Here is a 57,671-nt window from a genome sequence, read left to right on the forward strand (position 1 = left end):
CTATTTTAAGAAAAGAAAGTGTAGAATTTGAAACATGTACATTTGCTTTAAAAGACGATCATAGCTGGAGTGTCGTAAAATTACTAAATAAATTCCCGCAAATAATTGAAGCAGCATTCAATAAAAATGAGCCATCGATTATTTCGAAATATATATTAGATGTAGCACAATCATTCAATAAATATTACGGTAATGTTCGTATATTAGAAGAGAGCAAAGAAAAAGACAGCAGACTCGCATTGGTTTATGCTGTGACGGTTGTATTAAAAGAAGGATTACGTTTACTTGGGATGGAGGCACCTGAGGAAATGTAACATAGTAGTAAACTGACAAACTGGGTCTAGTATAAACCTGGTTTGTTTTTTTATTGGATATATATTTTTTTTGCAAAATCAATTAAAATCTTTTTAGAGAGGGTGATTCATATTGATTCGAACTTTTATTTTACAAATTCCTTGTCATAGAAGATTAGATAGGAGTTTTTTTAAACTACAAAAGTACATACCTTTATGTGCGCGTTGTACAGGCATGCTTATTGGTATTTTAATGTTTCCAATTTATTTTTATATGACACCTTCATTTCTTTTGGCAATCATACTATCATTTTTCGCTCAAATTCCGTTACTTATCGATGGGTTCACCCAAAAGTGGAAATGGAGAAGTAGCTCAAATTTGCTAAGAATAACTACTGGTGTATTAAGCGGTAATGGTATGGGATTATTCATTTCCTCTAGTGTTATATGGATATTATCTTAAGATATATAGTAATGGAGGTATTTACATAGATGTTCTGGATTTACTTAATTCTAATTTTTATTTCAGGCGGAAGTGGAATTGGTTTTATGATTCAAAATAAGTATACAGAAGCAATAATAGCTTTTGTTATTTGTATACTATTGTTTGGGCTACTGTATTATTATCTTAAAAGAAACAAAAGAAAGAGAAAAGCAGATTGTGACGATTTAGACTGTACGGATTGTTTTGATTGTGATTGTACTTGTTAAATTTTTCTTCCAAATAAAAAGCTAGTGTATTATTAAAAATACACTAGCTTTTTTGCTTTGAAATTTTAAGAAAAGTGTAGGAATACGGCTATTATATAGAGAACTTTAGTTTTGTATATAAAAGGAGGCGTTAGATGTTGGAAACGTATGATTGGAACAATAAACTAACATATTTAAAAAACACGAGAGATTTATATTACAACGACGATTATGTAAGCTTTTTAGTAAATACAGTTTGGAAGATTACTAAGCCTGTACATATCGTTGATTACGGTTGTGGATATGGTTATTTAGGGTTAGTATTAATGCCATTACTCCCAGAAGGTTCAAAGTATACAGGTATTGATAGTGGAGAAACATTATTAGCTGAAGCCAGAGAGTTGTTTCATTTACTTCCGTATGATTCAGAATTTCTTGAAGGAGATGCTACAGAAATTGAACTGAACGATAAATACGATATAGCAATCTGTCATGCTTTCTTATTACATATGACTACTCCAGAAACAATGCTACAAAAAATGATACATTCAGTTAAAAAGGGTGGGAAAATAATCTGTTTTGAACCACATTGGATTTCTAATATGGCTTCTTATTTACTAGATGGGGAGAAACAATCGGAATTTATTCAGCTAGGTGTTTTGCAGAAATTATTTGAAAGTGATACGCAAAGAAATGGTAAAAATGGCAATATAGGCATGAAAATACCGATATATTTAAGCGAATTAGGTGTGAAAAATATTGAATGTAGAGTAAGCGATAAAGTGAACTTTTTAGATTCAAATATGCATCACAATGATAAAAACGATTTGTATCAATCATTAAAAGAAGAGGGGATTGCAGGTGATCCGGGTGATAAGCAACAATTTGTAGAACGTTTAATAGCCAGAGGATTAACATATGATAATGCGCTAGCTCAATATGAAGCTGAACTACGATTTTTTAAAATATTTCATGTGTATTCTTCTTTTGTATACGCTCCCAATATGAAAATTACATTTGGTGACATAGTTTGTTAAAAGGTATGATGTATAAGGATTGTCGTTTAATGTTGATAAGTCGATATTCGACATATAATCGCTGATAAATGTTAAGAATCGGTCGATATAATTTGAAAATCGCCGATAAAATGAAAGAATCGCTGATATATTTGAATTATCGCCGATATAATTTTATGTACTAATTTCAGCTTCTACAAGATAAAAACCGCATGATACGTTATTCCATATAATTAAACAAAATACGGAGAAAAACAATCGTTTTTACTATATTTTGTTATAAATTTGAATAATATTAATTAATACCATCCATTTTAAGAGATTTTAGTTGAATACATACTATATGGTGTGTAAAATCTAAGCAAGTAGCAGTTTAAATATAAATTCGAGGTGAATGCATGCTAGATTTTAAGCAATTAGAAACTTGTTTAAAAGACAAGAGATTTGTAGATGGATTACAGGAAATAAATAATGAAATTGCATATATAAAAGAAACGAATACTTTATCCTATGTGAAGAATTGGCTTGCCAATATTCCTTCGCATAAGGAGTTCGATATATTAATTCGCCTTACTGATGAAGGGCTTATGCACCAATACAGTTCATTCCTCATTCGTTACGCTTATAAAAAATTCCCAAATATGAGAACGCTCTCTTTATATTGTGATGAGTTAATTGATGAGCGGAAAATTCTTGAAGCAGAGCAGTTGTTAAAATCTTCTTTAGAAGAGTTAAGTAAAGAAGAAATAGATGCAGATTTTTTAGCGAAAACATATTTTACGTTAGTACGATGTCTTTTAGAAATGAAACGAAACGAAGAAGCGTTAATGTATATGCAAAAAGCAGAGGAGTACAGTGCGCGCGCAGTGTTTGATAAATGGGGCTACGTTTATATGCATACAGGTGAATGGGAGAAAGCGGAAGAACAATTTATTGCTGGCATGCAGCATGAAGATTGTGAAGAGTTATCTACCTATTTATTATCACAATTGTATGCGAATAAAGGAGAACAAAAACACGCGATACAGTTAATCGATGATGCGATTGTAAAATTCCCACAAGTACCATATTTTCATTTTGAGAAGATAAAGTATTTATTAGATTTAGAGCAATATGAAGAGATGTTAGCGGTAATAGATAATATAAATACTCAGCTGCCATATCATGCCTATAATACTTACTTTGTACATTTACGTGCAGAAGCGCTGTACAAAATGAATAAATTTGCAGATTTACAAAAACTATTAAAAGAAGAAAAGAGTTTAAAAGAATCTTTATATCATAATTTAGAAAAAAATCCGGATGGAAAAAAGGTTCACTTGCCGATAGTTCCTATTGTACAAAAGGATAATTATTGTGTTCCGACAAGCTTAGAGATGATGTTGCGTATATGGGGAGAGAAACGTACACAAGATGAAATAGCAGAGTTTATTTTTGATATGACAGGATCGAAGTTTTCAGATACTGTTTCTTATTTAGAAGAATTAGGTTATGAATATCGTTATTTTAAAGGGAATGAAGAGAATTATAAGAGACTGATTGACGAAGGAATTCCTGTTTTATTAAGTATAGATATTGAGCATGCTTCACACGTACAAGTTCTATCTGGATATGATGATACATTGCAAGCTTTCTATGTTCAAGATCCAAACTTTATAGAACCAGTTCTTGTGGAATATAGTAAATTACAAGAAAAATATCGTTATACAGGCTGTTTAGCAATCACGTTTGTTCCGAAAGAAAAGAAGGAGCAACTAGCGTTTCTAAGTGAGGAAGAAAATCGTTACTTTAAATCTATTTTTTCTCTTACGGATCATTTAGATGAACATGACAAAGAGGGAATTAGTAACTTAGTACAATTTTTAAAAGAAACGAGTGATAATCCAAATACGTGGTTATATACGATAAAGCACTTAGATGTTGAAGTAGATAAAGAATTTATTTTATATTGTATCGATAAGTTAATGGAAAAGTTTCCGAACTCGGACTTTGTTAAATTGCATGGTGCACAGTGTTTTATTCGTCTTCAGGAAGTAGAGAAAGCGGAGCAAATGCTGACAAGCGTTGAGAAGAAAAATAATCGTGCTTTATATCATTTAATAAACGGAAGATATGCGTTTGAACAGGAAAGTTATCTAGAAGCGATTTCAAGCTTTCGTTTATCGTTACAATTAGACGCAGATCAGCCTATTGCTTGGAGTTTTCTCGCTTTATCCTATATGTATATTGATCAATCTGAAAAAGCATTGCAATACTCTCAAGTTGCGTTAGAGCGTAGTCCTGAAAGGTTCACTTTAACAAATCACGGTTTAATATTAATAGATTTAGAAAGATATGAAGAAGCATATGAAATCTTTAATGACTTGTTAAAAGAGTACAAATATGAAGCGCATGTATGGTATGAACGAGCGAGATGTGCACATCAACTAGGGAAATTATATTTAGCAATAAAAGGGCTTAAAGTAGCAATTCATTTGGATAGTAATGCACCTTACATTTATACGAAACTTTCGGAAATATACGAATCTGATTTGAAGGATGAGGAAAGTGCGAAAGAAATTTTATTAAACGGTATTGAGAATTGTGATGATAAAGCACCTCTTTACGTAAAATTAGGTGATTATCATTTTCAAAATGATAGCTTGGAAGAAGCAGAAGTATTGTATAAGCGTGCTTTAGAAGAAAATGATGAGGATGTTTATTCTCACTTCGGACTTACACAAGTTTATATGGCAAGAGAACAATATAAGGAAGCAAAAGAATATATACTTGGTCTTGAGAAGCAAATTGAAAAGAGCCAAGATTTCCTCATGAATGCAGGAATGGTTTTATGGGATGCTGAAATTGAACTTGGTGGAAATGAAGAAGGGTTTAAAGTAGCACTATCTAAGTTAGAAAAGGGTATAAAGAAAAGTGATTATAATGTAGCAAGTGCGTTAGATGAATATGTGAATCGAATTAAAGGAACGGAATTTGTACAACGAGGTATAGCATTTTTAAGAACGTTACACAAAGAAAGAAATGAAGTAAGTGAGTACGGTTGTTATGCAGGTATTTTATATGAATCTATTGGACAGTACGGCCAAGCGATGAAAAGATATAATAAGGCGATAGAACAAATGGAAACGGCATTACCGTATTACCGAATTGGTGAAACACTTATGGCATTAGGGCAATTGACGGAAGCAAAACAAGCGTATGAAACATGTTTAGAGCTTGATGGGAATTTCGTAGGTGTACATTTACAGCTTGCGGAAATATACGAAAAAGAAGAAAACCGTTCTAAAGAACAAAGTCATATGGTTCAGGCGATGAAAGAAGAGCCGTTGCATATTAATATGGAATATTTAGCACAGCTTTCAGTAGAAATGAACCTTCAGGAAGAACTACTGATTGAACTAGAACAATTAGCGGACGAAGTACCTGAAATATGGCGTTTAGATGCGATTGCATATGTGTACGGAGCGATGAATGAAATAGATAAAGAACAAGCACAGATTGAATACGCGCTACAATTAGATGGTGAGCATATAGAAGTACTCTATCATTATGCAAAAGTATTAGTGAAAAAAAGAAATGTAAAAGCAATTAAAGTTGCAATGAAAGTAATACAAAAAGATTTTGATAATGAACGTATATTTGATGTTTATGTAAAAGCAGTAGAGCAACATAAAAAATTGTCTAACATACGAGATTTTCTTCATACGTTAAAGGTGAAAAAAGCAGAAAGAAGTACAGCATTCATGTATGCTGCAGCTGCGGTTACGGAAATATGGATTGAACGCCAGCTGCATGAACAGCCGAAACGATCTATCATTACGAGAGCTTTTTATCGTATGAAAAATCGTGCGAAAGAAATTTCAATGGTTACTATGATAATTGATTTATATGAAATCTCTTTAAAGTTAAATCCGAAAAATAGTATGGCAGCACAGCGATTTGCGCTATTTTATGAGAATGTAGAGATGAATAAAGAAGCAATAGAGATTCTGCACACGTCACTAGAAAATAAATGGGATTATGAAGTAGCGAAGCAACTTGTAAATCTTTTCGTTGAGTGCGAGGAAGAAGATATGTTAAGAGATGCTTTGGAATTAACGAAACAAATGGTTCGAGAACTACCAGATGATTATGATACTCTTCTTCTGCAAGCACAAGTATTCTTTAAAGCAGGGGAAGAAAGAAAAGCAGAAAAGATTATCTTACAATTAACAGAGCAAACACCGTTTGTAAGTAGAGCATTTCTTGCTTTAGGAGAAATATATCAAAGTCAAGAAAGGTTTGAAGAGGCAATTCATGTATTAGAAAATGCTTCTATACATCATCCAAATGAAACAGCAATTCTTCTTTCTTTAGCATCTTCATATCATGGTGCCGGCCAAACGATACAGGCAGAAAAAATAACAAATGAAGTATTAATAATTGACGCGAGTGATTTGTTAGCAAGATATGATCGTGCTTGTTATTTAGCGCAGTTAAATAGAAATGAAGAGGCGAAGGAAGAGCTTGAATTTGTCCTTCGTGAGGATGAATCGGGATTCTTTGCTGAACTTATTGAGGATGATGAAAATTTAGCAGCATTGCGAGAATTTGAAAAGTAATTGTATAAGAATAGGGAAAAAAGATAAGGATATATTTTGAATTAGTTGACAATTAGTTGCTAAATGGCATAAAATAACTTTTAACAAAGTATACAAATCTGAAGACGAGAAAGAGTAAAATAGTGAGCTGTTCTCCAGAGAGCCGGTATATTGCTGAAAGCCGGTGTGCAGACGTTATTTGAAAATCATCTCCGAGGAGCCGAGGCTGAAAGTAAGTAAGCCCGGACGGATGTCTACCGTTACAAAGAACACGTATGATAGTACGTTGCTAAGTGCTATTAGTGAAAATGCTAATAGAATTAGGGTGGTATCGCGGGTAAACCCGTCCCTACTTTATAGGGACGGGTTTTTTGTGTGCTTTAAAATATTCAAAGGAGTGATTGTATATGGAAAAAGTAGATGTAAAAGAATCAGCTGTAGGAAGAGAAATGCGAATTCGCAAACAGTGGAACGAACAAAATATTTTCGAACAATCAATTCAGAATCGAGAAGGCGCACAGTCTTTCGTATTTTATGAAGGACCACCAACGGCGAACGGACTACCGCATGTAGGTCATGCACTTGGACGAACAATTAAAGATTTAGTAGCAAGATATAAAACGATGGCTGGTTATAAAGTGTTAAGAAAAGCGGGATGGGATACACATGGTTTACCTGTAGAATTAGGCGTTGAGAAGCAACTTGGTATTTCTGGTAAACATGAGATCGAAGAATATGGTATTGAACCATTTATTCAAAAGTGTAAAGAGAGTGTTTTCACATATGAGAAGCAGTGGCGTGAATTCACTGAAAGTATTGGTTATTGGGTAGATATGGATGATCCATATGTAACTTTAAAGAATCCATATATCGAAAGTGTATGGCATATTTTGGGGACAATCCATGAAAAAGGATTGTTATATAAAGGACATAGAGTTTCACCATACTGCCCAAGCTGCCAAACCTCATTGAGCTCACATGAGGTTGCACAAGGGTATAAAACAGTAAAAGATTTAAGTGCAACTGTGAAGTTTAAAGTGAAAGATAGTGAAAATGAGTATTTCTTAGGTTGGACCACAACACCTTGGACACTTCCAGCAAACGTTGCGCTTGCTGTCCATCCAAATATGGAATACGTTAAAGCAAAACAAGAAAGTCATGTATACATTGTTGCGAAAGAACGTGTACAAGAAGTATTAAAAGAGAACTATGAAGTATTATCTGTTCATAAAGGCGAAGAATTATTAAACACATCTTATACAGCGCCATTTCCGATGAAAGAAGTTACAAATGGTTACCGCGTTATTGCAGCAGATTTTGTAACGGGAGATAGTGGTACAGGACTTGTTCATATTGCTCCAGCATATGGAGAGGACGATTATAGAGTTGTTCAAAGTGAAGGATTGTCATTCTTGCACGTTGTAGATGAAAAAGGTGAGTATACAGAGGCAGTACCATTTTTGAAAGGGAAATTTGTAAAAGATTGTGACGTGGATATCGTTCGTTATTTAGCGAAGGAAGGTTTACTGTATCATAAAGAAAAATATGAACATAGCTATCCGCATTGCTGGCGTTGTGATTCACCACTACTTTATTATGCAGGAGAAAGTTGGTTAATCCGAACAACTGCAATTAAAGATACATTTTTACAAAATAATGATTCTGTTACTTGGTATCCGGATCATATGAAACATGGGCGCTTTGGTAAGTTTTTAGAAAATATGGTGGACTGGAATATTAGCCGAAATAGATATTGGGGAACGCCATTAAACGTGTGGGAATGTGAAAGTTGTGATCATCAGTTCGCACCGAAAAGCATTGCCGAATTAAGAAAGCATAGTACGAAAGAAACACCAGAAGATTTGGAATTGCATAAGCCTTATGTAGATGAAGTGCAAGTGTGCTGCGGGAAATGCGGAGGCACAATGAATCGTACACCAGAAGTGATTGATGTTTGGTTTGATAGTGGTTCTATGCCATTTGCACAATATCATTACCCATTTGAAAATAAAGAGTTATTTGAAGAGCAGTTTCCAGCGGATGTTATTGCTGAAGGAATTGATCAAACACGCGGCTGGTTTTATAGTTTATTAGCAGTATCAGCACTATATACGGGAAAAGTACCGTATAAACGAGTGTTATCACTAGGGCATGTTTTAGATGAAGAAGGGCAGAAAATGTCTAAAAGCAAAGGAAATGCACTAGATCCAGTTGATTTAGTAGATAAATTTGGTGCAGATGCGCTAAGATGGGCTTTACTTGTTGATAGTGCCCCGTGGAATGCGAAGCGTTTTTCTGAGAGAACAGTACTGGAAGCGAAATCTAAATTTGTAGATACATTAGTCAATGTGTATAGCTTCTACGTTTTATATGCAAATTTAGATGAATATAATCCGAAAGAAACGTATGATGTAAAGCTTACAAAATTAGACGAATGGGTATTATCAAGATTGCATAGTACAACGAAAAAAGTGAGAACTGCACTTGATGATTATCAATTTACGAATGCAGCTCGTGAAATTGCAGCACTTGTAGATGAAGTGAGTAACTGGTATGTAAGACGCTCACGTAATCGTTTCTGGGAATCTGGTATGAACGCTGAGAAAGCAGCTGCGTATGAGACACTTCATGAAGTGCTTGTAACAATTAGTAAATTAATTGCACCATTTACACCGTTTGTCGCGGAAGACATTCATCTAAATTTAGAAGGAGGCAGCGTTCATTTAGCTGATTATCCAGTTGTAAATGAATCACTACTTCAACCGAAATTAGAAGCGGAAATGGATGCTGTTTTACAAGTTGTTGAACTTGGAAGAAGTAACCGTAATCAGCATTCTTTAAAAGTAAAACAGCCGCTAGCAGAACTTGTATTACTTGAGCATAACGAGAATGATATGGATTGGGAATCTTATCGTGATATCGTTATGGATGAGTTAAATGTAAAAGCATTCCATGTTGAACTCGATGAAACAAAATACACATCATATCAATTGAAGCTTAATTTTAAAACAGCGGGGCCGAAATTCGGTAAAAATGTGAATGCAGTGAATGGTTGGCTAAAACAATTATCACAAGAAGAAGTACAAAACTTTGTATCAACAGGAAGAGCAGTTTACGAAGCAACGCCAGGAGAAGAAGTAGTTGTAACTGCTGAAGATGTGTTAGTTGAGAAAGTTGCAAAATCAGGATTCTCTAATACGACTAACGGACAATATACGGTTATGTTAGATACGAATGTAACGGAAGAATTGTTGCAAGAAGGAGTAGCGCGTGAATTCATTCGTGCGGTTCAAGAATATCGTAAACAGTTGAATTTACCAGTTAATTTACGAGTGGATGTTATTCTTGATACAGAAGTAGAGCTACAGCGAACGTTAACGAACCATAAAGATTTATTGGAAGAAAACTTACTCGTTAAACAATTTACATTTGGTCACTTAACGAACGAAGACGATGAACTTTCTTTAGGTGAAACGAAAGTTCGAATTAAATTAAGCGCGGCTCATTAAAGGAGAAGGAAGTTGGAATGATTCCAACTTCCTTTTTGTATGATGGAAATTTATCCGGCTAATTTCCTCATAATCCATTCGATAGGACCTCTAGAAAATTTCTTTCTCCATAACACACTAATTAAAATGCTGAAAATGAAAAATGCAGTAGCAAATAATAAAACGAATAGTAGTGATTGATTTTCCATTCTATTTAATAGAATTAATGTCCCAATACCGATAAATACATGACTGACATAATGAGTTAATGTTAATTGTCCTGTTTGTACAATGGAAGTGACAAACCAATTATTTCTATATTTTTCAGCGATATAGAGGCAAATGATTAATATAGCAATAGAGGATCCTGTAGCAGATAAAATATATAATACATTTGGTAAGATGGGTCCTGTATTAAATAAAAATGTGGCGGCCTCTCTGCCGATGTATGGAATAAAAAAGTGTGTAAGTCCTTTTGATAAAAGTTCTGTCAATATTGTGATTGTAATACCGAGTAAGAGTAATCTTTTTTTTATTTTTTTATTATGAAGATCTAACCTGCCAATTAACATACCGATTAAGAAGAACGAGAACCAAGGGAAAATAGGGTGATAGCCATTAAAGAATAAGTTGCGAAGAAAACCCTTTATTGTCCAGAAGTCTACATAATTTATAAATGGAGTTGGACCTACCCAACCCTCGAAAGTATTGAAAGTAAGCTGAAGAGATTGTGCGAACAATAAAATAATGATAGAAAGAAAAAGTAATAGTTTTTTGCGTACTGTCATGAGTAATGCAGCAACGAAAAGGTAAACACCATAGTAGTGTAATATATCCCCAGTCCACTCCATTACATATAGTAGTAATCCTAAAATAAATAAGAAAAGTGATCGTTTCCATATGGTCTTTCGGCTATTAGAAATTTTTATTTGTTCATTGCTAGCAACGGCTGACCTAGTCATTAAAGTTATACCGATGCCAGCAAGTATAACAAACAAAGCAGAGGCTCTACCTTCAAATAGTGACATGAAGGTTATTAAAAAAGGGGGACCATTTCCTTCTGCACCTGTTATCACCATGAAATTAACAAGTAGCATACCAAACATCGCCCAAGCTCTAGCAAAATCTAAGCCGATAATGCGTTTTTTTATATTCACTTCAACCCCTTCTTTCAAAAATGTTATTTACAGCTTCAATCCAAATTTGTTTATAATCTATCTTTGCATCAATCATCATAAAATTTCCGATATTATCAAGCACTAATGCTAACATATGAGCTTTTGAAACTAGATTTTTATTTTCAATTAATTGAAGTTCATTTGCTTTTGTAAGGAGTACTTCAAATCCATGTAAATATTCTGTTTGCACAGTTAGTAATCGATCTTTGTACATCTTGTTTCTTGAAGATAGTAATACATATTCTTGTAGCACTCGGTTAAAATAAGGGTCGTTTCGCTGTTCATCAATTATTTTAAGGCCAATTGCAATACATTTTTCAATAAAATTTGATTTTGTAAACTCTTCTGTATGGAAATACGAAGAGAACTGCATAGCTTTACATAATTCAGTAAAAATACATTCAATTAAAGCATCTTTAGACTTAAAGTAGTAATATATAGATGGTTTTGCGATACCAACCTCCTCACCAATCATTGTATAAGTTGTTTTAACAATACCGTACGTAGCAAAAAGGCGATAACTTGCTTCCATTATTGAAGAGAGTGTTTCTTCACTTTTACTCATATAGATCCTCCTAAAAAAAGGTTATTTAAATCGTATCATTTACAAGTGATTTTTTCAACCTACCGTTAGGTAAAAAATAGCCTATTTTTTTAAACAGTAATATGAAAAGCTTTAGGGATAAGGAATGGATTTAGAAATTTCTTTCTAAAGTATTGTGTTCACTTTACACATAAATATTGAGAAAATTTCACTTACCCTAAATGGAAAGGTAATAGAAGTGTTCATAGAGAATTACTCGTAGATTCAATTTTTATCCATCCGTTTTGCGGGGAATCATTGCCTAGTGGTAATGGGATAAGGTTGAGCTACTTTATTAGGGGGAGTGGTTCTATGTTTAATAAAAAAATGGTGGCAATGGCAATGACTGTGCCGTTAGTAATGGGGACAATTTCTACGGTTTCGGCATTGGAAAAACAACAGCAAGTAAAGTTAGAAGCTTATTCGCCACAGAAAAAAGCAACTGAATATTTAAAAGAAAATGCTGCGCAGTATGGATTGAAAACAGATCTTTCAGACTTGCAATATATTTCTACAACAGAAACGTCAGTAGCTTCATATGTTAGGTTCCAACAAGTTGTTAATGGTGCACCTGTATTTTCAAAACAAATAACAGTTACGCTTAACGGAGAGGGAAAGGGAGTACTCGCTGTTTCTGATTATCAGCCTGTTACAGGTGTGAAGGAAGTAACGACAAAAATTAGTGAAAAAGATGCAATACAAAAATCAATGGCGTATGTTGGAGAAGCAAGTGAGCAAAATTTATGGGCTCCTACAGATAAAGAGTTCGGATATATTGTTGAAGAAGGAATTGCTCGTCCAGTATATAAAGTTGTAGTCCATTCTAATAATCCATTTGGTGCATGGGAAACATTTATTGATGCAGAAAATGGAAAGTTAATTAAAAAGGTTGATATAAACCGAAAAGCTGAAGGGTCAGGAAAAGTATTTTTACCTAACCCAGTCGTATCTAGCGGTAGTAAAGTAGGCTTAAAAGATAATAACGATGCAGATTCAACAGCTCTAACGAACCAACTGAAAACTGTTACGTTAAAAGGTTTAGATGGAACAGGATTTTTAATTGGAGAATATGTAACGATTTCTTCAAAAGCGAAAACAAAATCTACGAATTTACAATTTAACTATACACGCGCAAATGATAGCTTTGAAGATGTTATGTCGTACTATCATATCGACACATTGCAACGTTACATTCAAAGTCTAGGTTTTAAAAATATTAATAACCGTTCGATAAAAGTGAATGTTAATGGTACAACTGATGATAACTCATTCTATTCTCCATCAACAAAAGCTTTGACTTTCGGTACTGGCGGTGTTGATGATGCAGAAGATGCTGGTATTATCGCACATGAATATGGGCATTCGATTCAAGATAACCAAGTTCCTGGCTTTGGTAGTTCAGCAGAAGGTGGAGCGATGGGAGAAGGATTTGGCGACTTCTTAGGTGCTACATATGAAGATGCAGTATCGACTACTGGATATGGTAAAGCATGTGTTGGAGAATGGGATGCGACAGCTTATTCTAGTTCAGATCCAACATGCTTACGCCGATTAGATACGAATAAAGTATATCCGAAAGATATAACGAATGAAGTGCATGATGATGGTGAAATTTGGGCTCAAGGCCAATACGAAATGGCACAAGCTTTTGGCCGTGATGTAGCAACAAAAATCATTTTACAATCACACTGGTCATTAACACCAAACTCTAAATTCAGTGATGGAGCGAAAGCGATTAAGCAAGCGGATGCTCTTTTATATGGCGGACAACATGCTGCTGATATCGATCGCATTTGGGCAGCGAGAGGCATTAGTACGAATTAATATAAAAAGTCGTGGCATTATAAGCCACGACTTTTTAATTTGCTTACGAACTGGTACTAGTAAATAAAGCTATATCAATGATAGTGTGAATATATCCGTATCCCATTTACTTTTTAGCTTCTTTAAAAACAAAATGCTCTTTAAATTTTCTAGATTCAACTTTTTGACCATTTCGCATCGATTGGAATGGGTGTTCTTGCCATGTAATAATAACATCAACTTCATCTGCTTTTGTAGCAACGGGTAAATTAGCGTGTTCAAATCCAGTTTTTCCACTTGCCAAACGACTTTCCTTTAGGGAAAAGAGTTCATATTTCGTTTTCTTATTTGGTTCGTTGCGGAATACTTCGACGTTTACATTATATACTTCACTATTCCCGACATTCTTTACTGAAAAATGATATGTTTGAAATTCATCTTTTTTAGCTTGAAGCATATTCTTGTTTGTTTTTTTCGGTTTATCAATATTCACTTGCCATTGATCAGAGTTTTGAGAGATTGGTAAAGATTTTGGTGAATAGGCATACGTTTCGTTTACTACAATTAAGCAAAACAAAAGGAGAAAGAAACTAATTGCTTTTTGCATATACACACCTCGCTTTAAAATTTTTATTAATATGCGTAAATGAATTAGTTTTTATGTAAAAATTGGAAAATATTAAAGGTGTAATTTTGGATTTAATACATAAGAATATGTATTACAAAATTAACTTTTCACAATTTAGAAGAAGTTAGGAGTTATAAAACCAGAATGTTTCAAAAAAGGCTTGCGTTTTATAAGGTGAGGAGTTAGAATACTCTGTAAATATAAAAAGTGATGATCAGGAAAAGTACATGGTGCAAAGGTCTACAGAGAGCAGCCGATTGCTGGGAAGGTTGCGATACCGCATGATGGAAAGACACCTGTGAGTGTTGCTTTGAACGTGATTATTAGTAAAAGCAAACGGTACCTACCGTTATCAGGGCTAAGATGGTCAATATGACAATTTGGGTGGTACCGCGGAAAAAATCCGTCCCTATTTATAGGGGCGGATTTTTGTATTCTTTGAAAGGGGGTGAGTGACCGTGGATGATGACGATGACAACAATAACGTAAATAAATATAAAATTACTGGAGGGAAAAATAATGGATTCAATAATGAAGCGTTCACTCACAAAAGAATGTAAAAAGCAAAGTGGAAAGGTTGTATTACTTCAAGGATGGGTAAAAAAGATTCGACATCTTGGAAATGTTAGTTTTTTATTATTACGGGACAGAACAGGAGTAATTCAATGTGTATTAGAAAATGAATTGGCTGGATATAAAGTTGATGTAGAAAGTGTCGTCCACGTAATTGGTGAAATAGTCGAGACATCGAAAACAGAATTGGGTGTTGAAGTACTTGCTCATGAAGTGAAAGTAATAAACGGTGCAGAGCCACTTCCATTTGAAATAAATAAAAAGAAGTTACAAGTTGGCTTAGATCAACTACTTAATGAGCGAGTAATATCATTAAGGCATGAGCGAACCGCAGCGATTTTTAAAGTGAAATCTACACTCGTTCAGAGCTTTAGTGAATTTCTAATAGAGAACGATTTCACACGTATATTTACTCCGAAAATTGTTTCGCAAGGGGCAGAAGGAGGAGCAAATGTTTTTAAGCTTCCATACTTCCAAAAAGAAGCTTATTTAGCACAATCACCACAGTTCTACAAACAAATGATGGTAGCGGGTGGACTAGAACGAGTTTTTGAAATTGCACCTGTATATAGAGCGGAACATCATAACTCTTCCCGTCATTTGAATGAATATATCTCGTTAGACGTAGAACTTGGATTTATTCATGATTTTTATGAAGTGATGCAACTAGAAACGGATGTTTTACGATATATATTTCAACAAGTAGCGAAAAAATGTGAAATAGAACTACAACTATTACAAATAGAAGTACCTGTTATTACTGAAATACCTAAAATTACATTGTTAGAAGCACAAGAAATTTTGAAAAGTAAGTATCGTAAAGAATCTCCTGTAGGGGATTTAGATACAGAAGGTGAAAAGTTACTAGGGAAATATGTAAAGGAAACATATAATAGTGAATTTGTTTTCATTACACATTATCCGAAAGAAGCGAGACCGATGTATACGATGCAAAATAAAGAGAATCCAGCTATTACTGATTCATTCGACTTATTATATAAAGGGTTAGAAATAACGTCAGGGGCACAGCGAATTCATAATTATGAAATGTTACTCGCTTCGTTTAAAGAAAAAGGATTACACCCAGAGAAATTTCAATCTTATTTAAATACATTCCGATACGGTTGTCCCCCGCATGGAGGTTTCGGAATTGGGTTAGAAAGGATTGTATATAAACTATTAGAATTAACAAATGTACGAGAGGCGAGTGCTTTTCCGAGAGATTGTACTCGTCTTATACCGTAAAAAGAATCTTCGCGATTATCGCGAAGATTCTTTTTTATAGTTCGTTTGAAAAGGTGAAAATATAGACTCTTTCTTTTTATAATAAGCTTAGTAAAAGTCAGTTGAAATATGAACCATTTCGACAAAAAAATAATATACCCCTTGACAGTTACAAATATAACAGATATACTTCATATTAATTTCAAAAGAAAATATATTCTAAATATTAAAATGTGTTGAATAGGAGTAGTAAGGTCATGTATTTGTACAGAGAGCTATGGGTTGGTGTGACATAGTCAAATGACATCCTGAACTCGCCTAGGAGCAGTAAGGTGGAACGGAATTACATTCTTAGTAAATCTTAACGGTTAACCTTCGATATTAGGTTTGTAATCAAACGATTACTACTAAGGTGGATTCATAATGGAATCAATAAGGGTGGTACCGCGTTAAGTAAATGGCTTAGCGTCTCTTTATATAGAGATGCTAGGCCATTTTTTATTATATGGAAGAAGAAATGGAGGGTATATTTGGATAGGTCTATAAAATTTATTTATTTATATAAAAAGATTTAATTAGGAGGAAAATGAGATGAAACAGACGGAGCAATGGACTTCGAAATTAGGTTTTATAATGGCAGCAGCCGGATCAGCAATTGGACTTGGTGCGATATGGAAGTTTCCTTATATCGCTGGGAAGAGTGGGGGAGGAGCGTTCTTTTTAATCTTTATATTATTTACTGTTTTAATTGGACTACCGCTACTTATAGCTGAATTTATGATTGGACGCAGTACGCAGAAACAAGCAGTTGGAGCATTTAAAAGCATCGCACCAAATACAGGATGGCACTGGATCGGACGCCTTGGCGTTGGAACGTGTTTTATACTACTTTCGTTTTATAGTGTTGTAGGTGGATGGGTATTAATTTATTTATTCAGAGGAATAACTGGACAACTGATTACTCCAGGACAAAATTACGGTGCGTTATTTACTGAAACAATTGGGAATCCCACTTGGGCTATTATGGGACATTTCGCTTTTATGTTCATTACGATATGGGTTGTATCAAAGGGTGTACAAAACGGAATTGAAAAAGCAAGTAAATATATGTTGCCAGCATTGTTCGTTTTATTTGTCGCTCTTATTGTTCGTTCGTTAACACTTGATGATGCAATGAAAGGTGTGAAGTTTTTCTTACAACCAGATTTCTCAAAGATTACTTCGGAAAGTATTTTGTTCGCAATGGGGCAATCATTCTTTGCAATTAGTATCGGGATTTCAATTATGGTTACGTATAGTTCCTATTTAAATAAAAAAGAAAGTTTACCAAAATCAGCAATAACAATTGTTGGATTAAATTTATTTGTTTCTTTATTTGCGGGTCTTGCCATTTTTCCGGCCGTATTTTCATTAGGAATGGAGCCGACAGAAGGACCTGGATTACTATTTATCGTATTACCATCTGTATTTAGTCAAATCCCATTCGGTGGATTTTTCTTAACAGTATTCCTTGCACTATTTACATTTGCGACATTAACATCGGCATTTTCTCTACTAGAAACTGTTGTTTCAGCATTAGCAAATGGTGAACAAGAAAGAAGGACGAAACTATCATGGATCATTGGTTTCTGTATTTTCTTAGTAGGTATACCATCTGCGTTATCATTTGGAGTATGGAGTGATATTACGATTTTTGGAAAGAATATTTTTGATGCGGTAGACTTTTTATCTAGTAATATATTAATGCCACTTGGAGCACTATTTATTAGTATTTTCGTTTCATTCAAAATGGAGAAGAAGGTACTAGAAGCAGAGTTTTTTGTAGGTGGTAATTATGGAAAGAAAGTATTTACTTGTTGGGCATTTTTACTTCGATTTGTAGCACCACTTGCAATAATTATCGTCTTCTTAAATGTAATAGGGATTATTTAACATTAAATGTTATAATATTCAGTAAAAAAGGGGAGGTGATGATCATAAAGGCAAATTTGATAGAAGCAGGGAGATACATGAATATTAGAGGGAAAAAGCTATACGTTGAAACGCATGGAAATCCTAAAGATAAACCAGTCTTATATTTGCATGGTGGACCAGGAGAGAGTTGCTATGATTTTTCATTTCATCAAGCGGAACGTTTAAAAGATTCTTTATATGTAATGATGATAGATCAAAGGGGTGTTTGTCGCTCAGAAGAAATTACTGAGGATGAAGCTTTTGGATTAAATGATTTAATTGAAGACTGTGAGGAACTAAGAAAAGCATTACAAATTGAAAAGTGGTCTGTAATTGGACATTCTTTCGGTGGCTATTTAGCATTGTTATATGCGTCGATATATCCAAGTTCAATAGAGAAAATAATATTTGAAGGGCCAACTTTCGACTTTGCATTAACAAGTAGAGCTTTATTACAAAAGACAGGGCATTTATTAAAAAAGCATGAAAAAGAAGAAGTAGCAAAAGAGTGCTTTGCTTATTCATCTAGCTATGCTAGTTCAGAAGAGTTGTTAGAAGCCTATATAAGATTAAGCGCTGAATTAGAAGAAAAAAGAATGGAGATTTACAATTATAAGGAAGATGAGACAGACTATAGTTTATATAGCGATGAAGAGTGGGAAGTATTTTCAAATCGCTCTCAAATTCATTTTGATAGATTAAAATTAGAGGGTGCATGTCATAAATCATTATTATATAAAATAAAAGAAGTACAGAATCCAATGTTATTAATTGTAGGAAAACATGATGTAGTAACGTGTGAAGAACAAATTAAAACATTTAATAAAGATGCCCGAAACGGCAAGTATATCGTATTTGAAGAGAGCGGTCATTCACCTCATTATGAGGAAGCAGATAGGTTTGCAGAAACAGTCATACATTTTTTGAAATGAAGAAAAGGGTGCTTCTATAAATGAGAGGCACCCTTTCTATATTTCTGGATATGTGATTGTGATGTTAGGCCACTTACTTTGCCAATTCTTTTTTATAACTCTGTTTTTGTACATATGTAATCATTCTTTCGATTCAAGAAAATGAGCTGTTGGTCTCACTTGTAAGGAAAGGACATCTTCAATACCACATGGGGCTGTTAATATGACGTTGTTTAGTTCATCAAGTGTAACTCCTAATGCCGTTGCTGTTTCAGGAAATTTAGAAATAGCATCAACAGAAGAAGAATATGGTGGCATATTATTCACTACATGCATACGAGCTTGATTTTTTACAGACCAAGGGATAGTAGCATCAATATTCATTAATTTCGTTTCTAATGATTGTTCGTATATCTCATCTTGATGTAGACTATCATAATAAATTACATCAACATCAGGCATAGCCGTTTTAGCTTCATAGTCATGTAAAGTATCCCAAATTTTAGAACGAACAAATCCGGCACAAATCCACCAATCAGGTAACTCTAGTGATTTTGCCATTTGTAATACATTCATCATCCATTCGTCGTTTTCTATTAAGCGAATGATATCTTGTTCTGTTTGTATAGTCATTTGTTATCTCACCTGCTTTTTTTTAGAGAGTAAATTTAATTCATAAGCTTTATAATCCATGTAATCCAGTAAGCACCTGGTATGAATAACAGTTGAGCAAGTAATGTACCAAAAAGTCTAGAAATCATTAGCCAAGCATACATTTTACTCATTGCTTCAGCACCTTCTTCTGATTGAAGAGCTCGCTCTGTTAAAAGAGCAATACGTGGATCTAGTAGCACTGTTAATAAAATAGTAGCAAAACCATTAATAAGACCAGAAGCTGTAGTGGCTTTTGTTGCGAAAGCTGGAATTAAAAAAGAAGCATATAGTGCGGAAAGAACTCCCGCTGTATAAATTGCAGTAGCGAACATGTTAATAAGCATTATACGCTTTGGAATACCGCCGATACGCAGTCTATGAATCATTTCTAACTTTGGAAAGCGGACATATTTTTTTGTGTACTTTAATTTTTGAATGTTATTCGTTTTCATCATTCGAATGAAAGAACCGTCTGTTTCAAAGTTTTGAATGACATATCCAAATAGTTTTGTCAAAGTTGGATACAGTATAATCGCAAGCAATGTACCGATAGAAGCAGATAATAGTACAAGACGTATAATATGCTCTAAATCAATAGAAGGATCTAGTTTTGCTTCGTCCACAATCCCGCCAAGTAAAAAGGCTTGTAGTAAGTTTGACGTTCTTGAAATGAGTAATACGATTCCTACGACGGATAATGCGACAGCAATCTTCTTTAAACGAACCCCCGCTAATCGAATACTATAAGAGCTTGTTTCAACTGCGTGGATTACAATTGTGAAAGCCATTATAAAAATTAACGTAATTGACATTTGTTTCACCAGTTTCTATTAAAATAATTGTAACTTTTTTACTGTATCATATCTATCGTATTTTGTAACTGAAAGTATGTGACATATGGAAATTGATTTTTCGAAAAAATAGATAATGATAGTATAATAGGGAGAAGTGGAAGAGATGTTAGCAGTTATTTATACAGCAAATTAAGTGGAGGAATGAAACATGTATAAAACATTTCTATTTGATTTAGATGGAACTTTAACGGATCCGAAAGAAGGGATTGTAAACTCGGTTTTATATGCGTTAAAAAAAGTAGGAATTGAAGAAGTACATGTAAGTGAGTTAGATTCATTTATAGGTCCTCCTATTCAGCAATCATTCATAGAGAGATATAATATGAGTGAAGGAGAGCTTGAACGTGCTGTTTTTTATTTCCGTGAGTATTTAAAGCAGCGTGGATTGTTTGAAAATAATGTATATGAGGGGATTCTGAAGCTCTTGCAACAATTAAAAAGTTCAGGGAATCGCATATTTGTAGCAACTTCAAAGCCCACTGTATTTGCGAAACAAGTTATAGAGCATTTTCAATTGACGAATTATTTCGAAGATATCATTGGAAGTAATTTAGATGGTACAAGAATAAAAAAAGATGAAATAATTGCTCATATTTTACAAACAAATGAAGAACTAAATAAAGAAGAAATGATAATGATCGGTGATAGAAAGCACGATATAATAGGTGCGAATCAGAATGGAATTGCTTCAATTGGTGTTTTATATGGCTATGGCTGTGAGAAAGAACTGACTGAAGTTAGTGCGACTTACATAGTGAAAGATGTTGAAGAACTGTATCATTTTTGTGTAGAAAAAAGTTTAATAAATTAGTAAATATAGATTCTAGCAATCCCTTTATAACGTATGACGATGAATTCGTTTCTGTTTAAAGGGATTTTTCATATGTAATCGAATAATTATAATTAGACATTTTTAGCATAAAAATTTGTATGAATAAGAGGAGGGATGTCAGAATTAAAAGGTTAGTAGAAATTTATCAATAAAATTTAGAATATTCTGTTTAATGGAGGGGTAAAATTGGAGTTAGTTATTATATTATTAGCACTAAGTTTACTTATGTTCGTAGCATACAGAGGTTTTTCTGTTATTTTATTCGCGCCGATATTTGCATTATTTGCAGTATTTTTGACAGAACCTAGTTATGTATTACCTTTCTTTTCTAATATCTTTATGGAGAAAATGGTTGGATTTATAAAATTATATTTTCCTGTGTTTTTATTAGGAGCAATATTTGGGAAAGTAGTGGAAATGTCAGGAATTGCAGATTCTATCGCAAAAACGATTATTGAGTTAGTTGGTGAAAAACGTACTATATTAGCGATTGTATTAATGGGGGCTATTTTAACGTATAGTGGTGTTAGTGTGTATGTAGTAGTGTTTGCTGTTTATCCGTTCGCAGCTAAGTTGTTTCGACAAGCTAATATTCCAAAGCGTTTAATCCCTGGAACGATTGTTCTTGGAGCAGTAACGTTTACAATGGATGCGTTACCTGGATCACCACAAATTCAAAATGTAATACCTACAACATTTTTTAAAACGGATATTTATGCTGCACCGATACTTGGGATTGTAGGAGCAATTTTTGTTCTTACATTAGGTTTACTATATTTAGAGAGTAGACGTAAGAAGGCAAAAGCGGCAGGTGAAGGATACTTTGGTTTTAATGATGGAAATACTGAAATGGCAGCATCTTTGCAAGTAGAAAAAAAAAATATGCCATTAATTAATAACATTGAAATCACAAGAGCACAACAACTTATTGCATTTATACCACTTATTTTAGTAGGTGTAATGAATAAAGTGTTTACTATTATGATACCGAAGTGGTATCCAAGCGGTTTTGATTTTTCTGCAATTGGTATGAAAGCATTTGGAAAAGTAGAATTAAGTGCAGTAGTAGGAATTTGGTCTGTAGAATTGGCACTTATTATAGGGATCTTAACAACGTTATTATTATATTGGAAGCGAGTAGTAACAGGTTTCCAAGCTGGATTGAATACAAGTATTGGTGGAGCGCTACTTGCAACGATGAATACAGGAGCTGAGTTTGGATTCGGTGGTGTCATTGCAGCACTTCCAGGTTTCGCAATTATGAGAGATGGCATCTCTGCTACTTTCACAAATCCGTTAGTGAATGGTGCAGTAACGACGAATATTTTAGCTGGAATTACAGGCTCGGCATCAGGAGGAATGGGAATAGTATTAAGTGCAATGGGAGATAAATTTATTGCAGCGGCCAATCAATTTGATATTCCATTAGAAGTTATGCACCGTATCGTATCAATGGCATCAGGAGGAATGGATACACTACCACATAACGGGGCTATTATTACTATTCTTACAGTAACAGGATTAACACATAAACAGTCATATAAAGATATATTTGCTATTACAATTTTGAAAACGGTTGCTGTATTTTTAGTTATCGCATTCTATACTTTAACAGGACTCTATTAAAAAATTTGAATCGTAAAGATTCATCAAATCGATAATTTATGTTATAAAATATTAATTAGGATAAGAAGGGGTGGGGGACTTGCAAGAGGTTTCTGAGTTTCGTATGCCAAAGTCGGTATTATATGGAAGGAATTCGCTTGAAAAACTGGGAGAACAATCAAAAAAGTTAGGGAAAAGAGCTTTTATAGTTACTGATACAATTATGGAAAAATTAGGATATGTTGAAAAGTGTATGCAACAATTAAATAAGAAAGGTATTACTGTTAGTACATATAATAAAGTGGATGCTGAGCCTACAAATATACACGTATTAGAAGCGTTATCTCTTTGTAAAGAGGAAAAGTGCGATTTTATTATCGGTATTGGTGGTGGAAGTTGTATTGATGCTGCGAAAGCGGTAGCGGTTTTATATACAAATGGTGGAGAAGTTGAGGATTATGTCCAAAAGGATATTAAAATAGAAAACAATCCACTACCACTTATTGCAATTCCAACAACTTCTGGTACTGGATCGGAAGTTACAAGTGTAGCAGTAATTACGAATAAAAAAACAGATGTAAAAATGATGATGAAGCATCCTAGTTTTATACCGAAAGTAGCAATTATAGATCCAGTTTTGACAAGTTCGTTACCCCCACAAATTACGGCAGCAACAGGAATAGATGCGTTATGTCATGCGATTGAAGCGTATATTTCTAAAGTTTCACAACCACTTACAGATGTACTTGCTCTTTCAGCTATTGAAAGTATTATGAAATATTTACGTATAGCATATGAAGATGGACGTAATATGGAGGCAAGAGAAGCGATGATGATTGCTTCCTTACAAGCTGGAATTGCATTTTCTAATGCATCAGTTACATTAGTTCATGGAATGTCAAGGCCAGTGGGAGCATTATTTCATGTACCGCATGGAATATCAAATGCCATACTATTACCTACAGTGTTAGAGTTTACAAAAACAAGTGCAATGAAAAGGTTAGCAAAAATTGGACGTAGTTTAAATAAGGATTTGTATTCGAATTCTGATGAGGAAGTAGCAGACTACACACTTGGTGAAATAAAAAAACTTTGCTTTGATCTTCGTATTCCAAATTTAAAAGAATACGGAATCGATGAAATTGAATTTGAAAATGCTATTTCTAAAATGGCATCAGATGCAATTGAAAGTGGTAGCCCAGCTAATAACCCACGTGTTCCATCATATGATGAAATCAAAGAGTTGTATCGAGAGTGTTTTAATTATAAGTATAAAGAATTTATAAAAACATCAGATTGTTAATTTCAGAATATTCTATAAAAATTTCCTTGGAAATGAAAGTAGAATTATTATTTATTATTCCGTTAAAACAAGACTTTATATTCCAAACTTAAAGTCTTGTTTTATTATGTATAATATACATAATAAAACATTGTTATTAGTTTTATAAAAATAGTTTAGGTAGGTGTTTATATGAAAACGATAGGTCTTATAGGTGGTATGAGTTGGGAATCAACTTCTGAATATTATCGAATTATTAATGAAGAAATAAAAGAGAGATTAGGAGGGCTACATTCAGCAAAATGTTTGATTAATAGTGTGGATTTTGAAGAGATTGAACGATGTCAGTCTAGCGGAGATTGGGATGGTGCTGGAGAAATTCTAGGGAATGCGGCATATTCATTACAAAAGGGGGGAGCAGACTTTATAATCATTTGTACAAATACAATGCATAAGGTAGTTGGAAAAATAAAGGCGAAAATTGATATTCCAGTCTTACATATTGCTGATGCAACTGCAAAAGAAATTAAAAGAAAAGACATTCAAAAGGTTGGTCTGCTTGGAACTAAATATACAATGGAGCAAGATTTCTATAAGTCACGTATTGAAGAGCATGATATAAAAGTAATAGTACCATCAGAAAAAAATAGAAAAGAAATAAATAAAGTAATATATACAGAATTATGTTTAGGAAAAATAGTATCTCAATCTAGAGAATATTATAAAAGAGTCATCGAAGAGTTAGTGCAAAAAGGAGCACAGGGAATCATATTAGGTTGTACAGAAATAGGGTTATTAATAAAGCAAGAAAACGTATCTGTCCCGATATTTGATACGACTCATATACATGCAATTGAAGCAGTCAAGGTAGCTCTAGATAAATAGATTATAATTATATTATGTAAACTTAATTCATATATCTGGAAAACATTCAGAAAATATTTTATAATGTAAGTGGTTACATTTAAGGGGGAATGCGTATGTTTTCAGTTCAACCAATCGCATTTGTACATAATGAAAGAAAGGAAATAAAAGATGATGAGTGGGGAGAAGTAAGATCCCGTATAACTTTAACTGAAATGTATGCAGAAGAAAGTATACAAGGGATTGAAGATTTTTCTCATATTGAAGTTGTTTTTTATTTTCATAAAGTAACTGACGAGCAAATTCAGTATTTTGCTAGACATCCTAGAAATAATAAAGATTATCCTGAAGTAGGTATTTTTGCACAGCGCGGAAAAAATCGCCCGAATCGCATAGGTGTAACAATTGTAAAGGTGATCAAAAGAGAAGGTAAATCAATTATTGTTGAGGGATTAGATGCTATTAATGGTACTCCTATATTGGATATAAAACCAATAATGAAAGAGTTTATGCCGAAAGAAGAAATACACCAGCCTAAATGGGCAACGGATATAATGAGACAGTATTGGAAGGGGAATGGAGTAAAATGAGAATATATGAGGCAACAATTGCAGATTTAGATGGACTAGCATCAGTTTTTAATAACTATCGCATGTTTTATAGGCAGGATTCTGATTTAGAAGGTGCAAAAGTATTTTTACGAAATCGAATTGAGAAAAAAGAGTCCGTTATTTTCGTAGCAGTTGAAGACGGCGAATATATTGGGTTCACACAACTATATCCATTATTTTCTTCCATTTCAATGAAAGAATTATGGATTTTAAATGATTTATTTGTACAAGCGGCGAAGCGTGGAGCCGGAACAGGTAAAAAATTATTAGAAGCTGCTAAAGGATACGCATTAGAGAATGGAGCAAAAGGTGTAAAATTGCAAACAGAGATTGATAATTTATCAGCACAACGATTATATGCTGAAAATGGTTATTTGAGAGATAATCGTTATTTCCATTACGAATTAACGTTTTAAAAAATTAAGTTGAAAGAGACATTTTCAAGAAAAAGAATTTCTTTGTAATGAGAAATTCTTTTTTATTTTTGCCTAAATTAAACATGACGAAAACGATATTTATTTATTGTTAAACGATAAACGATATGATAAAATTATGTTATCATTAAATAAATGAGGTATTGTAAATGAATCTTAAACGAAGTTCAACAACGTTCTTAAAAGTAATTATTTTTCTTGTTGGAATTGCAGTACTTGCTTTATGCATATTTTTAGTGCCGGAAATGGCGAATTTCGCAGCGAATTTGTATCCTAATATTACTCTGATAAAATATCTTGTTTTCATTGTGATGTATGGAGCAGCTGTGCCTTTTTACGTTGCTCTTTATCAGGCTTTCAATCTTTTACAGTACATTGATGAGAACACAGCGTTCTCGGAGTTATCTGTAAAGGCGTTAAAGAATATAAAGCGCTGTGCAGTTACAATCAGTGGTTTGTATGTATTAGGTTTACCACTTTTTCATTTTATAGCGAAAAAAATGGACCCTCCTATTGGGTTAGTGGGACTTATTATCGTTTTTGCTTCGCTCGTTATCGCTGTTTTTGCTGCTATTCTTCAACGCCTTCTACAAGAAGCAATTAACATAAAATCAGAAAATGATTTGACGGTCTGAGGTGGCGGATATGACAATTATTATTAATATTGACGTCATGTTAGCAAAACGAAAGATGAGTGTAACGGAGCTTTCGGAGAAGGTTGGAATTACGATGGCGAATCTTTCTATTTTGAAAAATGGGAAAGCAAAAGCGGTTCGTTTTTCAACATTAGAAGCGATATGTAAAGCTTTGGAGTGTCAGCCAGGGGATATTTTGGAGTATAAAAACGATGAGAATACTCAATAAAAAAAGATAACAAATGTAAATAATAGAAGTCAATAAAGAAGGGATAGCCACTAAGCTATTCCTTCTTTACGTTAATTGCTGTTACTAATAAAAAATAAAATTTGAATTGCAATGTTTGCGTATCAAAAGGGAACTTGCTACCTTTTGAGGTGATCCGTTTTATGGAAGACAATTATTTTCCAAAAAGGCTATTTTAACTATGTTTTAAATTATTTTGAGTGAATCAAAATCTTCATTTGTATTATAGTTGATTTAAAACCCAGTTTGTTGCATCTTCAAAGTTATCTGCAATGTAGTTTGGTTCAATATGTGCCCATTTGTCTCGGTACGTATGCAAAGCATCATACCCAGCGCCTGTTCGGACTAGAATTGTTGTCGCATTTACTTTTGCTCCTGCAACAATATCAGTCCAGCGATCACCAACTACAGCACATTGTGTTAAATCAAGCCCATGTTTTTTTGCTGCTTTAAGCAGCATGCCTGTACTTGGTTTACGGCATTCACAATCATCACCGTGTTTATGAGGACATACATAAATATCATCAAAACCGAAGCCTTCTAATTCTTGTACAAAATCGGCTACAGTTGCTATTCCATCTGCGATACCAGGTTGATTTGTGAAAGAGAAAATTTTTATATTTTTAGCTTTTAGTTTTTGCAAGGATGTTTTTGTGAATGGAAATAATGTAAAAGATCCTGGATAATGTATTGTAGTGTCACCACCAATTGTACCGTCACGATCAATGAAAATTGCTTTAATGTTTGTCATAGTTATAGTCCCTTCAATTATAAGTAGTTTAAAAATGTTTTACAAATCGGTAGCCATTTACTTCATATCCTAATTTTTTGTAAAAAGGATGAGCTTCTACTCTTTTTGTTCCACTAACTAGCCATGTGCCAATGCAATTATGTTTCTTTGCTAATTGCTCTGCATAATCCATCAATACTTGTCCAATGCCTTTCCGTCGTATGTTAGAATCGACGCTAATAATTGAAATCTCTCCATAACGTGTTACATCTTCTAAATTTTCACGTATACGAAATCCAAGTAATCCAAATATAGCTTCTTCTTCCTCGTAAACATATAAAAAATCAAACGGACTCATTTGTACGAATTGTAATCGGTTGTTCATATCTTCATAGGAAATAGAGGAACCTTTTAATTCTTTCGTTAAAGAACAAAGTGCGTCTATATCATCTATCGTTGCTTCACGAATTTGAAAAGACATATTATCCACCCCAATAAAATGTAATCAAACATTTAATATTCTGTTAAAAAATGTTTTTTCCTGCTATGAAAATAAATATTTTATAATGATATATAGATAGTTATATGTTATTCTTTTCCTTGATTGTATTGGAAATGGAAAGAGGGGAAATGCATGTTAGAAGTAAATATCCGCTCAGCCGGATATGAAATAGGCGAAAAAACAATTCATGATATAGCTTTTTCTATCGAAAAAGGTGAACTAGTTGCTCTTATTGGAGCAAATGGTGCTGGGAAGAGTACGACGATAAAAACGATGCTCGGATTACTTGTAAATATGGACGGTGAAATATCATTCGGTGAAAAGAAAAATCCGTATGCATACGTGCCAGAACATCCAACATACTATGATTACTTGACGCTCTGGGAACATATTGAATTATTAATGGCTGCTCGTGGAAGTGAAATGGGAAGCTGGGAAGAACGAGCGGAACAATTATTACATACTTTTCGAATGGATAAGCATAAACATGAGTATTTATCAAAGTTTTCAAAAGGTATGAAACAAAAATCGATGCTAATATTGGCGTTTTTAACTGAGCCAGATTTTTATATCATTGATGAACCCTTTATCGGTTTAGATCCAGTAGCTACGAAAGAGTTTTTAAGTTATTTATATAAAGAAAAAGAGCGCGGAGCAGGAATTTTACTTTGTACGCACGTATTGGATACTGCTGAAAAAATTTGTGAAAGATTTTTACTCATTTCACAAGGTACATTAGTCGCAGATGGACATTTAGAATCTATTCAAATGTTAGCGGAAATGCCGGGTAGCTCATTACTAGACTGCTTTGATGTAATCGTAAGGCGTGAACAACATGATTAAACAACAATTTTATAAAAGATTACGCCATGAGCTTCAGCGGAAGTGGAAGTCTATACGTTCGGTAACAGATTGGACAGTCGCATTATATATTATTATACCAGCACTTATATTTATGGGAATCTATTATAGGTCACTATGGATAAATGAATTATCAACGGAAGAGACGATTTATTTCGGATTAGGATTACTCGCATTTTATCTAGTAACATATCCGAGAGGAGTTCGTTCATTTTTTGAGCAAGCGGATAGTTTATTTTTAATTTCGTATGCAACACATATGCAAAAATTAGTCCAGTATGGCATGATGTACACATTTGTTCGAATAGCGATAACGAATATAATATTAGTCGTTATTATGTTACCGGTGTTGATGAAAAGTATCGGAGTAACAGAGATACAAGTCCTATTATTTTGGGTATTCTTTACTATATTTCGATTTATGATGTCGTTGTTAACGAGATTTATTCATGTACATGCGGAGAAACGATGGGTTTTATGGATTGTAAAAAATGTAGTATTTTCTATAAGCGTGTCCTTTTTTGGAATTAGTTTATTTTTTATTTATAAAAATTCATTTTATTCAATTCTATTTATCGGTTTAGTAATTTTCTTAAGTAGTGTATTAGTAAAAGCGAAAATGAATTATAAAAAGTTCTTTTTTAAAGAAATTGAGAAAGAAAAGGAGGAAAGCATGCGCTGGACGAGCGGAATTATGCAAGTTGGTGGTCATGCGGCTAAACCGAGTAGTTCGAATAAAAAACCGTGGATGTTTCCGTACTCTAAAAGACTTTTAGGAAAAAAAGCTGATTCTCGTATTGTCGAATCTTTTTTGAAAGAATTTTTCCGTACAAGTACTGCACGAATATTTTATATTCAAATTGTATGTATCAGTACTGCAAGTATAATTATGACTCCTAGGTGGATTGCAGCTATTGTTCTCGTATTTGCTGTAGTTGCAATTTCTCGCTATGCACGTGATTATTGGAATGAATTTACGAATAAGATGTTTCTTCATTTATATTGTGATGAAGGGAACTTACTTTTGTTAAGATGGAAGGCAAATCGTTATTTACTACTACCAGCAATACTTTTGTATGGAATAGTTATACTTGCCCAGTTTTATTTATTGCCAGCTGTGATTGGTGGCATTATTTTTATTTTATTAATTGTATGGATTGTATTTTTACCATTAAAAAAGAGCCATTGACGGCTCTTTTTCTAGTCTGTAACACATTGATAAATAAAATATACTAAAACGAGTATGCTTGCGGCGGAATACATGACATCTAAAGTCATCTGATCGCCTCCTTATTATTGTTGTATTTTTATTGTATGAAACCTTACAATTTCATATTCAAGTGAAAAATATGTGAACGTTAACAAAATTGTAAAGTGCAAAAATTACAATCATTTTGTATAATAGAAGAAACCACCGTTATATAAAAAATAATGAGTGAAAGGGGAGGGAACATAAATGCCAAATTGGTTTAGAAAAACCTTAGTCGCATTAATTACCGTGTTTACATTTGGTTTAGTGACGCCTCCTTCCATATTACTTGATAATGCCAAAGCTGCGGACAAGCCTACGAGCACAGCTGGGCAACAAAGTTTGGAGAGCACGTCCTATACATATGAAGAAACGAATGACAGGTTAACCACCGATACTTTTATTACTTATGCAATGCAAGAAGCAGAGAAGCAGTCGATGCAAAAGTTTGGTACTAAAATTGGTCCAGTAATTGAAGATGAGTTTAAAGATGTAATATTACCGAAAATTGAAGAGGCAATTGCTGAGCTTGCTAGTGATGTACCAGAAGATTCACTACAATCATTAGCGATTTCTCAAAAACCAGCTGGTGGAAATAATGAGAAGATTTTTCACGTCTACGATACGAAATCTGGAAATGATTTATTGCGTTTCCATGTAAGAAGAGATCATCCACCGCAAGATGGTTATTATTTTAATTTCCATTACCACCGTTTTGATGATGGATACTCTGGACATCATGAGTTAGGAAATATTTATTGGAATACGAATGTACCACCGAAATGGTTGTCTTAAAAAGAACAAGAGAAAATCTTGTTCTTTTTTATTTTTATAGAAGGGACAGACAACTATGTTGTTGAATAACATAGGTTTAGAAAAAAGAAGCAAAGGGAGTATGGGAATGCAAAAATATATTGTTTTTGACTTTGATGGCACATTAGTAGATTCACAAAATATATTTGTACCGATTTATAATCAACTTGCTGAAAAACATGGGTATAAAGCAGTAAAGGAAGACGAAATTGAACATTTACGTAAATTAACGATGCCAGAGAGATGTAAACAACTTAATGTACCACTGTATAAACTACCGATATTAGCGTTGGAATTTTATAAATTATATCAGCCTGCTATAAAAAATCTCGTTTTGTTCCATGGGATGAAAGAAGTATTAGATGAACTACATAAAAAAGGCTACGGAATTGCAGTCATATCATCGAACTCAGAAGAGCATATTCGGGCGTTTTTACACAAGAATGGTATCGAAAATATTCAAGAAGTGTATTGTTCTAAAAATTTGTTTGGTAAAGATAAAATGATAAAAAGATTTTTGAAATCAAAAAAAATAACAGAGAAAGATATGTTATATGTCGGTGATGAACAGCGAGACGTAGCAGCGTGTAAAAAGGCTGGAGTGAACGTAATTTGGGTATCTTGGGGATATGATGTTATTGAAACAGTGAAAAAAGATGCACCAGATTACATGGTTCATAAGCCGATGGAAATTGTGCAAGTAGTACAAGGAGCGTATTCTTAATATGAATACACTGCGAGCAGGCATTCATCATATTGAATTTTGGGTAGCAAATTTAGAGGAATCCATTTCTTTTTATAATAAGTTGTTTTCCATAATTGGGTGGAGAAAGTTAAATGAAGTAGCATATAGCACAGGAGAAAGTGAAATATACTTTAAAGAAGTAGATGAGGAAATTGTAAGGACGTTAGGGCCTAGACATATTTGTTATCAAGCTATTCATAGAGAAGTAGTTGATGAAGTAGCAGATTTTCTTTCTAGTACGAAAGTGAAGGTAATACGTGGTCCAATTGAAATGGATCATTATTCGGAAGGTTATTATACGATTGATTTTTACGATCCGAATGGATTTATTGTAGAAGTTGCCTATACACCAAATGCAGAAATGTAAGGGGAATAGATATGAAGATAATTACAGCATGGCAAAATAATATACAAATAGTAAAAGATGCAGTGGATATTAAAGAAATTTCTAAAGGTTTTTCGCCTGATAAGAAATATATAATTACGAGTACGAATAATGAAAAATATTTATTGCGGACAGGCGATATAAAAGAGTATGAAAGAAAGAAAATAGAGTTTCAAATTTTAAATGAAATGCAAAATCGTAGTGTGCAAGCACAAAAACCAATTGAAATGGATTTGTTGGCAGAAGAAGGTTTATGCTATGGCATTTTTTCATATTTAGAAGGGGAGGATGCGAAGAAGCTATTGCCTACGTATTCACCAAAAGAACAATATGATATTGGTATAGAGGCAGGAAAAGATTTAGCAAAAATGCATACATATGAAGCTCCTAATAATATACTTCCATGGTATGAAAGAGCAATGAAAAAACATAGTAAATATTTAGAGGCATATAAAACATGTGGAATAAACATAAAAAATGATGATAAAATCATAAAGTTTATTGAAGAAAATGAAATATCTTTAAAGAACCGCCCAAATCGATTTCAACACGATGATTTTCATTTAGAAAATATAATTGTACGGGATGGAAAATATGTAGGTGTTGTTGATTTTAATGGCTACGACTGGGGCGACCCACTTCATGATTTTGTGAAAATTGCACTGTTTGCAAGGGACATTAGTATTCCGTATTCAATCGGACAAATAGAAGGATACTTTAATAGGAAAATACCAGAGGAGTTCTGGAAATTATACACAGTGTACGTTGGCATGACAGTTTTCTCCTCAGTTGTCTGGACATTACGAGCAGCACCGCATATGTTAGAGGATATGTTAGAGCGTCTTACTATAGTTTTAGAGGATCATAATAACTTTGAGTTATCGAAGCCAATTTGGTTTCAACCAGATAAGATTGATATGAAATAGAAAAGGTAGGTGTGATTCGCACCTACCTTTATTTTTTACCATCAAAATACTTATTTAATTTTCTTAAATGTAAGCGGCTGAGTACTTAATGTAGCTGGTACATGTAACTGAAGGGATGGGAATTCACCACTTACATTCATTTCATAAGCGAATAATAAGCTCATTTTCATTTGGAATAAGTCAACTTTTGCAGAGAAGATGTCGTAATGATGATGCCCTAATTGAATATCCATTTCCATAAATTGTGCATATAACGAATCATCTCGTTTGTATACTTGTAATGTTCCGTATGCAGGATGTTCAAAAGTACCAGTATAATCCTCTAACTTGTGCGAAGGTGTAGTCCCTTTAATTTGTTCAGGGAGGGATTCAGTTGCTTCTTTCATCATTTCCTTCATTTTTTTAGTATCTTCTACAGCACGTTTATGCCAATCAATGGATTCTAATTCAAGTAGTTCGTCATAAATTTGATTAGCGAGATAAGTAGGAAGTAATGTTCCTCCAGCATTCGTTAAAATGACAAGGCCTATGTTTTCTGTTGGTATGAATGAAACAAGCGCTGAAAATCCATCGATATTACCGCCATGATGAATCACTTTTTTACCACGATAAGCGCTAATAAACCAACCAAGACCGTAACTATTTAATGGAGATTCAGGGAGTGATAAAACCGGTTGGTCTGGAATTGAATTGTGTGGTGTATACATTTGTTGTAATAATTCAGAGGAGATTAATTCATGATCTCCAAATTTTCCTTCATTTAAGTGGAGAAGTACCCAATGTGCCATATCTTCAATTGTGGAATTAATACACCCAGCAGCGCCAACTGTATCGATGTTACGGAATGGAACTGCTTTTATTTCACCGTCATTTTCAATGTAAGGTAAAGCATAATCATCTGTAGTTTGTGAATCGTTAACAGAGAAGTTTGTATGTCTCATATTTAAAGGTTCTAAAATATGTTCTGTAGTGTACTGCTCCCACGTTTGATTTGTAATGTTTTCAACAATGTAGCTAATTGTTGCATACATTAAGTTGTTATATAGAAATGCAGTCCGGAACGGTGCATCAAGTGGTAAATGTTTTATTTTTTCAACGAGATCTTTTCGAGATAAGGAAGAACTGTACCAAAGAGCCTCATGACGACTCACTCCAGTTCGATGAGAAGCTAAATCCCGTCCTGTAACTTGTGAGCTAGCAAGTAGTTCAGATAAAGTAAAGTTAGGTATATAAGACTGGATAGGGGTATCCCAATTAAACTTTTTTTGCTGTGCTAACAAGCTTAATGAAAGTGTGCCAAATGCTTTCGTTGAGGAACCGATTGCGAATCGAGTATTCGGTGTAACAGCCTCTTTTGTTTCTATATTACGATAGCCAAAACCTTCTGAAATAATAACTTCACCGTCTTTTATAACAGCGACAGCAGCACCAGGAACATTTAAATCCTTCATCATTTTTTCAACCGTTGTTTGTAAAGAAGTCATAACAGGCGTTTCAATTTTAGACATACTTCTAACCTCCAAATATAAATTTTGTTCTACCGCACTATACTTTCGGTAATAGAAAATGAAAACCTTTTTATATTCGGAAAGTTAATAATTTTGTAAGAATTAGCGCAAGAAATTTTATTAATTAGGATTATTAAATTTATCATTTTTCATGTTATGATAAATTGCATATACGATTGAAAGAAGGTTTTCCTACATATGAAACATGCTGAAAATGAATACTTAAATTTATGCCGCCATGTAATGGAACATGGTACGAAGAAAGAAGACCGTACAGGGACAGGCACTGTATCTGTATTTGGATATCAAATGCGTTTTGATCTAAGTAAAGGTTTTCCTTTATTAACAACAAAGAGAGTACCGTTTCGCCTTGTAGCAAGTGAACTGCTTTGGTTTATGAAAGGTGATACAAATATTCGCTATTTATTGCAGCATAATAATAACATTTGGAATGAATGGGCTTTTAAGAGCTGGGTAGAAAGTGATGAGTATACTGGTCCTGACATGACTGATTTTGGTCTTCGCTCACAACAAGATGAAGAATTTAAAGTACAGTACGACGAGCAAATGGAATTGTTTAAAAAGAACGTTTTAGAAGATGATGAGTTCTCAAATAAATATGGTTATTTAGGAGACGTTTACGGTAAACAGTGGCGTGCTTGGAAAACGACAGCTGGTGAGACACTTGATCAATTAAAAGATGTAATTGAAATGATTAAAAAAACACCAGACTCACGTCGTTTAATCGTTTCTGCTTGGAATCCAGAAGATGTGCCAAGTATGGCCTTACCGCCTTGTCATACGCTATTCCAGTTTTATGTAGCAGATGGAAAGCTTTCTTGTCAGTTATATCAAAGAAGTGGTGACATATTCCTTGGAATTCCATTTAACATTGCAAGTTACTCACTACTAACTCATTTAATTGCACATGAATGCGGACTTGAAGTGGGAGAATTTGTTCATACAATTGGTGATGCACACATTTATACAAATCATTTTGAACAAGTAGAAAAGCAATTGGCACGTGAACCACGTCCATTCCCGAAACTTACATTAAATCCAGATGTGAAATCTGTTTTCGATTTTGAAATGGAAGATTTAACGATTGAAGGATACGATCCGCATCCAGCAATTAAAGCACCGGTTGCAGTATAATTGTAGAGGAGATGAAAAAATGATTGTTTCATTTATGGTCGCTATGGACGAAAATAGAGTAATTGGTAAAGATAATAATTTACCTTGGCGTTTACCGAGTGAATTACAATACGTGAAGAAAACAACGATGGGTCACCCGCTTATTATGGGAAGAAAGAACTATGAAGCGATTGGTAGACCACTGCCTGGAAGACGTAATATTATTGTAACTCGTAATGAAGGGTATCATGTTGAAGGCTGTGAAGTTGTTCATTCTGTAGAAGAAGTGTTTGAACTATGTAAAAATGAAGAAGAGATTTTTATTTTTGGTGGAGCGCAAATTTACGATCTCTTTTTACCTTATGTAGACAAGTTATATATAACAAAAATCCATCATGCATTTGAAGGAGATACATTCTTCCCAGAAATAGATATGACAAATTGGAAAGAGATTTTTGTAGAAAAAGGTTTAACGGATGAAAAAAACCCATATACGTATTATTACCATGTATATGAGAAACAACAATAATAAAAAAGATTGATGTGAGAATTCGCATCAATCTTTTTATTTATATTCACCAATATAAGTTTATAGATGAGATTCGATAGTGCTATAATGATAGGTAGCATGTAAAAATGCTAAAATTTTCAAAAGTACTAATATAGAAAGAGGAGGAGAATCGATTGAGAAAGATATGGGGGATTCTTTTTCTTTGCTTAGCATTCATGTTAGTTGGATGTGGTAAAGAAGAAAAACCACAAGAAGCGTTTGATACATATGTAAAAGCGTGGAATAAACAAAAATTTGCAGATATGTATGATCAACTATCAAAAAATGCAAAAAAAGATATTTCAAAGAAAGAGTTTACTGAGAAATATGAAAAAATTTATTCTGGTATCGAAGTGAAAGACTTAAAGGTAGAAACAGGGGAAGTAAAAGAAGATAAAAAAGATGAAGGTCCTGTTCCTTTTAAAGTAAGCATGGATACAGTTGGTGGTAAAATTACATTTGGTCATGAAGCAAAAATGGTGAAAGAAAAAGATGGAGATAAAGAATCTTGGAAAATAGATTGGACTCCTGATTTTATTTTCCCAGGCATGACGAAAGATAGTAAAGTGCGTATGCAGACAACACAGCCAAAACGTGGTGAAATATACGATCGTAATGGAAAAGGTCTTGCAACGAATGGGAAAGCTTCTGAAATCGGATTGATTCCTGAAAAGTTAGGCGATACTGCTCCGCAAACGAAAGAAACAGTAGCGAAGTTATTAAATATGTCTGTAGAAGAAATTGATCAAAAATTAGCTGCTAAATGGGTAAAACCAGGGTATCTCGTACCAATTGGAATTTTGCCTGAAGGGGCAACACAAAATACGTACATTGATTTACCAGGTGTTTCAACAAAACCTGTAAATGTTCGTACATATCCGTTAGGGGAAGCGGCAGCTCATCTGACTGGTTATATTGGAAAGGTAAATGCTGAAGATTTAAAAACGCTACAAAAGAAAGGCTATCAAGCTGATGACCCAGTTGGTAAAGCTGGTTTAGAGCAAGTATTAGAGGAAAAGTTACGCGGTAAAAAAGGTGGCCGTGTCTTTGTAGAAGATGCGCAAGGAAAAGAAATTAAAAACTTGGCAAAAACAGATGCTGTTGATGGAGAAAATGTAACTTTAACTATTGATAGTGCTGTTCAAGAAAAAACGTATAATGAAATGAAGGGTGAAGCTGGTTCAAGTGCAGCAATTAATCCGAAAAGTGGAGAAACAATTGCACTAGTAAGTAGTCCAGCATATGATCCTAATATAATTGCACGAGGGACATCGAAGGCACAACGCGAAGCTTGGAATAATGATCCGAAAAAACCAATGACAAATCGCTTTACACAATTGTCGGTACCAGGTTCTGTATTTAAACCTATTACAGCTGCAATTGGTCTTGAAACGAAAACGATTGATCCAAAAGAAGAGTTGAAAATTGAAGGATTAAAATGGACAAAAGATTCTTCTTGGGGTAATTACTATGTAACGCGTGTGAAAGATGCAAATCCGATTGATCTTGATAAGGCGATGAAATACTCGGATAATATTTACTTCGCACAAGAAGCTTTGAAAATCGGAAAAGACAAGTTTATGAGTGAAGCAAAAAAATTCGGATTCGATGAGAAACTACCAATTGAATATGGATTCCCTGCTTCTAAAATTGCAAATGACGGCATTAAAAATGATATTCAAATGGCAGATACGGGATATGGACAAGGACAAGTATTAATGACTCCTCTTCATTTAGCTTTAACGTATGCGCCAATTGTAAATGATGGAACGATTCCGTCACCGTATATTATTAAAACAGATAAACAACCAAAAGCTTGGAAAGAAAATGTAATTTCTAAAGGAAATCAGGATATATTAAAAACTGCAATGACGAAAGTAATTAATGATCCAGATGGTACAGGGAAAATTGCTAAAATTGATGGCATGACTCTTGCTGGAAAAACAGGTACAGCGGAATTAAAAGTATCAAAAGAGGCCGAAGGAAAAGAACTAGGTTGGTTCGCTGCATTTGATTTAAATTCCCCAGATATGGTCATTACAATGATGATTGAAGATGTAAAAGGTAGAGGCGGAAGTAATATTCCAGCTGAAAAAGTAAAACATGTATTTCAAAAATAATATGTAATAGTAGGCTATCTCTATAAGTTGTAGAGGTAGCCTATTTATATGAAAGAGTTTGTAATATCCGTATACTAAATTTTAAGGAAACAAAGTAAATCATTAACTTACGAAAAAAAAGTAGCTATTTTTTATTGACATTGATTAAAACTTTTTGTATTATACTTACATAAGATAAGTTATTAACTTTTGAAAAATAAATCTTGAATTAAAGATAAAGAGAAAAAAGGGAGAGAATACAATGACAAAAGTACTATTTATCACAGCAAATCCAAATTCAGCAGAAGGTTCTTTCGGAATGGCAGTAGGGGAAGCTTTCATCGAAGCTTATAAAAACGAACATCCACAAGACGAAGTTGTAACAATTGATTTATTCAACACTACAGTACCAGCAATTGATGCAGATGTATTTGCTGCTTGGGGTAAATTTGCAGCAGGTGAAGGCTTTGAAGCTTTAACTGAAGTTCAACAACAAAAAGTAGCAGCAATGAACACAAACTTAGAAACATTTATGAATGCAGATCGTTATGTATTCGTAACTCCAATGTGGAACTTTAGCTATCCACCAGTAGTAAAAGCATACTTAGATAACGTAGCAATCGCAGGTAAAACATTCAAATATACTGAAAATGGTCCAGTCGGCTTATTAGAAGGTAAAAAAGCGCTTCACATTCAAGCAACAGGTGGCGTATATTCTGAAGGAGCATACGCAGCTGTAGACTTCGGTCGCAATCACTTAAAGACTGTATTAGGATTTGTCGGTGTAAATGATACTGAATATATTGCAGTTGAAGGTATGAATGCAAACCCTGAAAAAGCACAAGAAATTAAAGAAGCAGCAATTGCTAATGCTCGTGAATTAGCAAAACGTTTCTAATATAGAATGCTTAAAAAGTCCGAACACTTGCTGTTTGGACTTTTTTTCTTCTTTTTCCTTCGTTTGTCTAGTATAATGAAGGTCGGAATGATAATAGGTGGGGGTTCTGTATGATTCAAACGTTTTTTAAAATCTTTTATTTAATTTTAATCGTAATTGCGATTACACCGAGAATGTGGCGTCTTAAAAGACAAGTAAATACGATGGCGCCAAAAGAAAAAGACAATGCTGTGTATAAAACGACAAATTGGTTTGGTAAGAAAATGGTACGTGTAGCTGGAGGGGCAGTAGAAGTGAAAGGACTTGAAAATGTTCCGAAAGACAAGCCAGTACTAGTTGTAAGTAATCACCAAAGTAATATGGATATCCCTGTTTTACTAGGTTACTTAAATAAACCAATTGGATTCGTTTCAAAAGCAGAGATTAAAAAGTTCCCAGTTGTACCAACTTGGATGGAACTGATGAATTGTGTATTTATGGATCGTAGCGATCGTCGTCAATCTCTTCAAGCGATTAAAGATGGAATTGAACTATTAAAGAATGGACATTCTATCGTAATTTTCCCTGAAGGAACGAGAAGTAAGGGTGGCGAAGTTGGAGAGTTTAAGGCTGGTAGTTTTCATCTGGCAGTAAAGTCAGGTGTAGCAATTTTACCTGTAACATTAGATGGTACATATAAGATGTTTGAAGCGAATGGAAATCGTATGAAGCCAGCTCATGCAACAGTAACAATTTCTAAGCCGATTACACCTGAAGATTATGCGAATATGGATATTAAAGAATTAACGAAGCATACACAGGAAGTTATTGCCTCACAATTACATAAGTAATAAAAAAGGATTCAGCTTATCGTAAGCTGAATCCTTTTTTATTATGCTGTAGGTAAGACATAAAAGAGTACACAGAAGAACATCATCGCACTACCACCTAAAACGAACAGGTGCCATATGGCATGGTTGAAAGGTAGCTTTTCCCAAAGGAAGAATATAGCTCCAACAGAATATAAAATTCCACCTGCTAAAAGTAGTGAAAAACCATGTCCAGTTAGATTTTCATAAAGTGGTTTAATAGCAACGATTATGAGCCATCCCATAATGATGTAACATAAAGTTGAAGCCTTTATAAAGCGACGTACAAAGAAAATTTTGAAGACGATACCTCCGATTGCTAGTGTCCATATTATAGCAAGCAACGTCCATCCTAATGGGCCACGAAGTGTAATAAGTAGAAAAGGAGTATACGTGCCAGCAATCAATAAGTAAATGGCTGAATGATCTAAAATAGTAAATATTTTTTCTACTTTAGGATGATGAATGCTATGTAGCAATGTTGAAAACAAGTACAGTAAGAACATACTTACACCATAAACAGTAAATGCAACTACGGCTGATGCGGTACCGTGCTTAGAAGCATGAATAATCAATATGATTAAGGCAGGGATGCTTAAAATGGCACCGATACCATGTGTAATTGCATTTGCAATTTCTTCTTTTACAAATTGGGTCATTCGTGTCATTTTTTCAGTCATAATGCAAATCCTTTCTACTATCATAAAATAATATGTCATTTCCCTTACCATATCATACACAAGAGCAATAGAAAATGAAATTTGTATAATTGATTATATTTTTGAATTTTTTTGACAAAAGACAATGGATTTGTTGACGTTTTCAAACTTTTTTGACAAAATAAAATTATGTAATAGTAGGACAAGGAAACTACTAATAAAGGGGATGGGGAAATGTTTTCAAATATTGGCTTTCCAGGGTTAATTTTAATTTTAGTAGCAGTACTCATTTTATTTGGACCTAAAAAATTGCCGGAAATCGGGAAGGCTTTAGGGGAAACGTTAAAAGAGTTTAAAAAATCAACGAAAGAATTGACAGATGACGCATTTCAAGAAAAGGAAAAGAAAGAAAAAATGTAGTGTATTTTCCTTGTAATGGATAAATAAAGTGTGGTGAACGAGATGGAAAATCGGGAAATGAGCGTAGTAGAACATATTGTTGAGCTTCGAAAAAGAGTAATATATACGGTGTTATCCTTTGTACTATTTTTAATTATTGGATTTACTTTTACAAAGGATATTTATTTTTGGCTTGTAAAAGATTTACCAATGAAATTAACTGTTCTCGGTCCAAGTGATGTATTGTGGATTTTTTTCTCGATTGCTACAGTATTTGCTATCGTTTGTACAATTCCTTTTGCTGCTATACAAATTTGGTTATTTGTAAAACCGGGTTTACATCCAAATGAACAAAAGATGACAATAATGTATATACCGGTATTGTCTATATTATTTATCGCAGGTTTATGTTTTGGATACTTTATTGTAATGCCGTTTCTATTTCACTTTTTAACTACGATAGGTAATGAAATGTTTAATACGATGTTTACGACAGAAAAGTATTTTCATTTTGTACTTAATTTAACAGTTCCATTTGCTGTGATTTTTGAATTGCCAGTCGTTGTAATGTTTTTAACTAGTATTGGAATACTTACGGCGGAATTTTTAATAAAAATAAGAAGGTATGCTTACGTAGCATTAATTATCATTGCATCTTGTATATCACCGCCAGACTTTTTATCTCATAGTTTAGTTGCAGTGCCGCTTATTTGTATTTATGAAGTAAGTATTGCGTTATCAAAGGTTGTTAGTAAGAGGAAAAAGAAAAGAGAAGAAATGCAGTCGAAAAGTGCCTCGTTATAAAGGCACTTTTTTATTTATTTGTTATACTATAGCTATAAACGTATACAATATATAGAAGAAAAAAATTATAGAATCTCCAAAATTTAGACAAACTTTGCGCTTTTATAAGCTTATACTAAATGTATTAAACAATTGATGGATAATGAGATTCCCGTCTCAGAGATATTTAGAACGGGAAGGTGAATTAGGTGGAGATGAATAGAGTATAAATCTTCTAGCCATAAGGACTACAGAAATCATATAAGTCTGATTTTACTCCACTTTAAACAACGTGTTACAGCGCAAAGTAGAGGAAGTTCAAAAATCCAATGAAAAAGAGGATTGATATTGTGATTACGAAAAGTTTTTATTTCACTCATTCAACAGGGGATTGCATTAAAATATTTGAAATCCCTGTCCTACAGGCACAGCATCCATTATCGTTTCTAATTCAGTCTCGTCTTCAATTATTTATTGCAAAAATTCAAAAACAAAAACACCCAAGATTTTCGTATTCTTTCCGTGAATATTTACAAAATTGTTTGAAGTGGAATGATTATTTAAATGTATATAAAACAAATACCCTTGAAAAAAATGCATGATACGAAGTACGGACAGGGTTAGTAAACTCTGTCTTTTTCATTTTAGATATGAAAATATAATTAATTTGATGAAATTTCGTTCCAAATTGTTGAAAGCAATGGGAATACTAGTATAATAACAAGGAGAGCGTATTGGAAAGGGAAGAAGTATAGTATGCAAAAAATTAAAATTGTAACAGATTCAACGGCAGATTTATCACAAGACGTAATCGAAAAGTATGACATTCATGTTTTACCATTATCAATCTCTGTAAATGGACAAACATATTTAGATCGCGTTGATTTACAACCTGACGAATTTATTGAAGAAATGATTAAATCAGAGGAATTACCAAAAACATCACAACCAGCTATGGGTACATTTGTAGAAATGTATGACAAGCTAGGGGAAGATGGAAGCGAAGTCCTTTCTATCCATATGACAAGTGGAATGAGCGGTACTGTAGCAACTGCAAATAGCGCTGCATCAATGACTGATACAAAAGTAACAGTTGTTGATTCTCAATTTATTACACATGCTTTAGCATATCAAGTAATTGAAGCTGCAAAAATGGCAAATGACGGACGCTCACTAGAAGAAATTTTAAAACGTGTAGATGAAGTAAGAAAGAATACTCGTTTATATGTAGTAGTGGATACATTAGAAAACTTAGTGAAGGGTGGACGTATCGGTAAAGGAAAAGCGTTTATCGGTTCGCTACTTAATATAAAGCCAATTGCTAGTCTTGAAGGCGGTGTTTATAATCCTGTAACGAAAGTTCGTAGCCAAGGCCAAATTGTAAAAACATTAGCTAAGTTATTTGAGCAAGATACGGCTGGAAAAGTCGTAAAAGCTGTTGCAATTCCGCATGCGAAAGCAATTCCTTTAGCTGAAAGTATGAAAGCGGCGGTTGAAAAAGTGAGTGGATTTGCTCAATCAGAAATTTTCTATACAACGCCTATTATTAGTACTCATACAGGTCCGGGCGCAATCGGATTTATGTATTTAGCAGAGTAATAAAAAAGCTACTTGAAAATATATTTCAAGTAGCTTTTTTATGTAAATAGAAAGTAAGAAATAAGAAGAGCTACACAGGCACTACCGCTAATGATATAGCGAGTCTGTAAATATTCATTCATAGAAAACACCCTTTATCCCGCTATTTGCGGACAGTAAAACTCTCTACCTCAAATTTAGCTGGAGCAAAGAGGTTAGGTAGCGGGCTGCCCGTAAAAGCTTGATTGGTGAAGGCAAATAATCAGTGGGGATGAAGAAAACCCACTAATTAAATTTTCACTATAGGATTTTCTATATTATATGTTGGATATAGAAAATCAGTCATTACGTTACACATGTAAAGTTTCAATTTTTTCGTTTATTTGCTTATTATTTGTTGCGTTACTATAAATAAAAGTTTGACCTAAAAAGAGTACATGCAGTTGTTCCCACGGTAACATGCGCAAATTCCAATTATTTCGAAGTCTAGTTATTGCTTCACGAGGTGTTTCATCGGCGAGTGCAAAAGCTCCGTAATGCATTGGTATAAAATGCGTAGCGTTTAAATCTAAATAAGCTTGCACGGCCTCTTCAGGTGAAACATGAGATACTTTCATAAACCATTCTGGTTCATAAGCGCCAATGGGCATAAGAGCAATATCAATTAAAAAGCGTTCACCAATTTCTTTGAAACCTTGGAAATAGCCACTGTCACCACAAAAATATATGGTTTCCATAGTCGTTTCATTATCAATAATCCATCCACCCCAGTGAGATGTATTCATATCAAATAAGAATCTTCTCGTCCAGTGCTGAGCAGGTACGAAGTGAAAAGAAACTTCGTTAATTATCGTACTTTCCCACCATTTATACTCTTCTACATGTTTAAATTTCTTACGAGTAAATAATTTTTTTAATCCAATAGGTACAAGATATAGAACATCATCATTCAACTGACGAAGAGTTGAAAAATCTAAATGATCATAATGACCATGTGAAATAAGGACAATATCAATTTTAGGTAGTGCTTCTATAGAGAGTCCAGGTTCTGTAAGTCTTGGAACTAGCTTTAATTTATTAGCCCATACTGGATCTGTTAATATATTAAGTCCATTCGTTTGGATAAGAAAAGTGGAATGCCCAATCCATGTGATAGTCGTTTTTTCAACATTACTTTGCAAAAATGCACTTTGTTTAACGGGTGATTGTTCTACTAAGAAAGAAAAATCTTTTTTGTTTTGCTTTCGTTCTTTACGCCAGCGTAAAAAAGAGCGAATTGATTTTTTTGTACTAACATTATCCATATTTTCATAGCGCTTTGCCATGAACATCACCTCATTTAAAATCGTTGTATTTGTATTGTACCGAAATGTTGTTAAGGAATACAGTGTAAAACATGGATTAATGTTTAAGGAATTGTTAAAAAATAGGGAGAGGTATTTACAAAAGTAACAATAAAATTAGTTTTATCACTTTTATTTATAGAAATAATAGTAAAAAAATATATTTTGTCTAGTAATTCGCTTGAAATAAAGAAGTAACATACGTAAATTCGTACGATTTCGTGAACAAATGTAGTAAACAATTTTCTCGTAGTGTTAACTTTTGTTATTATAAACATAACCTATTTAAATTTAGGATAGAGAAAAGAGGTTTATAAATGAAGCGTTATCAAAAAATAATTGGTCTTATGGTTGTATTTTGTCTCTTTGTACTTGCTGGATGTAGTGAATCAGGTTCAAAGCTTCGTAAACCATTAAATTGGGATTTAGAAACCTTCCAATTTACAAATCAAGATGGAAAGCAATTTGGTACAAAAGATTTAAAAGGGAAAGTTTGGGTTGCAGATTTTATGTTCACAAATTGTCAGACAGTTTGTCCACCAATGACTGCAAATATGGCCAAGCTTCAAAAGATGGCAAAAGAAGAGAAATTAGACGTTCAGTTTGTTTCATTTAGTGTAGATCCAGACCTTGATAAGCCAGAAAATCTGAAAGCTTTTATTCAAAAGTTTACAGAGGATACTAGTAACTGGAATTTATTAACGGGGTATTCGTTAGAAGATATTACAAAGTTTTCAAAAGATAATTTCCAATCACTTGTAGATAAGCCGGAGAACGGTCAGGTCATGCATGGTACATCATTTTATTTAATTGATCAAAACGGAAAAGTAATGAAAAAGTATAGTGGCATTAGTAATACGCCATACGAAGACATTATACGTGATATGAAGCGATTAGTGGGTTAAAAATAAGGGTGCATAGCACCCTTATTTTTTTGCATTAGTCTATCGATAAAATGTCATGTTGCTGGGGAAGTTTCGGCGCCCGAATTTCTAATACGCCGTTTTGATAAGAAGCTTTTGCCGCTTTTTTATTAATTGAATACGGCAATTTAATCAATCTTGATGCTTCTGAAATGGAACGTTCTCGGCGATAATAGTTATGGGATGTTTGTTCTTCTTCCTCTTCAAGTATCTCTTCTTTTACAGAGACTTTTAAGTATTCACTTTGTATTTCAATTTGGATTTGTTCTTTTTGTATACCTGGTAGTTCAGCTGTAACAACGAGTTCTTCACCAACTTCATATAAATCTACAGGGAATGTTAATAAACGGTTTCCTTTTTGGAAAAAATGATTTAAATCAGCGATTACATTGCGAAGAGGTGTTTGCTCGAAGAAATCATCAATTTGCTTTAAGTAATTACGAACCGGTGGGCGAGAAGAATCTTTTTTTTCTTCACTCATGGTATTCCCTCCTAGAAATCAATTTGCAATATCATATGACAAAAGCGGAGAAAGGTGAGTGCCTAGTTTTCATGTTTTCATAAAAAATTGTTAAAAATGTGAAATGGAGTGATTTTTTTATAGTTTTTGGTCGCCATATTCAGTTGATTATGCTAGTATAAATAGGGTTGATATAGTAGTATAGAGACAGAATGAAAACTGAAAGAGGGTAAGAAGTATGTGTGGTTTTGTAGGATGTTTATGTGAAAACCCTAGAGAGTTTTCAGAAACAGAAAAACATCAATTTGAAAATATGAACACGATGATTTTCCACCGTGGTCCAGATGACGAAGGATATTTTCGTGATGAACATGTACAATTTGGCTTCCGCCGTTTAAGCATCATTGACTTAGAGGCAGGACATCAGCCGCTAACTTATGAAAATGATCGATATGTAATTATTTTTAATGGTGAAATTTACAACTATGTAGAATTACGTGAAATGTTACTTGAAAAAGGTGCAACGTTTGCAACGCAATCTGATACAGAAGTTATCATTGCATTGTATGCACATATGAAAGAAAAATGTGTAGATTACCTTCGTGGTATGTTTGCATTTATGATTTGGGATCGTGAAGAAAAGAAACTTTTCGGTGCACGTGACCACTTCGGTATTAAACCTTTATACATCGCACAACAAGGTGATACTACATTCTTCGCATCTGAGAAGAAAAGTATTATGCATGTGATGGAAGATAAAGGCGTTAATCCAACGTCACTACAACATTACTTTACGTACCAATATGGTCCAGAGCCAGAAACTTTAACAATTGATGTTAATAAAATCGAGCCTGGTCATTATTTCGTAAAAGAAATCGGTAAAGAGATGGAAATCCATCGCTACTGGAAACCTTATTTCAACGCTTCAAGTGCAACGAAAGAGGAGCATATCCAAGCAATTCGTGATGTGTTATATGATTCAGTAAAAGTGCATATGCGTAGTGATGTGCCAGTAGGTTCATTCTTATCTGGTGGTATCGATTCATCTATCATCGCTTCTATCGCAAGAGAAATGAATCCAAATCTTTTAACATTCTCTGTTGGTTTTGAGCAACGTGGTTTCAGTGAAGTTGATGTTGCGAAAGAAACTGCTGAGAAATTAGGCGTTAAAAACCATAACGTATTCATTTCAGCGAAAGAATTTATGGATGAGTTCCCAAAAATCATTTGGCATATGGATGATCCTTTAGCTGATCCAGCAGCTGTACCATTGTACTTCGTTGCGAAAGAAGCACGTAAACATGTAACAGTTGTTCTTTCTGGTGAAGGCGCAGACGAGCTATTTGGTGGTTATAACATTTACCGTGAGCCAAATTCACTAAAAATGTTCTCTTACATTCCTAGCCCAGGTAAGAGCGTTCTAAAAGCATTAAGTGGTGCTCTTAAAGAAGGATTTAAAGGTAAGAGCTTCCTAGAGCGTGGATGTACACCAATTGAAGAGCGTTACTATGGAAATGCTAAAATCTTCCGTGAAGAAGAAAAAGCTGAATTAATGAAGTATTACAATGAAAGTGTTAACTATATGGATATCACGAAACCATTGTATAACGAGATTAAAGATTATGATGATGTAAGTAAAATGCAGTACATTGACATGTTCACATGGTTACGCGGTGACATTTTATTAAAAGCTGATAAAATGACAATGGCAAACTCATTAGAACTTCGTGTACCGTTCTTAGATAAAGAAGTATTCGATGTTGCATCTAAAATTCCAACTGAATTTAAGATTGCTAACGGAACTACGAAAGCTATTTTACGTGAAGCAGCACGCGGAATCGTTCCAGATCACGTATTAGATCGTAAAAAACTTGGATTCCCAGTACCAATTCGTCACTGGTTAAAAGACGAAATGCATGATTGGGCTATAAATATTATAAACGAAAGTAAGACAGAGCATTTAATCGACAAACAGTATGTATTAAACTTACTGGAAGCACATTGTGCAGATAAAGGCGATTATAGCCGTAAAATTTGGACTGTACTTGCGTTTATGGTATGGCACCAAATTTATGTTGAGCATAAATACGATACGAATAAGTTCCATGAAGAAACAAAACGTGCGTATAGCTTAGTTTAATTAGAAAAACCTTAAGATCGCATACGGTCTTAAGGTTTTTTTCATAAATAGGAAGTATTATTGATACAATAATAGTAAAAGGATGGACAACATATGATTACGTTTGAGAAAGTTACTGTAGAAAATGAAAGCGTTGTTAAAGAAATGTTTAAATCGCATAGTTTAGGTGAGAAAAAGGTACAGTACTGTGTGAAAGTTGATGATACATATATTGGTGTAATAGATTATAGTGTACAAGAGGAACGGGCTGTTTTATCACAGCTAATTATTCATTTTGATTACCAAGGTTACGGTTATGGTACAAATACGTATTTTACATTTGAAGAAATGATGAAACAAAGAAATGTGAAAGAAATAAAAGTGCTACAAGAGAAATTAACAGAAAAGGCGAAGTCTTTCATAGAGAGTTTTGGTTTTACTTCAGAAGATGAAGAGTATGTAAAGAAAATATAACGATGATTATTTATGCGATACAATAAATATAAGGCAGGTGGATGTATGACGATGACTTCTGGTCTTGTATTAATTGGAGGGTGCTTTATAGTAGCAGAATTATGTCATATAATCATTCGGAAAAGAATGATTAAGAAAAAAAAGCCGTATGAATTACAATACGTCCCTGTCTTTTTCATTATGTTTTGTATGCTTAGTGCATTACAAAATCTAACAAACTTTCCACCACTTGTAAATGTTTTTTTAAAGTTCGGTTTACTTTATAGTGGTGTTGGAATAGCACTTTTATTTATTTTATTTTGCATACGTTATGTTCACTATCAATCGTATATATTTATTTTAAATTGGTTAAAGCAAGATGATAGAAACCGCCTTACATAAGGCGTTTTTTTTATTTGCAATTGTAACAGAACTTGTACATTTCACATAAAATAGGACGAGTAGAAATGCAAACATATTACAAGAAAGGGGCGGGGCAATAAAATGAAACTTGTTATAGACGCAGGGCACGGTGGATATGATTCTGGTGCTGTTGGTAATGGTTTAGTAGAAAAAAACTTAACACTTCAAATTGCTAGACGCGTTCGAGACATTTTAACGGTAAATTACCCAATTACAATTAAAATGACACGTGATAGTGATGTGTTTATTTCTTTATCTGAACGTGCTAATATTGCTAATGCTTTCAGTGCGGATTATTTTATTTCATTTCATATTAATAGCGGCGGGGGTACAGGTTTTGAAAGTTATATTTATAATGCGTTATCCAATAGCAGCACTGCATATGCAAAGCAACAAAAAATGCATACAGCTGTCAATCCTGTATTAACAAAATATGGTCTTCGTGATCGAGGAGCAAAAAAAGAAAATTATGCGGTATTAAGAGAAACCGCAATGGATGCAATTTTAACTGAGACTGCTTTTATTGATACAGCTTTTGATGCAAATTTATTAAAAAATCCACAATTTATTGAAGATCTAAGTCAAGCGTATGCAAATGGAATAGCAGCTATTTTTGGAGTAACTCCAAATCCACAACCTCCTAACCCACAACCGACACCTCAAACGAAGGGAATCGCTTATGTTCTTGGGAAAAATGTAAATTTAAGAAATGGTCCATCAACTTCTTCCTCAGTTATTCGTCAATTAAATTCTCCAGAATCTTACGTTGTATATCAAGAAAGTAATGGATGGCTAGATTTGGGGAATGGACAATGGGTGTATAATGATCCTTCTTACATTAATTTTGTAAAGACAAGCAATAGTGATGGAAGCCCGATTGGGGTTGCATATATACAAGGGATGAATGTAAATTTAAGAAGTGGTCCATCAACTACATCTGCAGTTATCCGCCAATTAAATTCTCCAGAATCTTATTTAGTATATATAAATGAAAATGGTTGGTTAAACCTTGGGGGAAATCAGTGGGTATATAATGACTCAGCGTATATTAAGTATACTCAATATTAGGAATTAAAATGATAGTGCAATATGGATGCGTATCCTTGTTATGTATAACAAGGGTACGCATTTTAATAACAACATTTTTTTTCATACTTATGCACTATGTTTTAAAAAGAAACATTAGAAAAGCGGATAGAATCTAAATAGTATATATTAAAAAAGTTTTCTGATATACATTGACAATGTATGTAAGATACATTAATCTTTAAATGTTAATGATAATCGATTTCATCTAGGGAGGACATATGATACATACTAAAAAACTAATTATGTTCTGCATTATGATACTCATGGTTGTAATTGCAGGATGTAGTAAAGAAGAGAAAAAAGAAAATAATATATCAGCGAAAGCAAAAGATTCATATACGGTAAAGCATGCAATGGGTGAAACGACAGTAAATGGTACACCTAAAAAAGTTGTTGTTTTAACAAATGAAGGCGCAGAGGCTCTCCTAGCTGTGGGCGTAACGCCAGTGGGGACTACGAAACCACGTGCTGGTGATGAATGGTATCCTCATTTAGCGAAAGAGTTAAAAAACACGGAAGTTGTAGGAACTGAACGTGATATTAATTTAGAGGCTGTAATGAAGCTTAAGCCAGATTTAATTATCGGAAATAAAATGCGTCATGAAAAAATATATGATCAGCTAAAAGAAATCGCACCAACTGTTTATGCAGAAACATTACGCGGTGATTGGAAAGAAAACTTTACACTTTATACAAAAGCTGTAAATAAAGAAAAAGAAGGGCAAAAAGCTCTTGATGATTATAAAAAACGCATTGAAGGAATGAAAGAGAAGTTGGGCGATAAATTGAATTCTAAAGTTTCTATTATTCGTTTCGTGCCAGGTGATGTTCGTATTTATCAAAAAAACTCATTCTCGGGCGTTGTTTTAAATGATATTGGATTTAAACGACCACCATTACAAGATAAAGATGATTTTGCGATAAAAGGAATTACAAAAGAGCAGATTCCAAATATGGACGGAGACTACTTATTCTATTTCACGTCTGATAAAGATGCAGATAAGAATAATGAAGGAAATTCGTTAGCGAAGGAATGGACAGAAGATCCACTCTTTAAGCAACTACAGGCTTCTAAAAATAATAAAGTATTCCAAGTAGATGAGGTAATTTGGAATACAGCAGGCGGTATTAAAGCTGCGAACCTTATGTTAGATGATATTGAAAAATATTTCCTTAAATAAATGATAAAATACATCACTTTTACGAAGTGATGTATTTTTAGTTTGTAAAAATACAGAAAATTCCTTCTTTCAGGGTGTCATAAGTTGTACAATAAAATCAATCATGTGATAAAGGAGTGGGGAAGAATGAAAGCTATTCATAAAGATTGGATCTTGTTTAATGGGAGAATGATTAATACGAAAGAAGAACAGCCGATGGTAGCATTAGAAGAGCGAGGCTTCCAATTTGGTGATGGGATTTATGAAGTATTTAGACTATACGATGGCAAGCCTCATTTATTAGATTTACATTTGGAACGATTCTTTAACTCTATGGCAGAAATAAAACTAATTCCACCATTTACGAAGGAAGAATTAGTAGAAGAGTTATATCAAATGATTGAAAAAAATCAATTTCAAGAAGATGGGAATGTATATTTACAAATATCAAGAGGTGCACAACCGCGCAATCATGTATATGAATCAGATTTACAACCGACATATTTTGCAAATCTTGTTTCGTTCCCAAGACCAGTTGCTTCAATGGAGGCAGGGATTAAGGTGACAGTAGAAGAGGACATCAGGTGGAAGTTTTGCCATATAAAATCTTTAAATTTGCTTCCTAATATCATGATCAAAAACAAAATAAATGAACAAGGGTATCAAGAAGCAATATTAGTACGAGATGGTATTGTGACTGAAGGGTGTCATTCCAATTTCTTTATCGTGAAGAATAATAAGTTGATTACACATCCAGCGAATCATTTCATTTTACATGGTATTACACGTCACTATGTAATTACATTAGCGAAAGAGTTACATATCGATGTAGAGGAACGAGAGTTTTCATTACAAGAAGTATATGACGCTGAGGAGTGCTTCTTTACAGCGACGCCACTTGAAATATTCCCAGTCGTTCAAATTGGTGATGAACAGTTCGGGGCTGGTGAAAGAGGACCAATTACGAAAAAACTACAAGCTGCATACGAAGAGAGTATTCGTTTGTTGAAAGTGACAAATTAATCATGAAGAAAAAAGCTGGTATTCTTCCAGCTTTTTTTCATGATATAATTCAAGCATAGGACAAGTTTTGAAAACGCTGTAAAAAGGGGATTTAATATATGAATTATGAAGATTTTAAAGAAGTAATTCACGGAAGACGAAGTGTTAGAAAGTTTACAGATCAAGAAGTATCTACTAATGATATAAAAGAAATAATTGATTGTGCTCGTTACGCACCAAGTGATACGAATTCACAAACGTGGGAATTCTTAGTTATCATGAATCGAGAGAAGATTAAAGAAATTGAACAAATGACATGGGATGCATTACATAAACTTGCGGCAAAAGCAGCAGAAAATGGAGAAGAGAAAGCAGGGAAATTACTTACACGTTCTTTCGGACCATATGCAACAGCTTTCTCGGAGGCACCAGTATTAATCGTATGTTTGGCAACACCATATGAATCAAAGTTCCGTGAAAAGATATTTGATCCAATTGCTTTTGTTCCAGATTCAGTTTGGGAAGAAGAAGGCATTAAGAGTAGCTGTTTAGCGGCACAAAACTTAATGCTAGCTGCACATGCAAAGGGACTTGGTACTTGTCCAATGACAGGGCCAGTATTGCTAGCTCAAGATGAACTGCGCCAATATTTACAAATTGAGCCTGAAAAACAAATAAATATGGTTATTTCACTCGGATTTCCGAAAGATAAACCGAAGAAACTTCCAAGAAAAGAAGTAGATGAGATTACAACGTTTGTTTTTTAATTGCTGTATAGAAAAGACATTGAATTAACAATGTCTTTTTATTTTTGAGGGTATGTAATTCATATGTTGGGCTAAAATGATAGATAAGAGGGAATTACTATTTATTTCATAAAAAAAATTAATGTTCTATTAAGGAAAGTATGATACATTAATCGTGAGCAGGATTCTATTTGTTCATGAAAGTGTTGAATGTAGTCTCAAAATTTAAAAGTTATTTTTGTATAATAAATTATAATGAAGTTACAGGGGGGATGAATTTTGAAAAAATTCATAATCACTGGATTGTCTGTATTGTTATTAGTTGGTTGCGGTGCTCCACAGGAAAAAGAGGACGCGCAATCAAAACAGGAAGAACAAGTTGTAAACGCAAGTGATGAGAATATGGTTGTATTTCCTGAAGGAGCAATGTCAATTGGAGAAGGGAAAGTAAAAGTTATTACTCCAGATGGTACTTCTGAAAACGGCAATATACCGACTGTATTCATCAAAAAGGATACGTTAATTCAGCAAGTTGAATTAGAACTTTCTAATTTTCAAAGTGATAAAGAAACATTCGTATTTGTAGATCAAATGTATACAGATAAACATCAAGTAACTAGTACAACGCAGACAACAGTGCAGTTAAAAGAAAAAACGCTGGAAACAGGTAGTCATACAATTACTGCAGTTCAGTATGAAAACAATGATCCGAAAGGAAAGGTTATTAGTTTTAATCAAGCAACATTTGAGACAAAACCTGCGTCTTAATAAGAATAAAAAGTACATTACTCAAAAAGTAGTGTGCTTTTTTGTTTGGACTAGAGTGTGCAAGAGTGAATAACTTATTTCATTTTCTAATACGATTAAATAGGAAGTAATCACTTGTTACTACTATGACAGAGAAAGAGGTTGAATACGTGAATTGGTGTATTCGTATCATTTTGATTAGCCTAATGATGGCAGTAATTTGGTTTACGATACAAGAGTTTATGCAAATAACGCTCAATTATCAAATTCATGACTTGTTAATAGGAGTTATTTGTTTTACCATTGTTTATCTATTATATGATAAACTCGGACTAAGGTAAGTTTCAGAAGAAAAATGTAGGTATTTCATTTGAAATGTCGAATAGTACATACGATGTCGTAATAACAAATTTTCTATTGTTTACTGTGAAACAGAAGAAGGAGAGATAGTGGTTATGAAACGAGCTCTTATTAATATTGATTATACATATGATTTTGTAGCGGAAAAGGGGGCTTTAACTTGCGGGAAACCAGGACAGGAAATTGAGAAGGAAATTGTACATATAACGAAGCAATATATTGAAAATGGAGATTACGTTGTCTTTGCTATTGATAAACATGAAGAAAATGATGTATATCATCCAGAATCAAAGTTATTCCCGCCCCATAATATAGCTGGTACAAGTGGAAGAGATTTGTTTGGTGAATTACAAGATGTGTACGAAACATATAAAAATGCAGAGAATGTATATTATATGGATAAAACACGGTATAGTGCATTTGCTGGAACGGATTTAGATATGAAGCTAAGAGAAAGAGGAATAGAAGAAGTTCATCTTGTAGGTGTTTGTACCGATATTTGTGTTCTTCATACAGCAGTAGATGCTTATAATAAAGGGTTTAAAATTGTTGTTTATGAAAAGGCGGTTGCATCTTTTAATGCACAAGGGCATGAATATGCACTTGGACATTTTAAGTCATGCTTACATGCAGAAGTGAAGTGAAAAAAGAGGCCTTTAAAAAAGGTCTCTTTTATTTGTCCTTGTTCATTGAAAACAGCTACAGCAACTCCTGCTAGATTGAGTGGTCTTGATCCGACAACTTTTCTAAGTTCTTCAATATATCCCATTGTATGTAACCTCCGTAAGAAAAAATAAGAGCAAATAAACTATTCGTTATTATGTAGATATATTCCTCTTTATAAGGGGAGAGATGACATATAACTTATTTGTTTTATTTGGTAAAATATACATCAAAAAAGGTCAAACAAAAACTTTGACCTTTTTTGACCAAATGTTATAATAAAGGCAGAAAGAGATAATCTTTCATTCATAAATAATAAGGAGGAAAAAATATGCGTAATTTATTTCCAGAGATAACAAAACGTCAAAATGGCATTTTTGATTTTGGGCCTTCTTTATTAGAAGGGATGACAGATGCTTTCTTTAAGCCACTGAACATGGATACTTTTAAAGTAGATGTTCATGAGCAATCTGGTAAATATACTGTGAAAGCAGATTTACCAGGTTTTCAAAAAGAAAACATTCAAGTTGATTTTGAACAAGATATATTAACGATCCAAGCAACGAATCATAATGAAGTAGAAGAAAAAGACGAGAATGGCACATATATTCGTAAAGAACGTTCTATAGGTTCTGTAACTCGACGCTTTAATTTTAAACAAGTTGAGGAAGAAAATGTTAAAGCAAATTATAAAGATGGCGTATTGACAATTGAATTGCCAAAATTGAAAGAAGAAAAAAGTAGTAAGACAACAATTAATATTGAATAAAAGAGCTGATAAATTCAGCTCTTTTTTTACGTAGTTAATGAATAAATGAGTTGAAATCGTAATGAGATGAATAAAGTTTTAACGTATAAAAAAATTTCACGATTTGCTCCCCCCTTAGGTTATTAAAAAGGGTATATTTAAAGGGAAAGGAAAAAGAACACCTAGACATACTGTTTAAGGTGAATTAGTAATAGAGTCAAAATACATAGTAAGGATAGTGGCATTTTAGATTAGGATAATAGATTTTTCTGGAACAAACTTAGGCGATTATGAATTTTTTAATTAGTAAGGAAGTGGTTAAATGAGCTTATTAACGTATACTGAAGAATTTTTTAATTATGTAAGAGAGTTTTTACTTTTAAGATTTTTACTATTTGCTTTAGTTTTAATCATTATTTCTTTTGTAATAAACCGTATTATTGATTGGTTTTTTAGGAAATCAAGCTTTTTTGATGAAGAGGTAGAGCAGACGATTCAAAGTGTAATTCGATCTATTTTTAGATATATCATTATCATCAGTCTTATCATATATTTAATTAGCCAATTTGTAGATATAAAAAGTATTATTGCAGGTGCAGGGATAGCTGGAGTTGTCATCGGTTTTGCTGCACAACAGATGCTAAAAGATGTTATATTAGGCTTTGCAAGATTAGCGGACAAAGAGTTTCGGGTTGGTGATTTTGTAACTTTTAACGGAACAAATTCAGGAACTATTGAAGAGATTAGTATTCGTTTTATGCAAATTCGTGAATGGTCAGGAAAACTACTTACCATCCCGCACGGAGAGATTAGAACGATACAAAATTTTAATAAAGGATGGATGCGTGTAATTGAACGCATCACGGTAAGTTATCAGGAAGATCCAACAAGAGTGAAGGAATTGTTAGAAGAAGTATGTATTATATGTAATGAAGAATTGAATCAAACTCTTTATAGAGTAGAGGATGAGGCTGTTGAACCATTTAAATACGTCGGTGTTACAGACTTAAATCCTAACTTGAAATATGTTGGCTATGAATTTTGTATTACAGGTTTAATAAAGCCAGAAGATTATTTTGAAACTTCTAGACAAGTAAGATTTGAATTAATGTCTATGTTCCATAAGAATCAAGTGCAAATGCCAGCAGCGAATATGGTTGTTACTACTGAAGGTTTACAGCATATCCATGGTGGACAATCTTTATCGGACAGCTAAAGTAGAATCGTTTGTTAACAAAAATTCTGCTTCCAACATTGGATAGAATAACAATAATAAAATGATTGATATAAAGAAAGGGCTGAAGGAATTCGGTTCTTTTTTTATTTATAGAATTTAGAAATTTCTTAATGTTATAATTGTAGTTGGTGATGAGAATGAACTTTGAAGAAAAAGAGATGCGTCGTTTAGAAGCATTAAAAGAAATTGCTGAATTATTAAATGAAGCAACAAACTTACAGCATATGTTGGAAAAAGTGTTGCATACATTGTTACAAGTAATGAATTTACAAACAGGGTGGATATTCTTTATTGATGAAAGTGGAAAGCACAGCATGCTTGTAGACGAAAATTTACCAGAGGCTCTTACGTGGCAAAAGAAGAAGCCGATGTGTGAAGGAAACTGTTGGTGTGTAGAACGTTTTGTGAATGGGAGATTGGAAAAAGCGACTAATATTATTGAATGTAAGCGAATAGAAGATGCAATTGAATGTAATTGGGGAGAGACAGAAGATGTTACACATCATGCGACAATTCCGCTTAGGTCTGGATCAGAAAAATTTGGTCTACTAAATGTGGCTGCACCTCATAAGACTCATTTTTCTGAGGAAGAG

At 33.6% G+C, this 57,671-nt stretch carries 57 protein-coding genes, 2 pseudogenes and 3 other annotated features (2 of these 62 running past the window's edge); of the genes and pseudogenes, 47 read left to right on the plus strand and 12 right to left on the minus strand.

Going from position 1 to position 57,671, the window contains the following annotated elements; all coding sequences use genetic code 11:
• From argS to ileS, 6 genes are all read left to right on the plus strand, one after another.
• Positions 1 to 314: the end of an arginine--tRNA ligase gene (gene argS / locus DN399_RS10410; RefSeq protein ID WP_016122408.1), read on the plus strand. 1,375 nt of this gene lie to the left of the window's left edge; the window shows 314 of its 1,689 coding nt (coding positions 1,376-1,689); its start codon lies beyond the left edge, outside the window; it ends in the stop codon at positions 312 to 314.
• 112 nt (positions 315 to 426) lie between these two features.
• Positions 427 to 756 (plus strand): DUF2085 domain-containing protein, encoded by a 330-nt coding sequence (locus DN399_RS10415; protein ID WP_000621475.1) that lies wholly within the window; start codon positions 427 to 429, stop codon positions 754 to 756.
• Between the two features lie 29 nt (positions 757 to 785).
• The gene (locus DN399_RS10420) at positions 786 to 1,004 is read left to right on the plus strand and encodes a hypothetical protein (RefSeq protein WP_000498601.1); all 219 of its coding nucleotides are present in this window, start codon (positions 786 to 788) and stop codon (positions 1,002 to 1,004) included.
• Positions 1,005 to 1,141: 137 nt separating this feature from the next.
• Positions 1,142 to 2,020, plus strand: a complete 879-nt coding sequence (locus DN399_RS10425; RefSeq protein ID WP_140159258.1) for a class I SAM-dependent methyltransferase — start codon at positions 1,142 to 1,144, stop codon at positions 2,018 to 2,020.
• A 377-nt stretch (positions 2,021 to 2,397) separates the two neighbouring features.
• Positions 2,398 to 6,600 (plus strand): bacteriocin-processing peptidase family protein, encoded by a 4,203-nt coding sequence (locus tag DN399_RS10430; protein ID WP_149149540.1) that lies wholly within the window; start codon positions 2,398 to 2,400, stop codon positions 6,598 to 6,600.
• Positions 6,601 to 6,692: 92 nt separating this feature from the next.
• Positions 6,693 to 6,933: a binding site (T-box leader), on the plus strand.
• Between the two features lie 53 nt (positions 6,934 to 6,986).
• Complete coding sequence (ileS, locus tag DN399_RS10435; protein ID WP_016122411.1) at positions 6,987 to 10,088, plus strand: isoleucine--tRNA ligase; 3,102 nt, start codon at positions 6,987 to 6,989, stop codon at positions 10,086 to 10,088.
• Between the two features lie 50 nt (positions 10,089 to 10,138).
• Here the strand turns inward: ileS and DN399_RS10440 are convergent, their stop codons facing one another.
• Both DN399_RS10440 and DN399_RS10445 read right to left on the minus strand, forming a co-directional pair.
• Positions 10,139 to 11,224 carry a DUF418 domain-containing protein gene (locus DN399_RS10440; RefSeq protein ID WP_001022158.1) on the minus strand — a complete coding sequence of 362 codons (1,086 nt, stop codon included), beginning with the start codon at positions 11,222 to 11,224 and terminating at the stop codon, positions 10,139 to 10,141.
• A 1-nt stretch (position 11,225) separates the two neighbouring features.
• A complete protein-coding gene (locus DN399_RS10445; RefSeq protein ID WP_000045224.1) occupies positions 11,226 to 11,810 on the minus strand; it encodes a TetR/AcrR family transcriptional regulator in 585 nt (194 codons plus the stop codon).
• A 330-nt stretch (positions 11,811 to 12,140) separates the two neighbouring features.
• On the opposite strand from DN399_RS10445, the gene DN399_RS10450 reads away from it, so the two are divergent.
• A complete protein-coding gene (locus DN399_RS10450) occupies positions 12,141 to 13,652 on the plus strand; it encodes a M36 family metallopeptidase (RefSeq protein WP_000482274.1) in 1,512 nt (503 codons plus the stop codon).
• A 106-nt stretch (positions 13,653 to 13,758) separates the two neighbouring features.
• Here DN399_RS10450 and DN399_RS10455 read toward each other — a convergent pair whose 3' ends face one another.
• The gene (locus tag DN399_RS10455; protein ID WP_001167910.1) at positions 13,759 to 14,238 is read right to left on the minus strand and encodes a hypothetical protein; all 480 of its coding nucleotides are present in this window, start codon (positions 14,236 to 14,238) and stop codon (positions 13,759 to 13,761) included.
• A 222-nt stretch (positions 14,239 to 14,460) separates the two neighbouring features.
• Positions 14,461 to 14,673 (plus strand) — a binding site (T-box leader).
• 105 nt (positions 14,674 to 14,778) lie between these two features.
• Here DN399_RS10455 and aspS point away from each other — a divergent pair.
• From aspS to DN399_RS10470, 3 genes are all read left to right on the plus strand, one after another.
• Positions 14,779 to 16,077 carry an aspartate--tRNA(Asn) ligase gene (gene aspS / locus DN399_RS10460; protein ID WP_016122412.1) on the plus strand — a complete coding sequence of 433 codons (1,299 nt, stop codon included), beginning with the start codon at positions 14,779 to 14,781 and terminating at the stop codon, positions 16,075 to 16,077.
• 206 nt (positions 16,078 to 16,283) lie between these two features.
• Positions 16,284 to 16,532: a binding site (T-box leader), on the plus strand.
• Between the two features lie 115 nt (positions 16,533 to 16,647).
• Entirely contained in the window at positions 16,648 to 17,988 is a 1,341-nt protein-coding gene (locus DN399_RS10465) for a sodium-dependent transporter (protein WP_016122413.1), read from the plus strand.
• Between the two features lie 77 nt (positions 17,989 to 18,065).
• Positions 18,066 to 18,941: an alpha/beta fold hydrolase gene (locus tag DN399_RS10470; protein WP_016122414.1), complete on the plus strand. Its 876-nt coding sequence runs from the start codon at positions 18,066 to 18,068 to the stop codon at positions 18,939 to 18,941.
• 36 nt (positions 18,942 to 18,977) lie between these two features.
• Here DN399_RS10470 and DN399_RS10475 read toward each other — a convergent pair.
• Positions 18,978 to 19,553 (minus strand): annotated as a pseudogene (locus tag DN399_RS10475) (nucleotidyltransferase family protein).
• A gap of 35 nt (positions 19,554 to 19,588) precedes the next feature.
• Positions 19,589 to 20,386 (minus strand): lipid II flippase Amj family protein, encoded by a 798-nt coding sequence (locus DN399_RS10480; protein ID WP_000028911.1) that lies wholly within the window; start codon positions 20,384 to 20,386, stop codon positions 19,589 to 19,591.
• Positions 20,387 to 20,576: 190 nt separating this feature from the next.
• On the opposite strand from DN399_RS10480, the gene DN399_RS10485 reads away from it, so the two are divergent.
• From DN399_RS10485 to DN399_RS10520, 8 genes are all read left to right on the plus strand, one after another.
• Complete coding sequence (locus DN399_RS10485; RefSeq protein ID WP_000278491.1) at positions 20,577 to 21,239, plus strand: HAD family hydrolase; 663 nt, start codon at positions 20,577 to 20,579, stop codon at positions 21,237 to 21,239.
• Between the two features lie 207 nt (positions 21,240 to 21,446).
• A complete protein-coding gene (locus DN399_RS10490) occupies positions 21,447 to 22,886 on the plus strand; it encodes a GntP family permease (protein WP_088363739.1) in 1,440 nt (479 codons plus the stop codon).
• A gap of 79 nt (positions 22,887 to 22,965) precedes the next feature.
• Positions 22,966 to 24,168 (plus strand): iron-containing alcohol dehydrogenase, encoded by a 1,203-nt coding sequence (locus tag DN399_RS10495; protein ID WP_006925116.1) that lies wholly within the window; start codon positions 22,966 to 22,968, stop codon positions 24,166 to 24,168.
• Positions 24,169 to 24,339: 171 nt separating this feature from the next.
• Entirely contained in the window at positions 24,340 to 25,032 is a 693-nt protein-coding gene (locus tag DN399_RS10500) for an aspartate/glutamate racemase family protein (protein ID WP_016122416.1), read from the plus strand.
• A gap of 95 nt (positions 25,033 to 25,127) precedes the next feature.
• The gene (locus DN399_RS10505; RefSeq protein WP_000493252.1) at positions 25,128 to 25,601 is read left to right on the plus strand and encodes an SAM-dependent methyltransferase; all 474 of its coding nucleotides are present in this window, start codon (positions 25,128 to 25,130) and stop codon (positions 25,599 to 25,601) included.
• Entirely contained in the window at positions 25,598 to 26,038 is a 441-nt protein-coding gene (locus tag DN399_RS10510; RefSeq protein ID WP_139849483.1) for a GNAT family N-acetyltransferase, read from the plus strand. Before DN399_RS10505 ends, DN399_RS10510 begins: the two co-directional genes overlap by 4 nt.
• Before the next feature lie 167 nt (positions 26,039 to 26,205).
• On the plus strand, positions 26,206 to 26,691 hold the full coding sequence (locus tag DN399_RS10515) for a DUF2975 domain-containing protein (RefSeq protein ID WP_001050152.1): 486 nt from the start codon (positions 26,206 to 26,208) through the stop codon (positions 26,689 to 26,691).
• 10 nt (positions 26,692 to 26,701) lie between these two features.
• Positions 26,702 to 26,920, plus strand: coding sequence for a helix-turn-helix domain-containing protein (locus DN399_RS10520; RefSeq protein WP_000152534.1), 219 nt, complete (start codon positions 26,702 to 26,704; stop codon positions 26,918 to 26,920).
• Between the two features lie 241 nt (positions 26,921 to 27,161).
• Here the strand turns inward: DN399_RS10520 and DN399_RS10525 are convergent, their stop codons facing one another.
• Entirely contained in the window at positions 27,162 to 27,689 is a 528-nt protein-coding gene (locus tag DN399_RS10525) for an HAD-IIIA family hydrolase (protein ID WP_049107737.1), read from the minus strand.
• 28 nt (positions 27,690 to 27,717) lie between these two features.
• Entirely contained in the window at positions 27,718 to 28,149 is a 432-nt protein-coding gene (locus DN399_RS10530; RefSeq protein ID WP_000009776.1) for a GNAT family N-acetyltransferase, read from the minus strand.
• Between the two features lie 153 nt (positions 28,150 to 28,302).
• On the opposite strand from DN399_RS10530, the gene DN399_RS10535 reads away from it, so the two are divergent.
• The 6 genes from DN399_RS10535 (at position 28,303) to DN399_RS10560 (ending at position 33,149) form a co-directional block, all read left to right on the plus strand.
• Positions 28,303 to 29,013 carry an ABC transporter ATP-binding protein gene (locus DN399_RS10535; protein ID WP_000895234.1) on the plus strand — a complete coding sequence of 237 codons (711 nt, stop codon included), beginning with the start codon at positions 28,303 to 28,305 and terminating at the stop codon, positions 29,011 to 29,013.
• On the plus strand, positions 29,006 to 30,220 hold the full coding sequence (locus tag DN399_RS10540; protein ID WP_049107736.1) for an ABC transporter permease: 1,215 nt from the start codon (positions 29,006 to 29,008) through the stop codon (positions 30,218 to 30,220). Before DN399_RS10535 ends, DN399_RS10540 begins: the two co-directional genes overlap by 8 nt.
• A gap of 267 nt (positions 30,221 to 30,487) precedes the next feature.
• Complete coding sequence (locus DN399_RS10545; RefSeq protein WP_001134421.1) at positions 30,488 to 31,075, plus strand: YpjP family protein; 588 nt, start codon at positions 30,488 to 30,490, stop codon at positions 31,073 to 31,075.
• 106 nt (positions 31,076 to 31,181) lie between these two features.
• Positions 31,182 to 31,817, plus strand: coding sequence for an HAD family hydrolase (locus tag DN399_RS10550; RefSeq protein WP_025687389.1), 636 nt, complete (start codon positions 31,182 to 31,184; stop codon positions 31,815 to 31,817).
• A gap of 1 nt (position 31,818) precedes the next feature.
• Positions 31,819 to 32,205, plus strand: coding sequence for a VOC family protein (locus DN399_RS10555; protein WP_001094666.1), 387 nt, complete (start codon positions 31,819 to 31,821; stop codon positions 32,203 to 32,205).
• Positions 32,206 to 32,216: 11 nt separating this feature from the next.
• Positions 32,217 to 33,149, plus strand: a complete 933-nt coding sequence (locus DN399_RS10560; protein ID WP_149149541.1) for an aminoglycoside phosphotransferase family protein — start codon at positions 32,217 to 32,219, stop codon at positions 33,147 to 33,149.
• A gap of 50 nt (positions 33,150 to 33,199) precedes the next feature.
• Here DN399_RS10560 and DN399_RS10565 read toward each other — a convergent pair whose 3' ends face one another.
• A complete protein-coding gene (locus tag DN399_RS10565; RefSeq protein ID WP_000034343.1) occupies positions 33,200 to 34,657 on the minus strand; it encodes a serine hydrolase in 1,458 nt (485 codons plus the stop codon).
• Between the two features lie 198 nt (positions 34,658 to 34,855).
• Here DN399_RS10565 and DN399_RS10570 point away from each other — a divergent pair, with 198 nt between their 5' ends.
• From DN399_RS10570 to DN399_RS10590, 5 genes are all read left to right on the plus strand, one after another.
• On the plus strand, positions 34,856 to 35,812 hold the full coding sequence (locus tag DN399_RS10570; RefSeq protein WP_000679609.1) for a thymidylate synthase: 957 nt from the start codon (positions 34,856 to 34,858) through the stop codon (positions 35,810 to 35,812).
• Positions 35,813 to 35,831: 19 nt separating this feature from the next.
• On the plus strand, positions 35,832 to 36,320 hold the full coding sequence (locus DN399_RS10575; protein WP_000637205.1) for a dihydrofolate reductase: 489 nt from the start codon (positions 35,832 to 35,834) through the stop codon (positions 36,318 to 36,320).
• Positions 36,321 to 36,475: 155 nt separating this feature from the next.
• The gene (pbpC, locus tag DN399_RS10580) at positions 36,476 to 38,461 is read left to right on the plus strand and encodes a penicillin-binding protein 3 (RefSeq protein WP_086389039.1); all 1,986 of its coding nucleotides are present in this window, start codon (positions 36,476 to 36,478) and stop codon (positions 38,459 to 38,461) included.
• A gap of 241 nt (positions 38,462 to 38,702) precedes the next feature.
• The gene (locus DN399_RS10585) at positions 38,703 to 39,338 is read left to right on the plus strand and encodes an FMN-dependent NADH-azoreductase (protein ID WP_000170025.1); all 636 of its coding nucleotides are present in this window, start codon (positions 38,703 to 38,705) and stop codon (positions 39,336 to 39,338) included.
• 110 nt (positions 39,339 to 39,448) lie between these two features.
• Positions 39,449 to 40,168, plus strand: coding sequence for a lysophospholipid acyltransferase family protein (locus DN399_RS10590; RefSeq protein ID WP_000616577.1), 720 nt, complete (start codon positions 39,449 to 39,451; stop codon positions 40,166 to 40,168).
• Positions 40,169 to 40,209: 41 nt separating this feature from the next.
• On the opposite strand, the gene trhA is transcribed toward DN399_RS10590, so the two are convergent.
• Positions 40,210 to 40,866, minus strand: coding sequence for a PAQR family membrane homeostasis protein TrhA (trhA, locus tag DN399_RS10595; protein ID WP_000136889.1), 657 nt, complete (start codon positions 40,864 to 40,866; stop codon positions 40,210 to 40,212).
• A 213-nt stretch (positions 40,867 to 41,079) separates the two neighbouring features.
• Between trhA and DN399_RS10600 the strand changes: the two genes are divergently transcribed.
• From DN399_RS10600 to DN399_RS10615, 4 genes are all read left to right on the plus strand, one after another.
• Positions 41,080 to 41,265, plus strand: a complete 186-nt coding sequence (locus tag DN399_RS10600; RefSeq protein WP_000492443.1) for a twin-arginine translocase TatA/TatE family subunit — start codon at positions 41,080 to 41,082, stop codon at positions 41,263 to 41,265.
• A gap of 42 nt (positions 41,266 to 41,307) precedes the next feature.
• Positions 41,308 to 42,048, plus strand: a complete 741-nt coding sequence (gene tatC, locus DN399_RS10605) for a twin-arginine translocase subunit TatC (RefSeq protein WP_000431523.1) — start codon at positions 41,308 to 41,310, stop codon at positions 42,046 to 42,048.
• 329 nt (positions 42,049 to 42,377) lie between these two features.
• On the plus strand, positions 42,378 to 42,629 hold the full coding sequence (locus DN399_RS10610) for a DUF2535 family protein (protein WP_000629012.1): 252 nt from the start codon (positions 42,378 to 42,380) through the stop codon (positions 42,627 to 42,629).
• Between the two features lie 154 nt (positions 42,630 to 42,783).
• Positions 42,784 to 43,626, plus strand: a complete 843-nt coding sequence (locus DN399_RS10615; RefSeq protein WP_149149542.1) for a DegV family protein — start codon at positions 42,784 to 42,786, stop codon at positions 43,624 to 43,626.
• A gap of 329 nt (positions 43,627 to 43,955) precedes the next feature.
• On the opposite strand, the gene DN399_RS10620 is transcribed toward DN399_RS10615, so the two are convergent.
• A complete protein-coding gene (locus tag DN399_RS10620) occupies positions 43,956 to 44,930 on the minus strand; it encodes an MBL fold metallo-hydrolase (protein WP_001129630.1) in 975 nt (324 codons plus the stop codon).
• Positions 44,931 to 45,265: 335 nt separating this feature from the next.
• Here DN399_RS10620 and DN399_RS10625 point away from each other — a divergent pair, with 335 nt between their 5' ends.
• Positions 45,266 to 45,853, plus strand: a complete 588-nt coding sequence (locus DN399_RS10625) for an SCO family protein (RefSeq protein ID WP_000833335.1) — start codon at positions 45,266 to 45,268, stop codon at positions 45,851 to 45,853.
• Between the two features lie 34 nt (positions 45,854 to 45,887).
• On the opposite strand, the gene DN399_RS10630 is transcribed toward DN399_RS10625, so the two are convergent.
• Positions 45,888 to 46,352, minus strand: coding sequence for an Hsp20/alpha crystallin family protein (locus tag DN399_RS10630; protein WP_001288085.1), 465 nt, complete (start codon positions 46,350 to 46,352; stop codon positions 45,888 to 45,890).
• 217 nt (positions 46,353 to 46,569) lie between these two features.
• On the opposite strand from DN399_RS10630, the gene asnB reads away from it, so the two are divergent.
• The 10 genes from asnB (at position 46,570) to DN399_RS10680 (ending at position 55,074) form a co-directional block, all read left to right on the plus strand.
• A complete protein-coding gene (gene asnB, locus DN399_RS10635) occupies positions 46,570 to 48,471 on the plus strand; it encodes an asparagine synthase (glutamine-hydrolyzing) (protein ID WP_000333816.1) in 1,902 nt (633 codons plus the stop codon).
• Positions 48,472 to 48,564: 93 nt separating this feature from the next.
• The gene (locus tag DN399_RS10640) at positions 48,565 to 48,924 is read left to right on the plus strand and encodes a GNAT family N-acetyltransferase (RefSeq protein WP_000627523.1); all 360 of its coding nucleotides are present in this window, start codon (positions 48,565 to 48,567) and stop codon (positions 48,922 to 48,924) included.
• 51 nt (positions 48,925 to 48,975) lie between these two features.
• Positions 48,976 to 49,305, plus strand: coding sequence for a hypothetical protein (locus DN399_RS10645; protein ID WP_016122425.1), 330 nt, complete (start codon positions 48,976 to 48,978; stop codon positions 49,303 to 49,305).
• Positions 49,306 to 49,407: 102 nt separating this feature from the next.
• Positions 49,408 to 50,394 carry an N-acetylmuramoyl-L-alanine amidase gene (locus DN399_RS10650; RefSeq protein WP_000779892.1) on the plus strand — a complete coding sequence of 329 codons (987 nt, stop codon included), beginning with the start codon at positions 49,408 to 49,410 and terminating at the stop codon, positions 50,392 to 50,394.
• Positions 50,395 to 50,633: 239 nt separating this feature from the next.
• Positions 50,634 to 51,596 (plus strand): ABC transporter substrate-binding protein, encoded by a 963-nt coding sequence (locus DN399_RS10655; protein ID WP_000581989.1) that lies wholly within the window; start codon positions 50,634 to 50,636, stop codon positions 51,594 to 51,596.
• Between the two features lie 126 nt (positions 51,597 to 51,722).
• Complete coding sequence (gene dat / locus DN399_RS10660; RefSeq protein ID WP_149149543.1) at positions 51,723 to 52,598, plus strand: D-amino-acid transaminase; 876 nt, start codon at positions 51,723 to 51,725, stop codon at positions 52,596 to 52,598.
• 98 nt (positions 52,599 to 52,696) lie between these two features.
• Positions 52,697 to 53,344, plus strand: coding sequence for a nitroreductase family protein (locus DN399_RS10665; RefSeq protein ID WP_001105284.1), 648 nt, complete (start codon positions 52,697 to 52,699; stop codon positions 53,342 to 53,344).
• Between the two features lie 258 nt (positions 53,345 to 53,602).
• The gene (locus DN399_RS10670) at positions 53,603 to 54,091 is read left to right on the plus strand and encodes a putative periplasmic lipoprotein (protein WP_000713496.1); all 489 of its coding nucleotides are present in this window, start codon (positions 53,603 to 53,605) and stop codon (positions 54,089 to 54,091) included.
• A gap of 125 nt (positions 54,092 to 54,216) precedes the next feature.
• Positions 54,217 to 54,411 carry a hypothetical protein gene (locus DN399_RS28615; RefSeq protein WP_033686798.1) on the plus strand — a complete coding sequence of 65 codons (195 nt, stop codon included), beginning with the start codon at positions 54,217 to 54,219 and terminating at the stop codon, positions 54,409 to 54,411.
• Between the two features lie 114 nt (positions 54,412 to 54,525).
• The gene (locus DN399_RS10680; protein WP_000816761.1) at positions 54,526 to 55,074 is read left to right on the plus strand and encodes a cysteine hydrolase family protein; all 549 of its coding nucleotides are present in this window, start codon (positions 54,526 to 54,528) and stop codon (positions 55,072 to 55,074) included.
• A 29-nt stretch (positions 55,075 to 55,103) separates the two neighbouring features.
• On the opposite strand, the pseudogene DN399_RS28355 reads toward DN399_RS10680, so the two are convergent.
• A pseudogene (locus DN399_RS28355) lies at positions 55,104 to 55,199 on the minus strand (NUDIX hydrolase); the annotation flags it as partial.
• Between the two features lie 225 nt (positions 55,200 to 55,424).
• On the opposite strand from DN399_RS28355, the gene DN399_RS10690 reads away from it, so the two are divergent.
• From DN399_RS10690 to casK, 3 genes are all read left to right on the plus strand, one after another.
• On the plus strand, positions 55,425 to 55,862 hold the full coding sequence (locus DN399_RS10690) for an Hsp20/alpha crystallin family protein (protein WP_016122429.1): 438 nt from the start codon (positions 55,425 to 55,427) through the stop codon (positions 55,860 to 55,862).
• A 301-nt stretch (positions 55,863 to 56,163) separates the two neighbouring features.
• Positions 56,164 to 57,057 carry a mechanosensitive ion channel family protein gene (locus DN399_RS10695; RefSeq protein WP_000055426.1) on the plus strand — a complete coding sequence of 298 codons (894 nt, stop codon included), beginning with the start codon at positions 56,164 to 56,166 and terminating at the stop codon, positions 57,055 to 57,057.
• A 158-nt stretch (positions 57,058 to 57,215) separates the two neighbouring features.
• Positions 57,216 to 57,671, plus strand: partial view of a two-component system sensor histidine kinase CasK gene (gene casK, locus DN399_RS10700; RefSeq protein ID WP_001008471.1) — the 5' portion only. Its footprint extends 663 nt past the window's final position; the window shows 456 of its 1,119 coding nt (coding positions 1-456); its start codon is at positions 57,216 to 57,218; its stop codon lies off the right edge, out of view.

The sequence above is a fragment of the Bacillus sp. AR4-2 genome, assembly GCF_008274865.1.
In the GTDB taxonomy this organism is placed as follows: domain Bacteria; phylum Bacillota; class Bacilli; order Bacillales; family Bacillaceae_G; genus Bacillus_A; species Bacillus_A cereus.

Bases quoted from the DNA above. Each gene is read 5' to 3' on its own strand.
- DN399_RS10420 (WP_000498601.1), top strand. From the start codon at position 786: ATGTTCTGGATTTACTTAATTCTAATTTTTATTTCAGGCGGAAGTGGA.
- DN399_RS10430 (WP_149149540.1), top strand. From the start codon at position 2,398: ATGCTAGATTTTAAGCAATTAGAAACTTGTTTAAAAGACAAGAGATTT.
- ileS (WP_016122411.1), top strand. From the start codon at position 6,987: ATGGAAAAAGTAGATGTAAAAGAATCAGCTGTAGGAAGAGAAATGCGA.
- DN399_RS10445 (WP_000045224.1), bottom strand. From the start codon at position 11,810: ATGAGTAAAAGTGAAGAAACACTCTCTTCAATAATGGAAGCAAGTTAT.
- DN399_RS10450 (WP_000482274.1), top strand. From the start codon at position 12,141: ATGTTTAATAAAAAAATGGTGGCAATGGCAATGACTGTGCCGTTAGTA.
- DN399_RS10455 (WP_001167910.1), bottom strand. From the start codon at position 14,238: ATGCAAAAAGCAATTAGTTTCTTTCTCCTTTTGTTTTGCTTAATTGTA.
- aspS (WP_016122412.1), top strand. From the start codon at position 14,779: ATGGATTCAATAATGAAGCGTTCACTCACAAAAGAATGTAAAAAGCAA.
- DN399_RS10465 (WP_016122413.1), top strand. From the start codon at position 16,648: ATGAAACAGACGGAGCAATGGACTTCGAAATTAGGTTTTATAATGGCA.
- DN399_RS10470 (WP_016122414.1), top strand. From the start codon at position 18,066: ATGAATATTAGAGGGAAAAAGCTATACGTTGAAACGCATGGAAATCCT.
- DN399_RS10480 (WP_000028911.1), bottom strand. From the start codon at position 20,386: ATGTCAATTACGTTAATTTTTATAATGGCTTTCACAATTGTAATCCAC.
- DN399_RS10485 (WP_000278491.1), top strand. From the start codon at position 20,577: ATGTATAAAACATTTCTATTTGATTTAGATGGAACTTTAACGGATCCG.
- DN399_RS10500 (WP_016122416.1), top strand. From the start codon at position 24,340: ATGAAAACGATAGGTCTTATAGGTGGTATGAGTTGGGAATCAACTTCT.
- DN399_RS10505 (WP_000493252.1), top strand. From the start codon at position 25,128: ATGTTTTCAGTTCAACCAATCGCATTTGTACATAATGAAAGAAAGGAA.
- DN399_RS10510 (WP_139849483.1), top strand. From the start codon at position 25,598: ATGAGAATATATGAGGCAACAATTGCAGATTTAGATGGACTAGCATCA.
- DN399_RS10515 (WP_001050152.1), top strand. From the start codon at position 26,206: ATGAATCTTAAACGAAGTTCAACAACGTTCTTAAAAGTAATTATTTTT.
- DN399_RS10520 (WP_000152534.1), top strand. From the start codon at position 26,702: ATGACAATTATTATTAATATTGACGTCATGTTAGCAAAACGAAAGATG.
- DN399_RS10525 (WP_049107737.1), bottom strand. From the start codon at position 27,689: ATGACAAACATTAAAGCAATTTTCATTGATCGTGACGGTACAATTGGT.
- DN399_RS10530 (WP_000009776.1), bottom strand. From the start codon at position 28,149: ATGTCTTTTCAAATTCGTGAAGCAACGATAGATGATATAGACGCACTT.
- DN399_RS10535 (WP_000895234.1), top strand. From the start codon at position 28,303: ATGTTAGAAGTAAATATCCGCTCAGCCGGATATGAAATAGGCGAAAAA.
- DN399_RS10540 (WP_049107736.1), top strand. From the start codon at position 29,006: ATGATTAAACAACAATTTTATAAAAGATTACGCCATGAGCTTCAGCGG.
- DN399_RS10545 (WP_001134421.1), top strand. From the start codon at position 30,488: ATGCCAAATTGGTTTAGAAAAACCTTAGTCGCATTAATTACCGTGTTT.
- DN399_RS10550 (WP_025687389.1), top strand. From the start codon at position 31,182: ATGCAAAAATATATTGTTTTTGACTTTGATGGCACATTAGTAGATTCA.
- DN399_RS10555 (WP_001094666.1), top strand. From the start codon at position 31,819: ATGAATACACTGCGAGCAGGCATTCATCATATTGAATTTTGGGTAGCA.
- DN399_RS10560 (WP_149149541.1), top strand. From the start codon at position 32,217: ATGAAGATAATTACAGCATGGCAAAATAATATACAAATAGTAAAAGAT.
- DN399_RS10565 (WP_000034343.1), bottom strand. From the start codon at position 34,657: ATGTCTAAAATTGAAACGCCTGTTATGACTTCTTTACAAACAACGGTT.
- DN399_RS10570 (WP_000679609.1), top strand. From the start codon at position 34,856: ATGAAACATGCTGAAAATGAATACTTAAATTTATGCCGCCATGTAATG.
- DN399_RS10575 (WP_000637205.1), top strand. From the start codon at position 35,832: ATGATTGTTTCATTTATGGTCGCTATGGACGAAAATAGAGTAATTGGT.
- DN399_RS10585 (WP_000170025.1), top strand. From the start codon at position 38,703: ATGACAAAAGTACTATTTATCACAGCAAATCCAAATTCAGCAGAAGGT.
- DN399_RS10590 (WP_000616577.1), top strand. From the start codon at position 39,449: ATGATTCAAACGTTTTTTAAAATCTTTTATTTAATTTTAATCGTAATT.
- trhA (WP_000136889.1), bottom strand. From the start codon at position 40,866: ATGACTGAAAAAATGACACGAATGACCCAATTTGTAAAAGAAGAAATT.
- DN399_RS10600 (WP_000492443.1), top strand. From the start codon at position 41,080: ATGTTTTCAAATATTGGCTTTCCAGGGTTAATTTTAATTTTAGTAGCA.
- tatC (WP_000431523.1), top strand. From the start codon at position 41,308: ATGGAAAATCGGGAAATGAGCGTAGTAGAACATATTGTTGAGCTTCGA.
- DN399_RS10615 (WP_149149542.1), top strand. From the start codon at position 42,784: ATGCAAAAAATTAAAATTGTAACAGATTCAACGGCAGATTTATCACAA.
- DN399_RS10620 (WP_001129630.1), bottom strand. From the start codon at position 44,930: ATGGCAAAGCGCTATGAAAATATGGATAATGTTAGTACAAAAAAATCA.
- DN399_RS10625 (WP_000833335.1), top strand. From the start codon at position 45,266: ATGAAGCGTTATCAAAAAATAATTGGTCTTATGGTTGTATTTTGTCTC.
- DN399_RS10630 (WP_001288085.1), bottom strand. From the start codon at position 46,352: ATGAGTGAAGAAAAAAAAGATTCTTCTCGCCCACCGGTTCGTAATTAC.
- asnB (WP_000333816.1), top strand. From the start codon at position 46,570: ATGTGTGGTTTTGTAGGATGTTTATGTGAAAACCCTAGAGAGTTTTCA.
- DN399_RS10640 (WP_000627523.1), top strand. From the start codon at position 48,565: ATGATTACGTTTGAGAAAGTTACTGTAGAAAATGAAAGCGTTGTTAAA.
- DN399_RS10645 (WP_016122425.1), top strand. From the start codon at position 48,976: ATGACTTCTGGTCTTGTATTAATTGGAGGGTGCTTTATAGTAGCAGAA.
- DN399_RS10650 (WP_000779892.1), top strand. From the start codon at position 49,408: ATGAAACTTGTTATAGACGCAGGGCACGGTGGATATGATTCTGGTGCT.
- DN399_RS10655 (WP_000581989.1), top strand. From the start codon at position 50,634: ATGATACATACTAAAAAACTAATTATGTTCTGCATTATGATACTCATG.
- dat (WP_149149543.1), top strand. From the start codon at position 51,723: ATGAAAGCTATTCATAAAGATTGGATCTTGTTTAATGGGAGAATGATT.
- DN399_RS10665 (WP_001105284.1), top strand. From the start codon at position 52,697: ATGAATTATGAAGATTTTAAAGAAGTAATTCACGGAAGACGAAGTGTT.
- DN399_RS28615 (WP_033686798.1), top strand. From the start codon at position 54,217: ATGACAGAGAAAGAGGTTGAATACGTGAATTGGTGTATTCGTATCATT.
- DN399_RS10680 (WP_000816761.1), top strand. From the start codon at position 54,526: ATGAAACGAGCTCTTATTAATATTGATTATACATATGATTTTGTAGCG.
- DN399_RS10690 (WP_016122429.1), top strand. From the start codon at position 55,425: ATGCGTAATTTATTTCCAGAGATAACAAAACGTCAAAATGGCATTTTT.
- DN399_RS10695 (WP_000055426.1), top strand. From the start codon at position 56,164: ATGAGCTTATTAACGTATACTGAAGAATTTTTTAATTATGTAAGAGAG.